This is a genomic window from Mesorhizobium sp. (genome assembly GCF_004962245.1).
Taxonomy (GTDB): Bacteria; Pseudomonadota; Alphaproteobacteria; order Rhizobiales; family Rhizobiaceae; genus Mesorhizobium.
The window spans coordinates 1-57,671 of sequence record NZ_SUHQ01000020.1 but is presented as its reverse complement, the minus strand read 5'-3'; the positions used below and the strand labels follow the sequence as shown (position 1 = coordinate 57,671).

Here is a 57,671-nt window from a genome sequence, read left to right as displayed (position 1 = left end):
GGCCCCAGTACTTCAAGGTCCGGCGCCACATAACCTTTGAGGTCGCAGCACGCCTTGCCTTCATCCGACTTCAAAAATGCGTCGAGCGCGATCGAATCAGCCTGCGTGGCGTCGATCCGGCCGGCGGCGAGGTCCTGATTTGCCTCGTCCTGCGTCTGGTATTCCTTGATCTCGGCGGCCTCGGTGAAGTGCTTCTTGGCGTAGGCAGCGTGCACCGTTGAAACCTGAACGCCCATTGTCTTGTCTTTCAGACCCTCTGGCGTCGCATCGAACTTCTGATCCTTGGCCCCGATCACCGCAGTCGGCGTGTTGTAGTATTTATCGGAGAAGTCGATTTCCTTCTTACGTTCGTCGGTAATGGACATCGAATTCATGATCGCGTCGATCTTCTTGGTCTTGAGGGCTGGGATGAGGCCGTCCCACGGGATCGGCGTCAATACGCAATCCAGCTTGGCTTCGCCGCAGATGGCGTTGGCGATGTCGACTTCCCAGCCACCCCAGTTGCCGGACGAATCCTGCGAATAGAACGGTGGATAGGCTTCAGGCGAAAAACCGACCTTGATCTGCTCGGCGCTTGCTGAGAATGCGCTCGACAACGCGATCAGCGTGGCCGCGAGGGCCGTCTTGAGAAAAGGTTTCATTTTTCAGTTCTCCCAGTTTTTTGGTTTTGACGTTCCCGTCTGCTTTCTCGCAAGTCATCCTACATTGCGCAGAAACTGCTTCAGCCTTTCGGATCTGGGGGCGCCGAAGATCTGCTCCGGCGGCCCTTCTTCCTCGACCAGCCCGTTGTAGAGGTAGACGACATGCGTCGCGACCTCGCGGGCGAACTTCATTTCGTGGGTGACCAGCACCATGGTGCGCCCCTCGCGCGCCAGATCGCCGATCACCTTCAGCACCTCGCCGACCAGCTCCGGGTCGAGCGCCGAGGTCGGTTCGTCGAACAGCATGACGCGCGGGTCGATGGCCAGCGCCCTTGCAATCGCAGCGCGTTGCTGCTGGCCGCCCGACAGATAGGCCGGATAGACATCGCGCTTTTCGGCTAGGCCGACGCGTGCGAGCAGCTTTTCAGCCGTAGCGATAGCCGTCTCACGCTTGACGCCCAGCACATGCACCGGAACCTCGATGACGTTCTCGATCAGCGTCATGTGGCTCCACAAATTGAAGTTCTGGAACACCATGCCGAGCTTGGAGCGGATGCGCTCGATCTGCTTGCGGTCGGCGGGAACGGTGTGGCCGTGGCTGTCGGCCTTCATCAGGATCTCCTCGCCATTGACGCGGACGATGCCGCTGGTCGGGTTCTCCAGGCAATTGATGCAGCGCAGCAGCGTCGACTTGCCGGAGCCGCTGCCGCCGATGATGGCGATGACCTCGCCGTCGCGCGCCGACAGCGAAACGCCCTTCAGCACATGCAGTTCACCGAATCTCTTGTGCAGGTTCTCAACATGGATGGCTTCGGCGGCGCCGTTCTGCGCCGTATCTTTCAGGGCGGGTGCGGTGCCCGGCACCGTCATCCTCCCAGGGCTCCACGGAGCGGTCGGGCCTGTCGTTGCTGGAATTTTTTACCCATTACCCATCACTGGACAGCGTTCCGATTCTCAAGATGGACCGTTCCGCTTGCCTCCGTCAACCATGGTTTTTGGACCATTGATCGCGGCTTGCCGAGTGGTTATTGGCAGGAGGGGGATGTTTCAGGAGAGTTTAGTGGGCAATGCATACGGGTCGCAGTCCATGGCCGGACCGCTGCAGCGCGTGCTGATGCGGTCCGCCGCGAGCGCCATGCGCCGCGCCGAGGCGTCGCAATGGCACTATGGTCCGGGCTTCGATGCGCAGAAGGCCGCTGCCCAGCATGAGGCGCTGACGAGGCTGGTTTCGGCATCCGGCGCCGAGATCGAATGGCTGACCGACGCCGATGACGGGCTTGCCGACTCCGTCTTCACCCACGATCCTTCGCTGATGACCGACCACGGCGCCATCATCCTTGCCATGGGCAAGGCGCTGCGCCGTGCCGAGCCCGGCTTGCACGAGGCAGCCTACAGGCGCATGGGCGTGCCCATCCTCGGTCGCATCGAGCATCCCGGCCAGGTCGAGGGCGGCGACTGCGTCTGGGTGGATGCTAGGACGCTGGCCGTCGGTCGCGGCGTGCGCACCAACCAGGACGGCATCCAGCAGCTCGCCGACCTGCTCACACCCAAGGGCGTCCAGGTCTATGGCTACGACCTGCCGCTCTGGCATGGCGAGGAGGCCTGCCTGCATCTGATGTCGGTGATCAGTCCGCTCGCCGACGATCTGGCGCTGGTCTATGCACCGCTTTTGCCGGCTCCATTCTACCAGATGCTGCGGGCGCGAGGCATTCGCCTGGTCGAGGGCGATGCCGAGGAGTTCTTCGCCTCGAACGGCCTCAGCCTCAACGTGCTGCCGACCGCGCCGCGCGACGTGATTGCCGTCGCCGGCTTCCCGAAGACGGCGGCAGCCATGACAGCCGCCGGCTGCAGGGTTTCGACCTTCGAGGCGGACGCGCTGTGCATCGCCTGCGAGGGCGGCCCGACCTGCCTCACACGTCCGGTGCTCAGACAATGACGACAGTCGGCGAAGCGCTCATCACCTTGCTCGAAGCCCATGACGTCGACACGGTCTTCGGCATTCCGGGTGTGCATACGGTCGAACTCTATCGTGGGTTGGCGCGTTCGAAGATCCGCCATGTCACGCCGCGCCATGAGCAGGGCGCCGGCTTCATGGCCGACGGTTATGCGCGTGCCAGCGGCAGGCCGGGCGTCGCTTTCGTCATCACCGGGCCGGGACTGACCAACACCATCACCGCGATGGGCCAGGCCCGTGCCGATTCGGTTCCGATGCTGGTGATCTCAGGCGTCAACGCAACGCCGACACTCGGCAAGGGCCTCGGCCATCTGCACGAACTGCCCGACCAGCGCGGCATGATGGAGAAGGTCGCGCTGTTCTCCCACCGTGTCACCGACGCCGACGAACTGCCAGGCGTGCTCGCCCGCGCCTTTTCCCTGTTTTCATCCACGCGTCCCGGCCCTGTCCATATCGAGATCCCGACCGACATCATGGTCAAGCCGGCGGGCGGCATCGCGGCGTTGCTGACGAATGTCGCGCCGCCCGAGCCGGATGCAGCGGCGATAGCAGAGGCGGCAAGACTTTGCGCGGCTGCCCGCCGCCCGCTGATCCTTGCCGGCGGCGGCGCCAAGCGAGCCGAGGCGCCGTTGCAACGCCTGGCCGAAAGGCTGGGAGCGCCGGTTGTCCAGACGACCAACGCCCGCGGCCTGCTGCATCGCCATCCGCTTGGCGTGCCGGCGAGTCCCAGTCTGAAGGCGGTGCGCGCGCTGATAACCGACGCCGACCTGGTCATCGCCGCCGGCACTGAGTTCGGCCCAACCGACTATGACGGATATGGCGACGATGGCTTTGTCTTGCCGACCAATCTCATCCGCATCGACATCGGCGCTGACCAGCTTGCCCGCCGGCCGGCCAGGATTTCGATCCAGGCCGATTGCTCCGTAGCACTCGAGGCGCTGCTTTCGGAGATCGGTACGGGCCAGGCGCCACCGGACGACGGCCCGGCTCGCGCCGCCGCGACAAGGCAAGCCGCCTTTGCCGAGATCGGTCCGGCACTTCAGGCACAGACGCGCGCCGTCGAGGCGATCCGCGATGCATTGCCGGGCTCGATCATCGTCGGCGATTCGACGCAGCCGGTCTACGCCGCCAACCTCTGCTACGATCACGACCGCCCGGGCGGCTGGTTCAACGCCGCCACCGGCTTCGGTGCGCTGGGTTTTGGTCCGCCGGCGGCGATCGGCGCGGCCCTTGCAGTGCCCGATGCGCCGGTCGTTTGTCTCACCGGCGATGGTGGTTTCCAGTTCACGCTGCCGGAGTTGGGCGCAGCCCTCGATGCGGCGGCGCCGGTGATCTTCGTCGTCTGGAACAATCGCGGCTATCGCGAAATCGAGACCTCGATGCTCAATGTCGGCGTCGAGCCGGTCGGCGTCTCACCCGCGCCGCCGGATTTCTGCAAGCTGGCCGAAGCTTATGGCATTGCCGCCGAGCGGCTCGCCGACATCGGTGAGTTAGCCGGCGCACTCAAGCGCGCGCGGGCGACCGGGCTGCCGCGCGTCATCGAGATCACTGTCGACTGAATTTTGGCAGCGCAACGTGCTTCCTGCCTCAGGTTGGCAAGGATCCTGGCTGGCCGACGGCCTGGAGCGATGCAAAGACGCGACCCTGTCATGTCGAGATTTCAGTTGAGTGATCGGGCGAAAGGCGCGACCTTCGCCACCGGCGCGGCATAAGAGTATAAGAACACTGGAGCGGTCGAATATGACGGATACACTGGACGGCAGGCATATTGTGGTGACCGGCGGCACCGGAGCGCTCGGTGGCGCGGTTGTCGGCAAACTGCTGGAACAGGGCGCGATCTGCCATGTGCCCAATGCCCATGCCGCCGCGCCTGCGCATTTTCCCTTCCCGGCGGATGAGCGCGTCAGGCTGGCGCACAATGTCGACCTCGCCGACTCCGCCAAGGTCGAGGCGTTCTACGCCAGCGTTCCGGATTTGTGGGCGTCCATCCAACTGGCCGGCGGCTTCACCGCCGCGCCGGTGGAGAAGATCGAGTCCGCGTCTTTTGCCGAAATGATGGACACCAATGCCCGTACCACCTTCCTGTGCTGCCGTGCGGCGATACGCTCGATGCTGGCATCGGGCACGGCTGGCCGCATCGTCAATGTCACGGCGCGCGCCGGGCTCGACCTGCGGCGCGGTTCCGGCATGGTCGCCTATGCCGCTAGCAAGGCGGCGGTCGCGGCAATGACGGTGGCGATGGCGGAGGAGCTCAAGGGCAAGGGCATCCTGGTCAACGCGGTCGCGCCCTCGACCCTCGATACGCCGGCTAACCGGGCTGGCATGCCGGCCGCCGATTTCGGCAAATGGGTCAGCCTCGAAGCGGCCGCGGAGGCCATCGCCTATCTCGCTTCGCCGGCCAATCTGGCGATGAGCGGCACGCTGGTGCCGCTCTACGGCAGGGCCTGATCTATTCTCCTTAGTTCGAGCGCGGATTTCCCAAAATCCGTTCGCACTCTTGGTCTGCCATGGTCAAACAAGAACCCCGCCGGATCGCTCCGGCGGGGTTCTTGTTACAGGCCGCGCGCGAGCGCGGCGTTTGCAGATTAGCTGCCCTGCTTCTTCAGCGCGGCACCCAGGATGTCGCCCAGCGAAGCGCCGGAGTCGGTCGAGCCGTACTGAGCGACCGCTTCCTTCTCCTCGGCGATTTCCAGCGCCTTGATCGAAACCTGCAGCTTGCGGGTCTTCTTGTCGAAGGCGATGACGCGGGCGTCGACCTTCTGGCCGACCGTGAAGCGCTCGGGGCGCTGCTCGTCGCGGTCACGGCTGAGGTCGGAGCGTTTGATGAAGGTCTCGATGCCGCTGTCGACCAGCCGCACTTCCAGACCGCCATCCTTGACGCCGGTGACCTCGCAGGTGACGACCGCGTTCTTGCGCAGCTCGCCTGAAGTCGCCGCCTCGCCGACCGTGTCCTTGGCCAGCTGCTTGATGCCGAGCGAAATGCGCTCCTTGTCGATGTCGACGTCGAGCACCTGCGCCTTGACCATGTCGCCACGATTGTACTCTTCGATCACCTGCTCGCCCGGACGGGTCCAGTCGAGGTCGGAAAGATGGACCATGCCGTCGACATCGCCTTCAAGGCCGATGAACAGGCCGAACTCGGTCTTGTTCTTGACCTCGCCCTCGACCTGGCTGCCGACCGGATGTTCGCTGGCGAAAGCCTGCCACGGATTCTCGAGCGTCTGCTTGAGGCCGAGCGAAATGCGGCGCTTGGCCGGGTCGACCTCAAGCACCACCACGTCGACTTCCTGCGTCGTCGACAGGATCTTGCCGGGATGCACATTCTTCTTCGTCCACGACATTTCCGAAACGTGGATGAGGCCCTCGATGCCCGGCTCCAGCTCGACGAACGCGCCGTAGTCGGTGATGTTGGTGACGGTGCCCTTGATCTTCTTGCCGATCGGGAATTTCGTTCCGATCTCGGACCACGGATCGCTCTCGAGCTGCTTCATGCCGAGCGAGATGCGGTGGGTTTCCTGGTTGATGCGGATGATCTGCACCTTGACCGTCTGGCCGATGTTGAGGATCTCGGTCGGATGGTTGACGCGGCGCCATGCCATGTCGGTGACATGCAGCAGGCCGTCGATGCCGCCGAGGTCGACGAACGCACCATAGTCGGTGATGTTCTTGACGACGCCTTCGACCACCTGGCCTTCTTCGAGGTTCTGCACGATTTCCGAACGCTGTTCGGCGCGGCTTTCCTCGAGCACGGTGCGGCGCGACACCACGATGTTGCCGCGGCGGCGATCCATCTTGAGGATCTCGAAGGGCTGCGGATTGTGCATCAGCGGGGAGACGTCGCGGATCGGGCGGATGTCGACCTGGCTGCGCGGCAGGAAGGCCACGGCGCCGTCGAGGTCGACAGTGAAGCCGCCCTTGACCTGGTTGAAGATGACGCCTTCGACGCGTTCGCCCTTGGTGAACTTCTCCTCGAGACGGACCCAGCTCTCTTCGCGGCGGGCCTTTTCACGGCTGAGCATCGCTTCGCCAAGCGCGTTCTCGATGCGCTCGACATAGACCTCGACCGTGTCGCCGACCTTGAGCGTCGAGTCCTTGCCCTTGACGCCGAATTCCTTCAGCGGCACGCGGCCTTCGACCTTGAGGCCGACATCGATGATCGCCATGTCCTTTTCAATGGCGGTGATGATGCCCTTGACGACCTGGCCTTCGCCGGAATGGCCGGCGGAAAATGATTCTTCGAGCAGGCTCGCGAAATCATCGCGAGTGGGATTTGCAGCTGACATAGTTTCTCCTGGAGTGCCCCACATCTGTTGTGGGGCGGGCGCCGTGGGTTCGCGTTGCGTTGGCCTGCCGGCGTTCCGGGCTCAAAAGCCCTTGGCCGCCTGAGCGGCAATTCCGGCGCATGAAGAATGCTGGCAGGCTGGTTCGTGCCCGATATGGGTATCTTTTTCGCTGCCGGCAATCGGCAGCGGGACCAAAACCCGGCTCAGGCTTCGTTTCTCTTGGCCAGCGCGTCGTCGATGATCGCCCTGGCCGCCAGAAACGCGGCTTCTATAGCCATTTGCGACGTGTCAAGCAAGTGCGCGTCGGCGGCCGGCTTCAGCGGCGAGTCGGCGCGGCCCATGTCGCGCTCGTCGCGGCGCACGATATCGGCGAGGATTTCGTTGAAATTGGCGGTGCCGCCGATGCTCTCGATCTCATCGAGCCGCCGTTTTGCCCGCACTTCGGCGGTGGCCGTCACATAGAGTTTTATGTCGGCGTCGGGGCAGACCACGGTGCCGATGTCGCGACCGTCGAGCACGGCGCCCGGTGGCGCCTTGGCAAAATCGCGTTGCTTTTCGACCAATATGCGCCGCACCGACGGGAACACCGCGACTTTCGAGGCCGCCTCGCCGACCGCATGCGCCGACAGGACCGACCGGTCGAGCTTGGCCAGGTCGACCTGCCGGGCTGCGGTTTCGGCAGCCGAGACATTGTCGAGCGGCAGGCCGAGTTGAAGCAGCGCATGGGCCACCGCGCGATAGGTGAGGCCGGTGTCGAGCAGGTTCAGCCGGTAATGGTCGGCGAGCCGACGGGCCAGCGTGCCTTTGCCCGCGCCAGCGGGGCCGTCGATGGCGATGGTGAAGGTGGTGCTCATTGGCTGGCCGCCGCGATCGAAAGGAGCGATGAATAAGACAAGCGCCGCGATCCTTCCCACCCCCCTCTGTCCTGCCGGACATCTCCCCCGCAAGGGGGGAGATTGGCGGCTCTGGCGCTCCGCTCAATTTTGCAACGTTGGCGATTAGCGAAAGCCGTGGTGACGGCTGATCTCCCCCCTTGCGGGGGAGATGTCCGGCAGGACAGAGGGGGGTGCTGTCCCTCCAGCATTCCAGTTTGGCTCCAACCCATCAACCGTCACCCAATCTCCGCGCCCAGCCCCTTCATCAATCCCATGAACTCCGGGAAGCTCGTTGCGATCATCGCCTGGTCGTCGATGGTCACCGGTTTTTCGGTGGCCAGCCCCATCACCAGGAAGCTCATGGCGATGCGGTGGTCGAGATGCGTCTTCACCGACGTGTCCTGACCATTGGGGTGGCTGCCGAGGCCCTTGCCGCCGGGTCTTCCGCGCACTGCCAATGTGGCCTCTCCCTCGGTGCAGTCGACGCCGTTGAGCTTGAGCCCATTGGCGACCGCCGACAGCCGGTCGGATTCTTTCACGCGCAACTCCTCCAGCCCCTGCATCAGCGTCTCGCCCTCGGCGAAGCTGGCCGCGACGGCAAGCACCGGATATTCGTCGATCATCGTTGGCGCCCGCTCAGGCGGCACGGTCACGCCTTTCAGGTCCGAATGACGCACGCGCAGATCGGCGACATCCTCGCCGCCTTCATTGCGCGGGTTGACGATGTCGATCCGGGCGCCCATTTCCTGCAGCGTCAAAAGAAGTCCGGTGCGGGTCGGGTTCATCAGCACGTTCTCGATTGTAATGTCCGAGCCCGGCACGATCAGCGCCGCCACCAGCGGGAAGCCTGCCGAGGAGGGATCGCCCGGCACTGCGATCGTCTGGCCGATGAGCTTGCCCTGGCCCTCGATGAAGATATGGCGCACGCCGCGCTCGTCGGTCTCGACCGACAAATTGGCGCCAAATCCAATAAGCATCTTTTCGGTGTGGTCGCGCGTCATCACCGGTTCGATGACGGTGGTGATGCCCGGCGTGTTCAGCCCGGCGATCAGCACCGCCGATTTCACCTGTGCCGATGCCATCGGCACGCGGTAAGTGATGGGCGCAGCGTGCTTGGGACCGCGCAGCGTGATCGGCATGCGGTCGCCGGGCGTCGCCTTCAGCACCTGCACGCCCATCTGGCGCAGCGGCTCGAGCACGCGGCCCATCGGCCGGCCGGACAGCGAGGCGTCGCCGATGAAGGTCGTCTCCATGTCGTAGGTGCCGACCAGGCCCATGGTGAGGCGCGCGCCGGTGCCGGCATTGCCGAAATCGAGCGGACCTTCCGGCTGCAGCAGGGCGCCGTTGCCGGTGCCGCGGATCACCCATTCGGCGCCGTGCTTCTCGATATGCGCACCCATCGCCTTCATGGCGGTGCCCGTACGCATCACATCCTCGCCTTCCAGCAGCCCGGTGATGCGGGTCTCGCCCGAGGCGAGGCCGCCGAACATGAACGAGCGATGCGAGATCGACTTGTCACCGGGTACCCGCGCCGCGCCTGAAAGCGCTGACGATTTGCGTGCGGTGGCCGGTTTCGGGGCGGCAGTATGCGACATGGTTTTTCCCTGGGTGAAAACGCCGGCGGCCGGCCTTTTTCTTTTGGTTTGGGCGGTCTCGTATCACGGCGGACCGAAATGGTCATCCCCTTGCAGGACGCCTTCAACGCAGGGATTTATGACGTTGGCTTTAGGCTTTGACAGCGCCGTAAACTGTGGTTATGGGGACCAAACTTTTATCGACGAGGCTTGCCGTGGCAAAACCCGAACTTGGCACCAAACGCATCGACCCGGAAACGGGTCAGAAATTCTATGACCTGAACAAGGATCCGATCGTCTCGCCCTATACCGGCAAGACCTATCCCCGCTCTTATTTCGAGGAAGGCAAGGTCGCCGCCCTCGAGGAGGAAGAGGAAGTTGCCGAGAAGGAAGTGGACGCCGAGGACGAAGAGGGCGTTGAGGTCGTCTCGCTCGAAGAGGCGGACGAGGATGCGAAAGCCGACGATCTTCCCGATCTCGGCGATGACGAGGACGATGTGGATCTCGGCGACGACGACGACGATACTTTCCTCGCCGACGAAGAGGAAGAAGACGACGATGTCGCCGACATGATCGGCGTCGGCGACGACGACGACGAAGTCTGATCTGGCCTCTGCCGCAAGCGCTTTCCGGATTTCGCGCCGTCTTGAGAAAAAGCGGTTGTTGAAGGCTTGATATTGACTGAAGGCGGGGTTAGAAGCCGCTGCACTAACGGCGCGGTCTAGAACCCGCGCCGGATCTCTTCGCCGGAAACGGCGCCGGTCGACTGCCGGAAGTGGGGCCATAGCTCAGTTGGGAGAGCGCTTGAATGGCATTCAAGAGGTCGTCGGTTCGATTCCGATTGGCTCCACCAGTTTTCTCCTAGGAAAATCAGTCTCTTTGTAGGCCTGCCTATCACTGGCAGGCCCTTACAAACCGATTCTCCTGAAAATGGATTTAGCCATTTCTGCTGGAGCATTTTGCAGCCAAAGCGGAATCACTTGGCGTCGCGGAAATGTAGCTAAAATAAATAGATAGAGCGGGATGCCCAGTTCGATTTGAACGCGTCCCGCTCTAGTCGGCACCTTGCGGCACGCCGCCGCAGTTCGATTTTGAGGATTCCTAACAGCCACCTGAAGCGAAAACCCCGGCCGCTAGCCCACCGGGGTTTTCAGCACGCTAACTGCTAATAATGCCAATACCAGACCCAAACACGCCTGCGACGGCACCGGGTGCGCAGATAGCCATTGTGCCAGTAACGACGGCAGACCCTTCTCCAACCGCGCCGCCTCCGCCGCCGCCTGCGGTGCCAATGCCGATGGCGGACCGGTTGCAGTTCTGCTTGGGTATCCTCATTCTCGAAGGCTTCCGTATCCAGCGCGTCCAGTTCATCGAGAATGCCGCCTCTGACGCCTGGGACACCAGCCACTGCGTTGATAGGCCGAACTGCGCTCGCAAGGGCTGCGGCCCCAGCAATGCCAAACATTCCTGTCAAAAATGATCGCCGATCCATGGAAACCTCCAATCTTCTAGCCAGCGACACAAGGTTCGCAACTGGAAGATAGCGCAGCGGATGCAAAAGCAAAGTCAGTCCCTAGTAATGGTATTTAAAGAACCTTAACGGGTCGGCTCCGCGAACATATGGCGGCCCCTCTGAATTCGAAGAGATGACTGCGTCATTTGTCGTCGTGCCGCATTGCACAATCGCGCGGCGTGCGCAAAATGCGGCATGACTCGGAAATCCCTCGCCGTCCTGGTGATCGATGAAAACCACATCCGCGCTTCCATCATCGAGGCGGGATTGCGGGAGGCCGGGCATGAGCAGGTCACGGTCGTTCACGACGTTGCCGGAATTGCGCGGCGCATCGCCGAGATCGAACCGGATGTGATCGTCATCGATCTCGAAAATCCCAACCGCGACATGCTTGAAAACATGTTCCAGCTTTCGCGCGTGGTGAAGCGGCCGATCGCCATGTTCGTGGACCGGTCGGATCAGGCTTCGATTGAAGCTGCGGTGGAAGCGGGGGTCTCCGCCTATGTCGTCGACGGGCTACGCCAGGAGCGCGTCAAGCCGATCCTCGACATGGCGATCAGCCGTTTCAACGCGTTCTCGCGCATGGCGCGCGAACTGGAAGAAGCCCGCAGTGAATTGGAGAACCGCAAGGTCATCGACCGCGCCAAGGGCATCCTGATGAGGTCGCGCGGCCTGTCGGAGGACGCGGCCTATACGCTTCTGCGCAAGACCGCCATGAGCCAGAACCGCAAGATCAGCGAAATCGCGCAGAGCCTGGTGACGGCGGCAGGCCTTCTGGATCCCGGAGAAAGTTGAGCATGGCGGCCGAACACCAGATCAATGCAGGTTTCATCCCGCTGTTCGACAGCGCCGTTCTTGTCGCGGCAAGCGAGATCGGCTTTGCCGCGCGCGAAGGCATCGACCTGACGCTCAGCCGCGAAACATCCTGGGCCAACATCCGCGACCGTATCGCGATCGGGCATTTCGACCTGGCACATATGCTGGGGCCGATGCCGATCGCCTGCAATCTGGGACTCACCCCGCTCGCCTCCGACACGATCGTGCCGTTCTCGCTTGGACTGGGCGGCAACTGCGTGACGGTTTCGAACGCGCTCTGGGCGGGCATGGCCGCGCACGGTGCCTTGCCGGATCTCGATCCGGCTCGAACGGGCAGGGCCTTGGGCGCGCTGATCCATGAACGCGCGCATGCCGGTCGTGATCCGCTGCGCTTTGCGGTCGTCCATCCGCACTCGGGACACAATTACGAACTGCGTTACTGGCTCGCGGCCTGCGGCATCGATCCGTCGCGAGAAATAGAAATCGTCATCGTGCCGCCGCCCTTCATGGCCGACGCGCTCGCCGCCGGCAGGATCGACGGCTACTGCGTCGGCGAACCCTGGAACAGCGCCTCGGTCGTCGCTGGCACCGGCCATATCGCGACGGTCAAGGCCACCATCTGGAAGACCAGCCCCGAGAAAGTCCTCGGCGTGCGCAAGGCCTGGGCCGAGAAGCACCCGGAGGCCCTTTCGGCCCTGCTGCGCGCGCTTCATCGCGCCGCGCGCTGGTGCCAGGATCCGGCAAACCGCGGTGAACTGGCCGCGCTGATGGCGCAGCCTTCTTTCCTCGGCCTCTCGCCGGCGCTGCAGACGCCGATCCTGACCGGACATCTTGCGCTGGGCGGCGGCGCGGAGCTGGCCGTCGAGGACTTCTTCCTTCCCTTCGACAAGGCCGCGAATTTTCCCTGGAAGAGCCATGCGCTGTGGTTCTACACGCAGATGGTGCGCTGGGGGCAGGTCAAGCATAGCGCTGCCCATATGGCGCTCGCGCGAGACACCTACCGGCCCGACCTCTATCGCGTCGCGCTGAAGCCGCTCGGCGTCGCCCTGCCGGGCGCTAATGCCAAGGTCGAGGGGGCGCTTACCGCTGCCACCCCGGTCGGCTCGGCCGGCGCCAGCCTCGTCCTTGGTCCGGATGGGTTTTTCGACGGCCGCATCTTCGATCCGGACAGGATCGACGACTATCTGGCCATCCGCGACTGGGCCATGCCAACGGGCTGAGCATTTCTTGCGCACTATCATGCACTGCACAATTTTTGTGCGACTGCACAATGAACGTGACTGCCGCGTGAGCATCGACAATCCGGCGCTCCAGCCTTCACGCCCGTGCTCTCGGTTGTTTTCATTGCAGAATCTGCCGTTTCTTCAAACTGGCACGGTTCCTGCTTAGTAATCCATAGGCCTTCGGGTCATGGAATACGGCGTCCAATGGCGGGCGCCACAGGCAAAGCTGCCGCTCAGGTTAATACGCGATCCCGTTTGCACGGGCGCGGCGACCTGGCCGGCGGCTTTTTTGTTTGGTCGAACACGCAATCGACGGCGCCGGTCCCAAGCTGCGCCCAACCGGAGACAACGATGACGAAACGCATCAAAACCCAGCCCACCCTCAAGGGCGTAACGCGCCGCGATTTCCTGGTGATGAGCGCAGCCACCGCGGCAACGCTGGCGGCGGCGCGCGCGCTGCTGCCGTCCGGCGCCTATGCCGCGACCGCCACGCCGGAAGTGACAGGCGCCAAGCTCGGCTTTATCGCGCTGACCGACGCAGCACCACTGATGATCGCCAAGGAGAAGGGCCTGTTCGAAAAATTCGGCATGCCCGATGTCGAGGTGCTCAAGCAGGCCTCCTGGGGCGCGACACGCGACAATCTGATGCTCGGCGGCGAAGCCAACGGCATCGACGGCGCTCATATCCTGACGCCGATGCCGTACCTGATGCACACCGGCAAGGTGACGCAGAACAATCAGCCGATGCCGATGGCGATCGTGGCGCGGCTTAACTACGACTGCCAGGCGATTTCCGTCGCGCAGGAATATGCCGGCACCGGCGTCGGCCTCGATGCCTCCAAGCTGAAGGACGCCTTTGCGGCCAAGAAGGCCGAAGGCAAGGAGGTGAAGGCCGCCATGACCTTCCCGGGCGGCACCCATGATCTCTGGCTGCGCTACTGGCTGGCCGCCGGCGGTATCGACCCCGACAAGGATGTCTCGACCATCGTCGTGCCGCCGCCGCAGATGGTCGCCAACATGAAGGTCGGCAACATGGACGTGTTCTGTGTCGGCGAGCCATGGAACGAGCAACTCGTCCACCAGGGCGTCGGCTTCACCGCCGCCACGACAGGCGAATTGTGGAAGGGCCATCCGGAAAAGGCGCTCGGCCTGCGCGCCGCCTTCATCGACAAGAACCCGAACGCCACCAAGGCGATCCTGATGGCTGTCATGGAAGCCCAGCAATGGTGCGAAGCCTTGGAAAACAAGGACGAGATGGCCGCCATCATCGGCAAGCGGCAATGGATGAACGTACCGACCGCCGACATCATCGGCCGCCTCAAGGGCGACATCAACTATGGCAATGACCGCGTCACCACCGGCACCGACCTCTACATGAAGTTCTGGAAGGGTGGTGTGTCCTACCCGTTCAAGAGCCACGACAGCTGGTTCCTCGCCGAGAACATCCGCTGGGGCAAATTCGCGGCGACCACCGACATCAAGGCGCTGGTCGACCAGGTCAACCGCGAGGATCTGTGGCGCGAGGCGGCGAAGGATCTTGGCGTCGCTGCGGCCGATATCCCGGCGTCTTCATCGCGCGGCGTCGAGACCTTCTTTGACGGCAAGATCTTCGATCCGGCCAACCCGTCCGCCTATCTCGACAGCCTCAAGATCAAGGCATCGGCCTGACGTCGACGGCAAGCGGCGTCGCTGGCATCGCTTGTCACTCCAAGTGCTCAAGGAGTTTTTTACGAAATGTCTATCCAAGCCATCGAGGACAGCAAGGTGAAGGCGTTCCCCGCCCCGGCCAAGCCTGCAGAGGTCATAGCTTTCACCGCCAAGGTGAGGCGCCGCTTCGATCCCGCCGCGATCGCCGGCAAGCTGGCGAGCACCCTGGTGCCGCCGGCCGTCGTCATCATCGTCATGCTCGTTGTCTGGCAGATCGCTTGCTCGTCGCCCAATGCCAGCTTGCCGCCACCTAGCCAGGTATGGAACGAGGCCTACGATCTGATCGCCCATCCGTTCTTCGACTACGGTCCGCAGGATATCGGACTGGCCTGGCGGGTGCTGATCTCGCTGCAGCGCGTCGCTATCGGCTTCGGCCTGGCTGCAATCGTCGGCGTCGCCCTCGGCGCCCTGGTCGGCCAGTCGATCTGGGCGATGCGCGGCCTCGATCCGGTGTTCCAGATATTGCGCACCGTGCCGCCGCTCGCCTGGCTGCCGCTGTCACTGGCCGCTTTCCGCGATTCCAGCCCGTCGGCGATCTTCGTCATCTTCATCACCTCGATCTGGCCGGTGATCATCAACACCGCCGTCGGTGTCCGTAACATTCCCGAGGACTACCGCAACGTCTCGCGCATCCTCAGGCTCAACCAGCTCGAGTTCTTCGTGAAGATCATGGTGCCGGCCGCGGCACCTTACATCTTCACCGGCCTGCGCATTGGCATCGGCCTGTCCTGGCTCGCCATCGTCGCCGCCGAAATGCTGACCGGCGGCGTCGGCATCGGCTTCTTCATCTGGGACGCCTGGAACTCGTCGCGGCTGCCCGACATCATCGTCGCGTTGGCCTATATCGGCGTCACTGGCTTTTGCCTTGACCGTCTGGTCGCGGCGGTCGGCGCCTTCGTCACCCGCGGCACAACGGCAAAGTGAGGAGAGGGCAATGACGGCCTATCTGAAACTCGACCATATCGACAAATCCTTCGCTCGCGGCAGCCAGGTCAGCGAGGTGCTGAAAGACATCCGGCTGACCATCGACAAGGGCGAATTCGTCTCGATCATCGGCCACTCCGGCTGCGGCAAGTCGACGTTGCTCAACCTGATCGCCGGGCTGACCAAGGTCTCTGCCGGCGCGGTTCTGTTGGAAGACAAGGAGGTCGATAGCCCCGGTCCCGAACGCGCCGTGGTATTCCAGAACCACAGCCTGCTGCCGTGGCTGACGGTCTACGAAAACATCAATCTGGCGGTGTCGAAGGTCTTCGGCCGCACCAGGAGCCGGGCCGAGCGGCACGACTGGATCATGCGCAATCTCGATCTCGTGCAGATGGCGCATGCCAAGGACAAGCGCCCGGCCGAAATATCGGGCGGCATGAAGCAGCGCGTCGGCATCGCCCGGGCGCTGGCCATGGAGCCGAAGATACTCTTGCTCGACGAGCCCTTCGGCGCGCTCGACGCGCTGACCCGCGCCCATCTGCAGGATGCGGTCATGGATATCCATTCGAGGCTTGGCTCGACGACAATCATGATCACCCACGATGTCGACGAGGCGGTGCTGTTGTCCGACCGCATTGTCATGATGACCAACGGCCCGGCGGCAACCATCGGCGAGGTGCTTCCGGTGCCGCTGGCCCGGCCGCGCCGGCGCATCGAGCTCTCCTCCGACCGGACCTTCCTGCGCTGCCGCGAGGCGGTGCTGAAGTTCCTCTACGAACGCCATCGCTTCGTCGAAGCCGCGGAGTGACAATATGACCGAAAAACTCGTCATCATCGGCAACGGCATGGCGCCCGGGCGGATGCTCGAGCACCTCTTCGAACAGGCGCCCGGTCGCTACCAGGTCACCATCTTCAACGCCGAGCCGCGGGTCAATTACGACCGCATCATGCTGTCGCCGGTGCTGTCCGGCGAGAAGGCCTTCGAGGAGATCATCATCCATGGCGACGGCTGGTACATCGCCAACGGCATCACCCTCTACAAGGGCCACAAGATCGTCGCCATCGACCGGGCAGCGAAGACCGTCACTTCCGATCACGGCGTTACCGAGCCCTATGACAAGCTGGTCATCGCCACCGGCTCGGTGCCGTTCATCATTCCGGTGCCCGGCCACGATCTGCCGGGCGTGCTCACCTATCGCGATCTCGACGACGTCCAGGCCATGCTGCTTGCCGCCCAGTCGCGGGCCAAGGCCGTCGTTATCGGCGGCGGCCTGCTCGGGTTGGAGGCGGCGGCTGGCTTGAATGCGCAGGGCATGGACGTCACCGTGCTGCATGTCATGCCGACGCTCATGGAGCGCCAGCTCGACCCGGCTGCCGGTTATCTTTTGCAGCGCGCCGTCGAGCAGCGCGGCATCAAGGTCATCACCAGGGCCAACACCCAGGCGATCACAGGCAAGGGCAAGGTCGAGCAGGTGGAGCTTGCCGACGGGACCATCATCCCGGCGACGCTGGTCGTCATGGCGGTAGGTATCAGACCGAATGCGGCGTTGGCGAAAGAGGCAGGCATCGCGGTCAATCGCGGCATCGTCGTCGACGCCGGCATGCGCAGCAACGATCCAGACATCTATGCGCTTGGCGAATGCGCCGAGGTCAACGGCCAGGTTTATGGACTGGTCGCGCCGCTCTACGAGATGGCGCGCGTTGCCGCCAGCCAGCTTGCCGGCAACGAGGCGGCGGCTTTCGTCCATATGGACACGCCGACCAAGCTCAAGGTCACCGGTATCGAGCTGTTCTCGCTCGGCGACTTCGCCGAGGGCGAGGACCGCCAGGAGATCGTCCTGCGCGATGCTGCCGCCGGAATCTACAAGCGGCTGGTGCTTAGGGATGACCGCATCATCGGCACCGTGCTCTATGGCGAGACGGCGGACGGCGCCTGGTTCAACGACCTCAAGAAGAAGCAGACCGACATATCGCAAATGCGCGATACGCTTATCTTCGGCCAGTCATACCAGGGAGGTGCCTCCCTGGACCCTATGGCGGCCGTTGCAGCCTTGCCGGATGATGCGGAAATCTGCGGCTGCAACGGCGTTTGCAAGGGAAAGATCACGGGCGCGATCACGGCCAAGGGCCTGACCTCGCTAGACGACGTGCGCGCCCACACCAAGGCGTCCGCTTCCTGCGGCTCCTGCACCGGGCTGGTCGAGAAGCTGATGGTGTTGACCATCGGCGACAAATACAATCCGGCGGCGGTGCAACCGATGTGCGGCTGCACCACGCTCGGCCATGACGAGGTCCGCCGGCTGATCAAGGCCAAGGGCCTGAAGACCATTCCCGCCGTCATGCAGGAACTGGAATGGACCACCTCCTGCGGCTGCGCCAAATGCCGCCCGGCGCTCAACTACTATCTCGTCTGCGACTGGCCGGACGAGTATGCCGACGACTACCAGTCGCGCTTCATCAACGAGCGCGTCCACGCCAACATCCAGAAGGATGGCACCTATTCGGTGGTGCCGCGCATGTGGGGCGGCGTCACCAATGCCGCCGAACTGCGCGCCATTGCCGACGTCGTCGACAAGTTCGAGATCCCGATGGTCAAGGTCACCGGCGGCCAGCGCATCGACATGCTCGGCATCCGCAAGGAGGACCTGCCGGCGGTGTGGGCCGATCTCGGCCAGGCCGGCTTCGTTTCCGGCCAGGCCTATGCCAAGGGGCTGCGCACGGTGAAGACCTGCGTCGGTTCGGACTGGTGCCGCTTCGGCACGCAGGATTCGACCGGTTTGGGCATCCGCATCGAGAAGTTCATGTGGGGGTCGTGGACCCCGGCCAAGGTCAAGATGGCGGTGTCGGGCTGCCCGAGGAACTGCGCCGAGGCAACCTGCAAGGATGTCGGCGTCATTTGCGTCGATTCAGGCTACGAGATCCATTTCGCCGGCGCCGCCGGCCTCGACATCAAGGGCACCGAGGTGCTCGGCCTGGTGAAAACCGAGGATGAGGCGCTGGAGCATATCGTGGCGCTGACGCAGATGTATCGCGAGCAGGGCCGCTATCTCGAGCGCATCTACAAATGGGCCAAGCGTATTGGCATCGCCGAGATCAAGCGCCAGATCATGGACGATGGCGAGAAGCGCAAGGCCTATTTCGATCGCTTCGTCTTCAGCCAAAAATTCGCACAGGTCGACCCGTGGTCGGAACGCGTTTCCGGCAAGGACAAGCACGAGTTCCGGCCGATGGCTTCGGTCGGCTTTGCGCAGGCGGCGGAGTGACCATGATGAACTGGGTATCAATCGGCTCCATATCGGACATTCCGCGCCGCGGCGCACGCTGCGTCGCGACACCAGAAGGCAAGATTGCCGTCTTCCGCACAGCGGACGATCAGGTCTTCGCCATCGACGACCATTGTCCGCACAAGGGCGGGCCGCTCAGCCAGGGCATCGTGCATGGCGCGGCCGTGACCTGTCCTCTGCACAATTGGGTGATTTCGTTGGAGACGGGCAAGGCGCTCGGCGCCGACGAAGGCGCGGTGCGCACCATTCCGGTGCGGATCGAGGGCGAGCGTCTGTTCATCGCGCTGGAAGCGCTGGCCAGCCGCGCGGCCTGAGCATGAAGATCGACGAAGCGCGCGAGGTGAGGACCACCTGCCCCTATTGCGGGGTGGGCTGCGGCGTGCTGGCGAAGGTCGCCGCGGACGGTGAAGTGACCGTCCGCGGCGATCCTGACCATCCGGCGAATTTCGGCCGGCTCTGTTCCAAAGGCTCGGCGCTGGCCGAGACGATCGACTTCGACGGCAGGCTGCTCTACCCGGAGATCCACGATCGCCGCACCGGCTGGGACGAAGCGCTCGACCTCGTCGCCTCGACCTTTTCGCGGACCATCGCCGAGCACGGCCCCGACGCGGTCGCCTTCTACGTCTCCGGCCAGTTGCTGACCGAGGATTATTACGTCGCCAACAAGCTGATGAAGGGGTTTGTCGGTTCGGCCAATATCGACACCAATTCGCGCCTGTGCATGGCCTCGTCGGTCGCCGGCCACCGCCGCGCCTTCGGCTCCGACACGGTGCCGGGCAGTTATGAGGATCTGGAGCTTGCCGACCTGATCGTGCTGGTCGGCTCCAATCTCGCTTGGTGCCATCCGGTGCTTTACCAGCGCATTGCCGCTGCCCGGGAAAAGCGGCCCGAGATGAAGGTGGTGCTGATCGATCCGCGCCGCACCATGACATCGGATCTCGCAGACATGCATCTGGCGATCGCGCCCGATGGCGACGTCGCGCTGTTCACCGGTCTGCTCGCCTATCTTGGCGAACAGGACGTACTGGACCGCGCCTATATCGCAGCGCATACGACGGGCTTTGACGGCGCGATTGCCGCCGCCTCGGCGCTCGATCTCGCCGGCATCGCCGCTGCCGCGGGCCTCGGCGGGGACGAGCTTGTCCGCTTCTACAGCCTGTTTGCCGCGACGGCGAAGACGGTGACGGTCTACAGCCAGGGCGTGAACCAGTCGTCCTCGGGCACCGACAAGGTCAACGCTATTATCAATTGCCATCTCGCCACCGGCCGCGTCGGCAAGCCCGGCGCCGGGCCATTTTCGGTGACCGGCCAGCCCAACGCCATGGGCGGCCGCGAGGTTGGCGGCATGGCCAACATGCTGGCCGCCCATATGGAGATCGAAAATCCCGAGCATCGCGACCGCGTGCGGCGGTTCTGGAGCGCGCCAGCCGTCGCCGAAAAAACCGGCCTGAAGGCGGTCGAGATGTTCCAAGCCGTGGCCGACGGGCGCATCAAGGCGCTGTGGATCATGGCAACCAACCCGGTCGATTCGATGCCGGATGCCGATGCCGTCGAAGCGGCGATCAAGGTCTGCCCGTTCGTCGTGGTGTCGGACGTAATGGCCAAGACCGATACGGTCCGCCACGCCCATGTCCGGCTGCCCGCCGCCGCATGGGGCGAGAAGGACGGCACCGTCACCAATTCGGAGCGCCGCATCTCGCGCCAGCGCGCCTTTTTGCCGGCACCCGGCGAGGCGCGGCCGGATTGGTGGATCATCGCCGAAGTGGCCAGGCGGATGGGTTTTGGCGAGGCGTTTTCGCATGCGTCGCCGGCGGAGATATTCGCCGAGCATGCCGCGCTCTCGGCATTCGAGAATGACGGCGCCCGCGACTTTGATATAGGCGCCTATGCAGGTGTTGATGCCGAGACCTATGAGGAATTGGCGCCATTCCAATGGCCAGTGCCGAACCCAGGCACCCCCCTCTGGCCTGCCGGCAATCTCCCCCTCAGGGGGGGAGATCAGCCGTCACCGTGGCCTTCGCCAGTTGTCAGCGTTGCAGAAAGAGCGCCGTCGGTGGAACTGCCGATCTCCCCCCTTGAGGGGGAGATGGCCGGCAGACCGGAGGGGGGTGTTCAAGCGGGACTTTCGTCAGAAGAGCACGTCCAGGCTGGGCGGAGGCTGGAAGGTAACGCCAGCACCCGCTTCTTCGCCAACGGCAATTTCTACACGCCCGACCGCAAGGCGCGCTTCATCGCCATCCGCCCAACAGCCCATACCCGCATCGGTCCCGACTTCCCGCTGATCCTCAACACCGGGCGGGTTCGCGACCACTGGCACACCATGACGCGCACGGGCAAGAGCCAGCGGCTGTCCCAGCACATGGCCGAGCCCTTCGTCGAAATCCACCCGGCGGATGCGCAGCACTTCGGCATCGGCGACGCCGACATCGTGCGCGTCTCGACCGCGCATGGCGAGGTGCTGCTTCGCGCACTGGTGACGGCGCGGCAGAGGCCGGGCTCGGTCTTCGTGCCGATGCACTGGACGGACCAGTTCTCAGCGCGCGCCCGAGTCGATGCGCTGGTGGCGCCCATCACCGACGCGATTTCAGGCCAGCCGGCCTCGAAGAACGTTGCCGCCCGCGTGGAACGCTTCGCTGCCGCCGCCTTCGGCTTCGCGGTCCTTGCCGAACGGCCGGCCTCGATCGACGCCGACTATTGGAGCCTCGCCCGCTGCGCCGCCGGCTGGCGCCTCGAGCTTGCGTTGAAGGCTGGCCGGGACTGGTCGGCTTTCGCGGCTTCGCTTCTCGGGGCGGACGCGCTAGGCGAGACGCTCGCCTATCATGACGTCGCCGGCGGGCACTATCGCTTCGCCCGTTTCGCCGGCAGTCGTCTGGCTGGCGCGCTCTATCTCGCGCCCAAGCCGGTCGGCGTATCGCGCGGTTGGGCGGTGGAGCAGTTGAGTGCGGACCATGCCGATCGGCGCGGCCGGCTGGCGATCGTGGCCGGGCGGCCGGGCGGCAATCGCGTCGACCGTGGCGCCATCGTCTGCTCCTGTTTCGGGGTTGGCGCCAATCAGATCGCGGAAGCGGTGCGCAGCGGCTGCACCAGTGTCGAGGCGATCGGCGCCACCCTGCATGCCGGCACCAATTGCGGCTCCTGCCGCGCGGAGATCAGGACCATCATCGGTGCACGAAATCTTCAAGCGGCGGAGTGAATGCGCGGCCGCTGTTGAATTTCCTGTGGCCGGAACGGTTCTGCTGCAAAGGCCGTCCCACAAAGCTGCCACCGCGCTGCGTTGACGCTTACCAGCAATTTACAACCGTGGGCTACCAACGTCCTTGGTCGATTCGCCAAGAACAAGGAACGGTGGACAGGAAACGGCATGAGTAAGGCTCTCACTTCATTCGCACTGGTCGCCGTACTGACGGCTTTGCTGATGGCGCTGAGCCTGGCGGTGGCCAAGCATGGCTATCCCTATGGCGCGATCGGCGCCAAACGCCTGGACGGCATTGCCGATGCCGGGACGTTCATCCCGCTTGCATCAGTCTATTTCTTCAGTGCGCTTCTGATGATGGTTTTGCCGATCAGGGCCGCCGGCATCGTCCTGACACATGCCGCGGATGCCATCTTCTGGGCTATGATCGTTTTGTTCGCGACCATCATTGGCTGTCTCGTCGCCAGATGGGCTTCCGGTCAGGGCAGCATCTTGCCGGCGCTGCTGAACTGGCGCTTCCTGTTTGTCGCAGCCGTCGTCGGATGCCATCTCTTCATGAACGAGCTGCGCCGCAACATCCTGCTGAGAAGCCTGTTCTTCGTCGTTTTCGCCGCAGCGACGCTGGCCTGCCTGTTCTGGTCGTTCACCATCTGAGAAGCCCGCGCAAACGCTGGTCTGGCGGCTCAGTTCTTGTCGACCGGCTTCGAACGCATGCGCGAAACGGTCTCGCGTTCGGCCCGCTTGGAACGCATCGGCGGCAGGCCGTGGTCGATCAGGTCCATGTCTTCCAGCACCATGTCGCCCATGCGCTTGAAGGCGACGTCGAGCGCGCCGGCCCGGTGGGCGGAGCGCAGGAAGCCGGGCAGCGAGCGCACGGGATGATCCTGCGCCAGCGGCTCTTCCGGAAACACGTCGCTGGCGGCGACGATGTGACCGCGGCGAACGGCGTCCATCAGCGCTGGAAAGTCGACCACGCCGGCACGGCTGAGCAGGATGAAGGCGGCTCCCTTGCGCATTCTGGCAAAGGCCTCGGCGCCGAGAAAACCCTGGTTTTCACTGGTCACCGACGCGACGACGAAGACGAAATCGCTGCTCGACAAAACCGTGTCGAGCGCAGCCGGCTCTACGCCGTTGTCGATGAGGATCGACGGCGGCAGCCACGGATCGAAGACCTTGGTCCGCGTGCGAAAGCCCGACAGCAGCCGGTTGAGCGCGCGGCCGAGATCGCCGAAGCCGATGATGCCGACATCCGCGCCGGAGAGAAGCCGCGCCGTCTGGTTGCCGTCGCCGCCCCAAAGTTCCCTGCCTTGCCGGAAGGCGAGATCGGCGTCGACGATGTCGCGGGCGAGATTGAGCGCCATGGCAAGACCGAGTTCGGCAACGGGCTCGGCGAAGACCATACCCGTGGTGACGACATGGATGCCGCGCGAAAACAGCGTTTCATACGGCATGTTGTTGATGAGATTGCTCTCGACATTGAAGACGCAGCGCAGCGCCGTCATCCTTTCCAGCGTCTCCGGCGCGATCGGCGGCTGGCCGACGATGTAGCGCGCTTCGGCGAGCACATCGGCTGGGAGGGTTGCGACACCTTCAGGCGTCGTTTCAACGATGCGGTATTTGGCGCGGAATCTCGTCAGTGCCTCGGACGTGAAGATCAGGTCGAGCGTGCGCGGTTCGGGCGCGCTGATCACCAGCGGCAAGGCGCTGTCGGACATGGTGCTTCCTCCCGGCGCGATCCGTATCGCGCCTTTCAAGAATCATGTTTTACCGCCTCGACACCTAGCATATGCCTGTCGAGGAAGAGAACTTTGCCGTCGGCGGCCTTGCGGCGGGGCGGCCGGTGGTCCAGATAGACGGCAATCGAACGACGACAAGGAAGACAGCGACATGATCCCGTTTCGAAAGAACCTCATCGATGGCGAGTGGGTGGGCGACGCCGCCTCCCGCAACATCAATCCATCCAATCTCGACGATGTGGTTGGCGAGTATGCGTCGGCAGGCGCCGATCAGGCTCGGCAGGCGATCACAGCAGCGAAACAAGCGTTTCCGGCGTGGTCCCGGTCGGGTCCGCTGGCGCGCCATGCGGTGCTGAAGAAGGCGTCGGATGAGATTATGGCGCGCAAGGACGAATTGGGCCGAAATCTGGCACGCGAGGAAGGCAAGACGCTGGTCGAGGGCGTTGGCGAGACCGTGCGGGCGGCCCAGATATTCGACTTCTTTGCCGGCGAGACGCTGCGCCTGTCGGGCGAGCTGGTTCCGAGTGTGCGGCCCGGCGTCGGTGTCGAGATCACGCGGGAGGCGGTCGGCGTCGTCGGCATCATCACGCCGTGGAACTTCCCGATCGCCATCCCGGCCTGGAAGATCGCCCCTGCCCTGGCCTACGGCAACACCATTGTCTTCAAGCCGGCCGACCTGGTTCCGGAGAGCGCCTGGGCCATTGTCGACATCCTGCACCGCGCCGGCCTGCCGAAGGGTGTGCTCAATCTCGTTATGGGCAAGGGGTCGGTGGTCGGCCAGGCCATGCTCGACAGCCCCGACCTCGACGCCATCACCTTCACCGGCTCGGTCGGCACCGGCAAGCGCGTGGCTGCAGCGAGCGTCGAGCACATGCGCAAATTCCAGCTCGAAATGGGCGGCAAGAACCCGTTAGTCGTGCTCGACGATGCCGACCTCGGCACGGCCGTCGATTGCGCGATCAACGGCGCATACTTCTCGACCGGCCAGCGCTGCACCGCATCGTCCCGCCTGGTCGTCACCGAGGGCATCCATGACCGCTTCGTCGACGCGATGAAGGATCGCCTGGGCAAGCTGGTCATCGGCGACGCTCTCGATGCGAAAACCCAGATCGGGCCGGTCGTCGACCAGAGCCAGTTGAAGCAGGACGAAGACTACATCGCCATCGGCCGCCAGGAGGGCGCCGATCTCGCCTTTGGCGGCGACCGGCTCGATCGCGAAACCCGTGGCTTCTACTTGCAACCGGCACTGTTCACCGAAGCCACCAACGCCATGCGCATCTCACGCGAGGAGATTTTCGGACCGGTCGCCAACGTCATCCGCGTCAAGGATTATGACGAGGCACTGGCGGTGGCCAACGATACGCCGTTCGGCCTGACATCGGGCATCTGCACGTCGAGCCTCAAGCACGCCACGCATTTCAAGCGCAATTCGGAGGCCGGCATGGTGATGGTCAACCTGCCGACGGCGGGCGTCGACTTCCATGTGCCTTTCGGCGGACGCAAGGGATCGAGCTATGGCCCGCGCGAGCAGGGTCGCTACGCGGCGGAATTCTACACGACGGTGAAAACCGCCTACACATTCGCCGGCTAGGCAAGTCGACGCAAAACGAGCCCAGGCAAGCGGAGTCGGCCGCATCGCTGGCGGAAAAAGTCATGGCCCGAGGTCGAAACTTCGGGATGCGGTGGCGGGCGAACATCTTCGTGCCCGACATTGCAACGTCGCCGGTGCCTGGGCTAGTTCTTGCAGATGGGCAAGGTTCGTCGGCGAAAGCTCTTGAAAAAGGCGGTTCATTCCGCCGCGCTGCCCTTTCTCCCCGTTCCTCCGCTGTTATGGTCCAAGGGAATCGGCTCCTTCTGCGATTTTGCCGGTCCACTCTGGTATCGATACGCACCGACCGAATCGGCACAGACGGAGGCATTCTTCCGCAAGCACTATAGCGGTGCGCACGGCGTGGTCTGGCTACGTCTGAGCACCCGGGCCAGGGAATTGCGTGTCTGCGACCTCGACACGTTCGCCGAGGTGGCCCTGCCGACCATCAAGGCGCCGTTCGCGCTGGTGACGACGGATGGCGATGCGTCGGTGCCGTCAAATCTCGCGAAAGATACCGTCGACCGGCTTCTCGCCAACCCTTTTCTGGTGTCCTGGTGCACCCAGAACTGCGACGGCGATCACCCCAAGCTCAAACCTTTCCCGATCGGGCTCGATCTTCACACGATGCGCAGCTTCAGCACGCCCGGACAGCTTGCGAGGCTACTCGAAACCATTCGCCGTCGGCAGGCCGCGCCGGAGCGCCGCCCGCTCAGGATATTCTGTGATCTCAATTTGAGCAGGGGTCCGAGGGAGCGACGGGACCTGGTCGATGCCCTGAAGGGATGCCCGCACATCGATTTTCTTGAAAAGCGGCTACCGCAACGCTCGATCTGGGAGCGCTATGCACAGTACCCGCTGGTCCTTTCGACGGCTGGAAGCGGCCTCGACTGCCACAGGACGTGGGAACTGCTGTATCTGGGCTGCATCGTCATGACAAAGACGTCACCGCTCGACCCTCTCTATGAAGGGCTGCCCGTCATCATAGTCGATGATTGGCAACAGGTCCGGAATCCCGAAATGATGGAGCGGTGGATCGGCCAGGTCGCGCATCTGACCGACCGCGATTTCCTTTGGCAACGGCTGCGGCCGCAAGCCTATCTGGAGCCCATCCGGCAAGAGCTCGAGCGGCGCCGGTCAGTCCCGATCACCACGGAACATGGAGTATCTCAAGCTTGGGAAGACCGACGGGTCTGATGCCCAGATCGTTGGCGAGAGCGCCAAAGCCTTCGGTTTCGATGAGATCGCGGTAGGGAATTTCCGGGAACCGAAGACCGCCGCGATGCAATGCGGCGTCGACGAGAAGCATGGTTCCACCGACCCCATCGAGACCGATGCTTTCGAGATGGCGAACGTCGCTGAGGTGAAGACGGCCTATGAAATAGGCAGGCGGCTGGTAAAGGCCGCCGCGTATTTCACGATAGTAGCGATAATTCTTTTCAGGCTGAGTGGTGACGAAGCTGTTGAGGTCGAAGCTGTCGCCGCCGGCGATCTTCACGCAGTTGGGAACCGCGATGCGATGCCCACTTCCGATCAGCCGGTTCAAGACATTGCTTGGAAATCGCCACACATCGATATCGATCCACAGCGCCCAGGCATCGTCGGCATCCAGTCCATGATCGATCAGGTGATTGCGTACCTTGGCAATGGCGCCCCGTCTCTCGCGCTGCTGTCGCGATTTTGTTCGCTTGGCCCGGTCGAGGCGTGTGCCCACATGCTTTTGCAGCAGGACGACGCCACGATAGACGCCGGCAAGCGGCGCCACTGCCGCCTGCAGTCTTTCCCAGCTCCCGTCCGAACTGTCGCCCTCGCAGAAGACCAGCTTGATCCTGTCCTTCGGGTAGTCGAGCACCTGCAACGCATCGAGGAACGGCTGGATATGGTCGGCCGCATCGCGCAGCGGCACCAGAATGGCGACATTCGAGCCCGACGGCGGCGCTGCCGAAAGCGCCGCCTGGCTGACGCTCGCCTTCGCCGCGGCCTCGTCGAGATGCGCGCCGCGCGTCAGATGATGCCAGAGCCGGTAGGCGTGACTGCGGATCGTATCCCGCCACCGCGCTGCGGGTCGCGGCGTCCACCATGTGCCGGCCCAATGATGGATCGACAGCGTCTGCGCTCCGTTGCCAACCGGCATATCCGTGCGCCCGGCCGAGTCCATAGGCGCGAACAGGGTGGAAGCGTGTATGGCTAAAGCCGTCTGGTCGCCATAGCCGAGCTGCGCCGAGGTCAGCACGCAGGGGCCGGTCGCGTCGAGCGCTTCCTTGGCATGGACCAGCCCCGGCAACAGGGACAGGACCTGCAGCCAGAAGGGATGCCGGGGCGGGCTCGCCATCGTGCCGTTGAACAGCAAATAGGGCAGGCCGCGAAACTTTGCCTGGACGAGCGCGTGCGTATCCGGCTCCTTGCAGAGCACGACCCGGTCCTCGCTCATGATCGCATCGAAAGGGGCGACGCATTCGCAGTCGATGTCGGCGTAGACCCCGCCAAAATGATAGAGCAGCAGATAGCGTGCCGCATCGGCGCGCATCACACCGTTCGAATAGCTGCAAAAGATCGGCAGGAAATCCGGATAGTACTCGGCGACGAACTCAAGCAGCATCCGGTCGCTCCAGAACATCGTCGTCCAGCCGGGATGGTGCCGTTTCCAGCTTTCGACATAGCCCTGGAAGCGGGCAGGGACGCTGTCGGTCTTCCACGTCTGGTGCAGGATGGGCGGGATCATCGGCAGCTCATCGATCGGTGTTTGGAAGGCGTGGGCGGCATGCGTCGGCATCGTCCAGCCCAAAGCCGCCGCGGACGGCATTGCGGATGGCTTCAGGACCGAACCTGGACCATACGGCCTCATGCGCCTGGACACGCTGGCTCGCCATGCGCGTGCGGTCCAGACAAAGCTCGATGGCCATGTCGGCAAGCCGTTCATCCGAATCCGATAGAAGCACCTCTTCATTTTCGACCAGGTCCAGGCCCTCGACCGCCAGCGGCGTCGCAACCACCGGAATGCCCCAGGCCATCGCTTCGAGAACCTTGATGCGCGTCCCGCCGCCTGTCGAAAGCGGAATGATGCTGAGATGCGCGCGCGACAGCAGTGGTCTGATATCGTCCGGATTTTCCATGAGGTCCACGCCCTGCAGTCCGGTCAGTGCTTTCACGGCCGGCTTTGGATATCGGCCGGCAAGAACCAGTCTCGCGGTCGGCAATCGTTGCCGGAAGCGGGGCAGGATGGTGCCGGCCAGTCGTTCGGCGGCGTCGATGTTTGGCTTGTATCCGAGATGGCCGACAAACAGGATGACCGGAAAGCCGTCGGACGTCGCAGCCTCCGCCGGCAGGTCCACGGGAATGTCCTCGAAACGAGGGATGCCGTTCGGCACGATATCGATCGGCACCTTGTGCGGGCAAAGAGCCGCCAGCCTTTCGTAATCCTGCTTCGAACAGACCCAGGCCCTGTCGACGATGGCGAGCGCCTTTCTTTCGAGGCGCCTGACGCCAAGGGCGGCGGCGATGGCAGGCGTCGATCCTGTGTCGTCAGCGCGATGCAACTGTCCCGCCAGGTCGGACTCGACATTGTGCATATCGAGGATGAGCTGCCCGGCCAAGGGCCGCAAGGGCCGCAGCAGCTTGAACAGCGCAATGCCCTCGACGACGATGCTGTCCGGGGCAAATTCGCGGACAATCGCCCCGAGATGCGTCAGCGCGGTGCGTGGAATTCGTTTCTCGGCACTGATTCTCCACCAGCCGATCGAGGCTGTACGGGCTTCCCCCTCGGTCGTCAAAGAAGCCGTTCGAATGCGGGTATCGGCCGGTTTCGATGGATCGGCCTGCGGCCGGATCGAGACAAGGCAGACCGGTCCGAATTCCGCCGCGGCCACGGCGTTGCGATGGTTCCTGAGATCCGCGCCCGAGGTAGGAGGGAAGGCCGGATCGTAGGACAGCACCAGCGTGCGCCGCTCCTTACCGTGGTTGGGGATGGTAACCTTTGCATCCGGCCTGTGCTTTTCAGTCATGGCTCCGACGTGGATCCGGGCGCTGTACTGCAAGGCCTTCCAGCTCCGGCCGAATGCTTTATGGGCGCGAACGGCCCGCATCATGCCTGCCGCGTCGGCGTATCTTTCGTGCTTTATGAGCTGCCGTGAAATCCGCTGCGCGATCCAGGACTTTCGCCATTGAAGGGCCTCCCTCTCGACGCCAAAGTCAGCCAGCCTGTCCAGTTCGAGCGCAATGGCAAGAAACGTCCTGCGCGGCGCAAGGATGAAGCGCTGCGCCATTCGTGTCTCGTCGTGATGGTAGAGCAGCACCGGAGCCGAGACGATCGCCGCGTCGAAGCGCGCGAGCAGGGCGACCCAGTAACACGTGTCTTCGTCGAGGCCGATCGCTTCCGGAAAGCGAATGGCGGCCGTCGCTGATGTCGTGACCAGCGCACTTCCCATGGCGATCGGCCAGAGCTCGTTGAGAAGATATCGCCTGGTGTTTTGAGCTCTGTCGCTGGTGTATCCGTGCGGGGTCTTGAGCTTGTCCGGCCGCCCGTTTGTGCGACGGATGCTGGCCCCGATCGACAGGCCTGCTTCGGGATTGCGCCGGAGGGCGTCCTGTAAAAGCGATAGGCCTCCCTCTATCAACTCGTCATCCGCATCGAGGAAGAATATGGATTTGCCCCTGGCCCGCGCAATTCCGACATTGCGCGCGGCGCCGGCGCTGCCGAGGCGAACACTCACCACCTCCAGCGGCAATCCGTATCGCTGCGCGCTTGCGATCGCGGCAGACGCGGTCTGATCGTCGGAACCGTCATCGACCAGAAGGATTTCGCCGATCAGATCCCTGTCGGACATCAGGCTGCGTAGCGTGGTATCGATCGTCGCGGCAGCATTCCTTGCCGGGATGACGACCGTGACGTTCAATCGCGTTTCCCCCGATTTACTCACTGCCGCTCGAAAAAGCCTCGGTTTCGCACACGATCGTAATAATGCTTGAGCGGCGAGACCGGACGCAGCGAAAGATCGGCGAGGTTCTCGACCAGCTGCGGTTCGACATCGAACGGCGACTGGTTGTCCAACCAGCTATAGGAGGAGCCGTCCTTCAGCACCGAGGGGCTGCCCACCACGTAACCGCCAAGCGCCTTGACGTGGCCGACCCGGCGCATGCCGAAATGCAGGCTGGAGGACACCATCGGTTCACGTGCCCTCAGATAGACATGGAAGCCGTTCGGAGTCCTTGCGACCGGTGTGCGGTTTGCAATTTCACCGTGGATGCCGAACCAGCCCCGATATGCGGCGGCGTTGTCGAAATCCAGGATCAGCAGGTTGGAAAATCCTCCCAATATGCCGACATTTCCGGCGAAGTCGTGAAACCAGCGCTCGATGTCTTCGCCGGTCGGTGGCTTCTGCGACAGCTGGAACGCAATGGAACAGAAGGCGAGCTCCTTCAGGTCCTTGCGGCAGGTTTGCAAATGCAGCGGATGATATCCCATGGCCTCGAGGTCGAGGTGCTTGCCGCCGGCACGAAGCGGCAGGCATACGTAACCCCGCGCCAGCAGCCGGACCACATAGTCGATTTTTATTTTGGGCAACATCTAGAAATGTTCCGCGGCCATGCCATTGCGCTTCAATCTTCTTTAGCCGAATAGCGCTTTCGTCAAGCGTTGGATGCGGCGCTGCAGCCGTGCAAGTGCCAAGTCGCGTCGATCCTTGATCAGGTGGGTATGGTTTCCGGGTTCGATGGTCCCGTCATCCGACGCAGGCAGCCTCGCGAGGGCTCGCCGGCTGCGACAGCCAACCGCCGTTGAACCCGGCCTTTTGCAGGCCATGGCGGATATGCTGATTTGACCGCATCAGGTTCCAGATCAGGCGCGAGCGGTGGTTTTCGATCATCAGCACGACGATACCCTGGTCCAGTCCGTAGTGCCCTTCCGATACCCAGCCGCTCGGCCCGAACTTTCGCCGGTTCGCCAGCGTCGGGTTGAAGCCGCTCGGCATCCTGAAACTGTCGGTCACCTCGGGGTGGCGTTCTCTGAGATGGCGCAGCGCCGGCAGGCAGATTTCCGGCGCGAAGGGCAGCGATGCGAGATACGACCACGGTGCTATCGTTCCGTCGTCGGGGCCGAATGGTGCACCGCGCGCCGCGTAGCCGGAAAATTTGCGCGGCCGCCGCTCGATCCGTGCGCGGAAATTGCCGGGTCCGTCACCCGCCGAAAGCCCCCAAAGTTCTTCGCTGTAGCCGTCGTGACCGGAGGGGTTGTGCCGTGCATAGTCCCGGTGAAGGAACGTCGAGCGGCGGCTGTTTTCGAAATAGTCCGAGTTCTTCTCCTGCATGAACGCATCGCGAATGCCGTCGAAGTCGATCCAGGCATGCGAGAACTGGTGCATGAACAGCGGGCCGCCATAGAGCACGTCGTAACCGTAAATGTTCTCCCACCGATATGTCGCCGTCCAGCCCGTATAGCTGTCGTCCGAGGCTGGCTTGTCCGGGGCGGCCATTGCCAGAACGTAGAGCAGCATCGCTTCGTTGTAGCCTTCCCAGCCATAACGCAGAAAGCCACTCTTCGGCTTCCAGCCCTGTCGCAAGGTCGGACTGCCGCCTTGCGCCCACCGCCAGTCGACGCGCCGGTAGAGAACCTCCGCCAGGTCGCGGATCTCAGTTTCACCGTCATTGTCGCCTGTGAAATAGGCGCCAGCCACGAGCACGCCGGCCATCAAAAGCGCCGTGTCGACCATAGACAATTCGCATCGCCAGGCGCGCCGGCCGGTCTGCATATCGAGGAAATGGTAGTAGAACCCCTTGTGGCCGGTGGCGTCGTCGCCACTGCCTTGCCGGCTGTTCCAAAAGAAGCGCAGTGCGGCAAGCGTCAGTTCCGCGGCTGCGTCTCGTGTCATCCAGCCACGCTCGACCCCGATCGGATAGCAGGACAGGGCGAAGCCGACGACCGCGATGCTTGCCGGCCAATTTGGCCGCGAGGTGTCGGCGACCAGACCGTTCTGCGGGTTCACGGTCTCCAGGAAGTAGCCGAAGGCCGCGCGCTGGAAGCGGTCGAGCAGGTCTTCGTCGGACAGTGGCGGTTCGACGCTAAGCAAACGACGTGAACTCCAGTGGCGGTAGATCGCGCCTGACTTGCTTCAATAGGTCGCCCGGCCGCCGGAAACGTCGAAGACGGCGGCCGTCGTGAAAGAGCATTCCTCGGAAGCGATCCATGAGATCAGCGCCGCCACCTCCTCGACCTCGCCAAACCGCGCCATCGGTATTTTCGACAGCATGAAATCGATGTGCTCCTGGCTCATCTGCTGGAAGATCGCGGTGCGCACGGCTGCCGGCGTGACGCAGTTCACCGTCACCTTGGTCTTGGCCAGTTCCTTGCCCAGCGACTTGGTCATGCCGATCACCGCCGCCTTGGAGGTGCTGTAGGCCGATGCGTTGGGATTTCCCTCCTTGCCGGCAATAGAGGCGATGTTGACGATCCTGCCGTAATTGCGCTCGATCATGTGCGGAACCAGCGCCTTGTTGCAATAGAAGACGCCGTTGATGTTGATGTCGACGACCCGGCGCCAATCCTCCACCGAATAGTCCCACGTCGTCATGTTCGGTCCGGTGATGGCCGCACTGGTGACCAGGATATCGACCGCGCCAAGCGCTTCGATCGTACTCAGAGCGGCATGTTCGACCGCTGCCGCATCAGCGACATCGACGGTCACGCCGTGCAGGCCGGCAATGACGGCCTTGGCCTGTTCGATCTGGGCGGGGTCGCGATCCCAGACGCAAACGCGCCCGCCCTCTTCGACGATCCTTTGCGCCACGGCCAAGCCGATGCCTGAGGCGCCACCAGTGATCACGGCCGACCGTCCGGCAAACCGTCCCGCAAAACTCATCGGCATATGGTTTTCCCTTGTTGCCATCCCGACGGGCGCCGGACGGCACCGTCGGCCGCGAATGTGAAGTCAACGGCAGACAAGTTCAAGCCGGGATTGGAACCTCCGAACAGGTTCATGGTGGGCCAGGAGCAGGCGGTTGAGATCCCTGGTCTCCTGGCGACACCTTCTCTCGGCGATGGTCGCGCCCGGATGGCCGGCGAGGAGGATCTGGACGAGTTCCCGCTCCCTCAGCGAGGTTCCGGCCAGAGGATGGCGGGGATTGTTGGTTCTTGCCGGACCGCCTATCGTGGTCCTTACCCGTCTCCTGAAGGCGTCCTTACAGGTGTTTTTGCCTCATTTGGGTGACAGGCTGCGGGGGATGGGTTATATTGCACTGCACAATAAGAGCACCCGCACGTGGCGAGGCGGCGAATCGGCATTGAACTGGATGGACGGGAATCCGCTACCGAGATGAAGATTCCGAAATCTCTGTTGGTCGACCCGGAGAAGAACACGGTCTACGGCGCATTCGCTGTTGCCATTTCCATCTGGGCGTTCTCCTACTCCTCCGTTTTCGGCCAAATCATGATCCTGGCCTATTATGCGGTCTGGCTTCCCCTCATCCTGGTGGACTACCGGCGGCTGTTGCGACATGTCTCCAGCGCCTGGCTCCCGCTGGCGTTTGCAATCTACATCTGCCTCTCGGTGTTCTGGTCGGATGCCCCCGGCATCACGTTGAGGACGGCGATCCAATACTGCTCTCATATTGCCTGCGCCTACATTGCAGCGCGCACCCTCAGTGTACGGACGTTGACGATCGGCTCACTGATCGGGATTTTTCTCGTCCTGCTCTATTCGCTCAAGGTCGGGGCTTATTCCTATGATGTTCTCGACGGGACGTACAATTTCGTCGGCGCATTCAGCTCCAAAAACCAGATCGGCTTTGTCGCATCGCTCGGCATCTATTTTTGCATTGTCTTCCTGGTCTTTCTCAGACGCGGACGGATAAGCTTTTTCCTGACGGCGCCGGTCGTCGTCCTGTCGGCCTATCTGCTGTTCGTTGCGCATTCCGCCACCTCGACGGCTTCGGTACCGGCGGTTCTCGCTCTGGTGGCTCTGCTCGCCATGACCAAGAAGCTTTCGCTCCGCTATCGACGGGTGATTTTCCTGGTTGGCGCAGGCGGGCTGGTCGTGATCACCGTGGTTGCCTTCGCGGGACTTCTGGATTTCGTCCTTGGCGCTTTCGGAAAGGATTCCACGCTCACTGGACGGACCTATCTCTGGGAGCAGGGCTGGAATGCGGCGCAGCAAGCGCCGATCCTAGGTGTCGGCTATGCGGCCTATTGGGTGCAGGGTTTCGCCGAGGCCGAGCGGCTTTGGAACGAATTCTACATCACGACCCGAGCCGGCTTCCACTTCCACAACACCTACATAGAAGCCCTCGTCGAGCTTGGATATGTCGGCGCGACGCTGATTTCGCTGATCATTCTGCGCACGCTGTGGGGCCACATATCGGCATTGGTATTCAGGACATGGCAAGCCGAGTCCGTGATTCTCGCCGGCGTGATGATGCTTCTGTTCATCCGGTCCTTCGTCGAGATCGATACCTTCAACCCTTACATCATGGGCTCTTTCCTCCTGTATTACAGCTACTTCAAGCTGGCGAAGGTGCCTGTCGCCCGTCCCCGGTGGACCTCGGTCAGCGATTTCGAGGAAGCAAAAGCCGCAAGGGGCTAAGCAAATGCCAGCGCTAAGGCCGAACGATCATCTCGCTGGCAGCTTCTGAAGCGCTGGCGAAAGGCGGTTGCTCCTTCACTCGCCCGAGCTAGGCCTGCTGCCTGTGGTCAGGCCCTAAGAGTCAGGAGCGCATACCATGCGAACCGCTTCACATAGGGAAGCGTCAGAACGACTGAATCGACAGCTTTGCCAACTGTGTAGACGGTCTCCGAGATGCTTCGCGGCATCAGCGCGCTTCCTACGGAGCACAGGCCGAAATATTCCACCTGGACATCGCGGAAATAGCGGCGAGCCAACGCGAAGTCCGAAACCAACAATGGATGTTCATCAGCGGTGCGGATGAGGGGTGTCCGCCTTCTGTAGGCATTCAGGAGAGGATTGTGTCCCATCGGCTCGTAGAAGGACGCCACGCCGTTCGGCTTCAAGACACGGACCACCTCGGAAAAGCACCGATCCAGGTCCAGGTGATGGATGATCCCGCGCCCATACACCAAGTCGAACTTGTTGTCCTCGAAGGACATGGCTTCCGCATTCATCGCCAGGAATGTGGCGTTCGTGTTTCCAAGCGTTTTCGCCCGTTCGTTCGCCTTGTTTACTGCTACTTCCGAAATATCGATCCCCGTCAGAGATCGGCAAAGATCGGGCAGGTGCAGGGAATGCAGGGACCACCCGCCATCGGAACAACCGTACTCGAGCACGTCTGCGTTTTTCGAAAGGCGTTTTATTTGCTCGTTTTGACGTTCGGCACCGTGACGGATTGTTCGATACCACTTGTCCAGATTTCCTCTTGGATCCTCCTCCTGACTAAATCTGAGATTGTGAAATTCTCTTTCTCGATTGACGATTTCGTCCCTTTCACCGTGCATGACAAGGTCCTCTTCGGATTTAGCTGCAACTAAAGCACAATTTCTGCTTGCGCTGTAATTACTCACGTCCCGAGTTGGCGATAGGCTGGCTTGTCGGTCGGCGAGCACAGTGTTGGCGAGTTCAAGGTCGAACTCGTCCGGTCGAACTCTTCGCCGATTCAGTCGATCTGTTCGGCGTGGTCGGGATCGGCCAGGATGGCCAGCAACGCCGCCGCCGCAATCCTCCGAGCGGACAGTTGCGCTTTCCAGTGATGCGGACGGAGTAGATATGCCCCCAACCACCGGCTCGCCTTTTCGAATGCGACCGTATGCTCCCAGTTGTCCCCGAACCCACAAGTGTAGGCGAAGCGGGCGACTTGTCAACGGCGGTGCAATTCCAGGCCAGCGCGACGGGAATGCCCTTTTTCCGGCGGCTATGCGTCTGCTGTCCTGGCACACCACCGTGCCAGGCACCAGGTTGACCAGGAGACACATGGACACGGTCCGACTGCCGAACTGGTCGAGCGGCACGGCGATGAACGGGTCGATGTTATCGTCGACGAAGTGGTGCGGCTACGGCCCTCTGCCGACGCAGCTGGTCGAAAAACCTATTGGACGGCCACGGGCGCCAGCTTGACCTTGATCACGTCTCCGGGCAGCACTGGCGTATCCTCGCTGGCGCTGATTTCGCTGATCTTGCCATTGACCGCCCGAACCAGGCTGAACGACATTATTGGCTCTTCGCCGTCGCGATAGCGGCGCGACGCGGGGTTCGCCGACACGACTTCAGCCATCAGGCCCGTTTGCATGTTCATCTTGAGCATTGTTGCACTGAGATCGGATTCTACCTGTTGCCGATCGGCGGCGAGGCTCGCATTCTGGGTGTTTTCCAGATCGATGGCGTCCTGGGTGGCTTTGCTGATCGCCTGCTTGGCGGTGAGGATGGCGGTGTCGTAATCCAGGATCTGGCCTTCCAGGTCGGCGATCGTTTGTTGCGAATTCAGAACCCGCGTGTTGACGACAAGGCCTTTCTGTGCCAGCGAACCGATGCCGCTGAGCTGTTCCTTTGCCAGGTCGACCTGCCGCTGCTGGTTGACGATCTTTTTCTGCAGAGAATCGATCTCGCTCTGCAGCAGCTTCTTCAAATCGTCGAGCGCCTGAAGGCGCAGTTTGAGCTTCTGTTGATCGGCCGTCAGGATCGCCATCTCGTCGGCAACGATGCTTTCCAGCTTCGGATCGTCGGCCACCTCCTTCGGCACGTCGAATGCCGGCTTGTCCGCTATCTCCGCTTCGATGCGCGCGCGCCTGACGATCAGTCGGACCCGTTGGTCCTGGAGAACGTCAAAATCGCCCTTGGCATTGATCATGTCGCGGTCATACCGCTGTCCTTCGGGGCTCCGTCGGACACCGCCGGCGATGCTCATCGCCCTCAGCACGGTCAGCTCAGGCACGTAAGGATACTGGCCGGGGGTCTGGACCTCCCCGGAAATGTAGAATGGCCTGTACTGCGCCATTTCGACGGATGCCTCCGGCCGGTCCGCCAGAGCGAGCTTGCGCTGGAGCGCCTGGCCGATCGCCGCCGCGACCTCGGACGTGGTCTTGCCGGATGCCGGCATTTCGCCGACGAACGGCACGGACAATGTTCCGGCCGGGCCGACCGTGTATTCTCCGTTGACGGCCGTCCAGTCGCGGAACGTGCCTTCAACGGTCTGCCATTCGGCCACCCGGATGGTCAGCTTGTCCTGCGATCCAAGGCGGTACTCGTCGGCGGCGGCGAGTTGGGGAACGGCGAACGCCAGCGCAAGGCAGGTGGTCATAAGCCGCATCCGCCGCATGCGATTGCCAACAATGCCGGCGCAGGAGATTTCGAAGATGTCTGTTTTCAACTCAACGTTTTCCGATCCGCTTGACCCCACCCGATGAAGCTTGCTGCAGAATGCTGGGACAGCCACTCCTCGACACACGACCAGCTCCCCGCCGGTCAGTAGCAGCCCCGCGACATCCAGACGGCAGGCACGGTCTTGATGATAATACGAATATCCTCAAAGAGCGACCAGTTCTCGACATAGTGGCGATCGAATGCGACGCGGCTGTCGTAGGAAACGTCGTTGCGGCCGCTGACCTGCCAGAGCCCGGTCAGGCCGGGGCGCGATTTCAGGTAATAGACGGCCGAACTACCGTAAATCTCGAGTTCGTCGCGCACGACGGGACGAGGGCCGACAAGGCTCATGTCACCCTGAAGGATGTTTATGATCTGGGGCAGTTCATCGAGGCTAAGCTTCCTCAGCACGGCTCCGACGCGCGTGACGCGCGGATCGTTCTTGAGCTTGCGCGTCGCTATCCATTCAGCGTTGGCGTCCGGGTTGGCGGCAAGATATGCGGCCAGCACCCGTTCGCCGTCCTGAACCATGGTGCGAAACTTGAGGCACGGGAAAATCCGCCCTCCCCGACCGATCCGGCTGTGACCGTAGAAAATCGGTCCGCCGTCGGAAAACTTGACAAGCAGTGCGACCATCACAAACAGCGGACTGAGAGCAACCAGGCCAATCAGTGAACCGGCGATGTCGAAGCTGCGTTTGAGCAGGCCGCCGATCGGTGGAAAATCAATGCCGGCCTGCGAAAAATCCGCATTGGCCGGCTTCGCTACGTCCCTCATGCGTAAACTCCATACGTTGAACGGATGGTTTGTCGCACGATATCAAAAAAATGTTGCATCGCAACACACAATTTCTCGATCACTTGAAATAATCACGTCATGAATTGACTAAATAATAAACTGAACCTGCACAAATTTTGATCTTTATGGCGCGTTTATGACAGTTTATAGGCAATCTTGAAAAATCTAGTGCCTTTTTGAGGCTGATTTTGGGCGAATCGCTCTTTGTGGGGCGATTTGGAGCTTTATCGTGCGTTAGTTTCGCAAAATATAGAGAGGCATTAAGGTAAAATACTAATTAATATTGGCGCTCTTACTGAAGTGAAGCCATAGCGATGGATTGGTCGTGATGCCGATGTGTGCATCGCAGCATGGCAGAGTCGATCCCGCAAACTCGGTAAAAATTATTTGTGGTTGGCCTTGCCGGCTACTGCTCATCTTAATAGAGTTGCAAATCGTTTCTGTCAGAGTATCGACAGCGTAGAAAGGCTGGAAGCAACCGGCCAAAAAGCGGGCGGTTTAACAAGCTCGCATGGCGAAGGGAGGCTCGGGGTGGGTCAATCATCGATTTTGCCCGAGCAGGTTGACGGGCTGTCAGGTATGTCGCTACCAAAATTCATTGTCGGCATGATTTTCGCTCTGGCGATCGTGGTCGCTGGGTCTCTTCTGGGCGGCGCTTCGCTCGGCACGACGCTTTTTCGTGTTATAGCCTGCGCCATTGTCATCCAGTTGGGCTACTTTTTGCTGGTTTTTGCCATGGTTGTCAGAAATGCCCCGGCATCGGCTGATAGGATTCTCGATATCGAACGAAAGCTGGGTTCGACCGAAGATGGCGAGAAGTTCAGTGCCAGGAGAAGCCTTCGCTGACCTGGCGTCGGGGCAGCCGGCCGGATTCCTGTCGGACTGTTCGCCGATGACAGCATTCTGAACAACCGGTTTCCGATTTCCTTCAGCCTCTGGTTCAGCCTCCAGACTTGCCGGCCTTGACGAGGCGGCCGTTTCGATCGCGACCACCCAGTCGGCGAGAGCGACACCGTTGGCCCGGCGCGATGATCAGGGTCGTCATCGCACCGCAGCCGTCGATCGCCTTGGCGGCCAGCGATTCGGCTGCGCGGATGGCTTCATGCAGACGACTTCGTCCAGAAGGGGCAGGGACGGCTTGCGAAGCAGCGCGTCTATCCACCGGCATTCGGCGCCCGCCGATTTGCGCCATGACGACACCGAAAGGAAAGACTGGACGGCGCGAGTGATTTTGGCGATGCTTTGCTTCGCATTTGCAGCATAAGCGCCGACTGATGCTTTTTCGAACACCCGGACGATTGGCGAGCTGGACAGTCGATGAGCTAGACAGAGCTGCTTCGAACATTGAACGGGAGGGGCGAGGAAATTCGGAGCTACGTGAGCAGTCGAGAGGCGAATTGATGACAGAACCCCAGGTCTGCGTGATCATCGCTGCCCGCAACGCGGCGCGTACAATCCCGAATGCCATCGCATCGGCATTGCGCGAGCCGGAGGTGGCGGAAGTGGTGGTCGTCGATGACGCGTCCACCGACGACACCGCGAAAGTCGCTCGGGCGGCCGACGATGGCAGCGGCAGGCTTTCCGTCATCCGCCACGACGTCAATCGCGGTCCTTCCTTCGCCCGCAACGCCGCGATCGCCACGTCCAAATCGCCGTTCATCAGCATTCTGGACGCCGACGACTTTTTTCTAGAGGGCAGATTTCGTGAATTGTTCGCCAGCGCCGATTGGGATTTCGCTGCCGACAACATCATGTTGATCAGGGACGATACGGTGACCGACGTCTCGAAAATCGTCGCTCCGCGGTTTTCGGCCGATCCGGAGTTCCTCGATTTCGAGCGTTTCATCGAAGGCAACATATCCAGGCGCCGTGTGCAGAGAGGTGAGTTGGGCTTCCTCAAACCAGTGATCAATCGCGCTTTTCTCGACCGGCATGGGCTGCGCTACGACGAAAATCTGCGTCTGGGTGAAGACTATGAACTCTACGCGCGCGCGGTCGCCTGCGGGGCGCGGTTCAAGGTCATCAGGTCCTGTGGTTACGGCGCGATCGTTCGGGCGGATTCGCTGAGCGGCCGGCACAAGACGCAGGATCTCAAGCGTCTGGCCGACGCGGATCTGGCGCTGCTGGCGATCGACAGTCTGCCGGAAGGCTCGAAAGCCGTGCTCAGAAGGCACGAACGGCATGTACGCGACAAATACCGGTTGCGGAACTTCCTCGACGTGAAGAATGAGCAGGGGCTGACATCGGCTGCGGCCTACGCGCTGGCCAGCCAATCCAACTTTATCCCCATCGTCCGCGGCGTCGCCGCCGACAAGCTGGATGCGCTGTTTCGCCGCGTCGGCTTTGCTTCGACGCAGCCAGTGCCGCCGCTGCGCTTTCTCATGGCCGCAACCCGCCCGGTCGGCGAGACCTGAGCTTGTCCGCAGTCAGCGCCATGCCGGTCGCGTCAACAGGTCCTTACCCTGCTCCAAATGATGCGAATTTCCGATTCGCCACACTAGGTGGTTGCCTACCGGCTCTGGGGATGGCATGTATGTTGCGGTGCAGCAATTCTGGTTTGCCAATAGAATTGGCCCTATAGTCTCCCTGTCAGAGGAGCTGGACGATGCGACAAGATCTTTTTGACCCGCACGGGTGCGGGGGCCACCACAGGACCCCGACCACTACAGGACTCTGAGCGTATGGCCTCGATATTCGGCTTCAGATCAAGGAATCCGGCTCGCGACAGGCAGACCGACATTTCGCGCCTTGACCGCCTGGCAAGGCTGCTTGACCAGATTGCCGCCGAGGTCGACGCGGAGAAAAACGGACTTGAGAATCGCTACCGGACAAAGGCCACGAACGCGGCCTTCCTGGTCGAGGCGATGGAGAATGGGGCGACCTCCTCCAGCAGATCCTCCGAGGTCAGCGAACTGACGAAGTCGATCCTGAATTACGAGCGGCGAATCGCGGCGCTCTCGCGCCAGAACGAGCTTATGAAGGAACTCCGTCATTCGGTGGCTGCAATCTTCGACGAGAATGAGCCGCGCGGCGCGGCGGCCAAGGCCGATGTCGCCAAGCCGGCTGGCACCGGCACGGATTGAGCGCGAAACCTCACAGGCAAGAGGTTTGGCGCCAGGACAAGAGGCAATGCAAAGAGGGACTGCAGAAGGTCAAGATCAGGTCGTTTCGTCACGGTTCGAACATCGACTTTGGGTTGGGGGCGCACAGCACAAAGGTGAGTTTGGTATGAACGCGGATCCGAAAAGCACGTCTACCCCAGCAACCGGCGCCCCAGCAACCGGCGGCAGGCCGTTCACGCGCTCGATCAGGCAATGGAACCTGAGACAGCTATGTTCGGGCGGCGCGTTTCTGCTGGTCGCGCTCGGCAGCCTGATCGCGGGTCCGACCCCTTCCCGTTCGCAGGATATCCCGACTGCGCCATCGTTCGTCGATGATTTCACCAGCTTCGACCGTGCGCGCTGGTACGTTTCCGACGGCTGGACGAACGGCAATCATCAGAACTGCACCTGGTCCAAAAAGCTGGTTGAGCTTTCCGACGGCATGCTGACGCTCGGTTTCGAAAAGCGGAAGCTGAAGGATCGCGACTTTGCCTGCGGCGAGATCCAGACCAAGCAGCGCTTCGGCTATGGCACCTATGAGGCGCGGATGAAAACCGATGTGGGCTCCGGCATCAACGCCGCCTTCTTCTCCTACATCGGCCCGTCCGACAAGCAGCCGTGGGATGAAATCGACTTCGAGGTGCTGACCAAGGACACCTCCAAGGTGCAGGTCAACGCCTACATAGCCGGCAAGGGCAACAACGAGAAACTGGTGGATGTAGCGGGCGGCACCGACAAGGCTTTCAACGACTACGCCTTCGTCTGGGAGAAGGACCGGCTCCGCTGGTACGTCAATGGCCAGCTCGTGAACACGATCACCGATCCGGCAAAGCTGCCCAGCCATGCGCAAAAGATATTCTTCAGCCTTTGGGGCAGCGACACGATGAAGGGCTGGCTCGGCCCGTTTTCGGATCCGGGCCGCAAGCTCACCCTGCAAGTGGATCGCCTCGCATTCACGGCGCTAGGGGAGCCATGCCAGTTCCCGGAATCGTTGGCATGCGGCATAAAGTAAAAGCTAATTTGAACCGGCTCGACCGAAGGCGGTCCGAAGCCTTGAATAGGAATGAAACCGAATGAATTTGACGGTCTTTGGAATTGGCTATGTCGGTCTCGTGCAGGCGGCGGTGCTTGCCGAAGTTGGCCACCAGGTGGTGTGCGTCGACGTCGACGTGAAAAAGGTCGAGCGGCTCAATCAGGGTCTCATCCCGATTTTCGAGCCCGGGCTCGAAAGCCTTGTCAAGGAGAACCACGCGGCCGGCCGCATCAAGTTCACCACCGACGCCGCCGCCGCGGTCAAGCATGGCGAGATCCAGATGATCGCTGTCGGCACGCCTCCGGGAGAGGACGGTTCGGCCGACCTCAAATATGTGCTGGCCGTCGCCGAGGCCATCGGCCGGGAGATGGACACGCCCAAGATCGTTGTCGGCAAATCGACCGTGCCGGTCGGCACCTGCGAAAAGATAAAGGCCAGGATCGCCGCGACGCTGAAGGCGCGGGGCCGCGAGGATCTGGCTTTCGACGTTGCCTCCAATCCGGAATTCCTCAAGGAAGGCTCCGCGGTGACCGACTGCATGAAGCCCGACCGCATCATCGTCGGCACCAGCAGCGAAAGCACCGAGGCGGTGATGCGTGAGCTTTACGCCCCGTTCAACCGCAACCACGAGAAGATGATCGTGATGGATGTGCGCAGCGCCGAATTCACCAAATACGCGGCCAATTGCATGCTGGCGACCAAGATCAGCTTCATGAACGAAATGGCCAATCTGGCCGAGGAACTGGGCGCCGACATCGAGGAGGTCCGCAAGGGCATCGGCAGCGATCCCCGCATCGGCTACCACTTCATCTATCCGGGCCTCGGCTATGGCGGCTCGTGCTTCCCCAAGGATGTGCGCGCCTTGATCAAGGCGGCGGAAGGCGTCAAATTCGACGCCAAGCTGTTGCGCGCGGTCGAGGAGCGCAACAACGAGCAGAAGTCGGTTCTGTTCGACAAGGTGAACCGCCATTTCAAGGGCAATCTCAAGGGCAAGACCTTTGCGCTGTGGGGCTTGGCCTTCAAGCCCGACACCGACGACATGCGCGAGGCGCCGGCGCGCGTCTTGATGGAAGCGCTCTGGAACGCCGGTGCCAAAGTGCAGGCTTACGATCCCGAGGCGATGCAGGAATGCCAGGCAATCTACGGGCAGCGAGACGATCTGCTCTTGTGCGGCACCAAGGAGGCAGCGCTGCGTGGCGCCGACGCACTCCTGATCGCCACGGAGTGGAAGAGCTTCCGCGCGCCTTCTTTCGACGCGATGAAGGATGCGCTGACCACACCGATCATCTTCGATGGCCGAAACCTCTACGACCCCAAGGTCATTGCTCGCCACGGCATCGAGTACCACAGCATCGGCAGGTTGGCGGCCTGAGACCATGCGGAAAAGTCTGGCAAAACCGGCTCGGGAACCAAGGACAATCACGAGGGCTTCGATGAAAGCGCTCGTTTCGACAAGGGGTCCTATCTGATGGTGCTGGGCATCAGGCCGGAACAGATCGCAAACGACCATTTCGATCTTGTCGCCATCGGCTCCGGTTTCGGCTCGGCCTTCTTCCTGCATGCGTTCGCCAAGCGGCGAAAGGCCCGCATTCTGGTTCTGGAGTGGGGCCGGCACAACACGCATGAATGGCAGCTCGAGCAGAACGTTAACACCGACATCGAAGACGAGACGACCTACAGGACCAACTCCGACAAGCCGTGGAACTACACCATCGGATTGGGTGGCGGAACGAATTGCTGGTTCGCGCAGACGCCGCGCTTTCATCCAAACGACTTCAGGTTGAAAAGCCTCTACGGCGTCGGCAACGACTGGCCGATCAGCTATGACGAGCTCGAGCCGTTCTACTGCGATGCAGAGGAGATCATGTCGATTTCCGGCGATCCCGACATGGCGGCGATGATGCCGCGTTCCAGGCCGTTTCCACAGCCGCCACATCACATGTCGACGCCGGACCGGATGATGAAAGCGGCGCAGCCGGACCAGCATTTTGTCGTGCCGACAGCCAGGGCGCGCGTGCCGACCGCGCAGCGGACCTCGTGCTGCGCCAACTTGCGATGCGGCCTATGTCCGGTCGACGCGAAATTCACCGTCAACAATGGCCTGATGCACGTCTTCGAGCATCCTGACGTTTCGGTCTGCCTTGGCGCCGAAGTGCGTCGGCTCGACCATGTCGGCGGATCGGTCCGTTCGGTTACATTCGTGCATGACGGCAAGGAATATTCGGTCGGCGGCGATCTCTTCATTCTGGGCGCCAATGCCATCCATAGCCCGGCGATCATGTTGCGGTCCGGCCTGCCGGGCGAATTCGTCGGGCGCGGCCTGCACGAATCCTACGGATGGAATTTCGAGGCCTATCTCGACGGTGTCGACAATTTCGACGGAAGCACCATCACCACCGGCCTGAATTTCGGCCTTTATGACGGCTCCCACAGATCGCAGCATGCGGCGGCGCTGGTCTATTTCGAAAATCGCTGGCAGCACGGGATGCGCCCCGAAAAGGGACGTGTGCGTCAGACGCTTCCTCTCATCATCGTCACCGAAAACCTGCTCGATCCGGAAAATCTCGTGATCCTCGACGAGGATGAGAACGCCTTCGTCAGTTTCAAGGGAGCATCCGACTATGCCGTCGAGGGCATGGCGCGGGCAAGGGAGAAATTGCCGGCGCTTCTGGCTCCGCTGCCGGTCGAAGAGATTTTCGATCGCGGCATCCGGCCGACCGAATCGCATGTCCAGGGCACTTTGAGAATGGGCTCAAGCCCGGCGGATTCAGTCGTCGACCGTGACATGATCCACCATCAGCTCAGGAACCTGGTTGTCGTCGGCTCGAGTACATATCCAAGCTGCTCGTGCGCCAACCCGAGCCTGACCGCGGCAGCCCTTTCCTTGCGGGCGGCGAGCCGGATAGCGGGAAAGGAAATGGCCGGATGATCAACGTTTCGCGGCGCGCGGCACTGGCCATCATGGCTGGCGGAGTTGCTTCGACCGGCATCGCCTATACCGCCGTTTCCTCGCTTTCCGACGAGGACCTGGTGCGTGTCACGCTCGAAAAATATTTCGGCAGGCTGAACATGCGCATCGAACATCTGCAGCAGTTCGTTCTGGAATTCCAGAAGCGAAATCCCTGGATGTTTCCAAACGAAAAGCTGAGCGATGCGGTCACCCTGCTTGAGACGCTGAAACTGGGCGCCGCACGCCGGTTTCTGCCCGAGCAGAAAAAAGAGGATCTGAGACAGTTCGACCGCTGGGTCATTGCCGAGTTCCATATGCTGACCGACTATGCCCGGCGCAGTTCGCCAACCGATCCGATCCGGTTCACCGGGTGGCAGCCATGCACCAATCCGTTCGCCAATATCGAGATGCAACAGGATGCCTGAGGCGGGTCGCAACCCATGCGTCATCGCCCGTAAACGTGAGAATGCGACAAGGAGCCGAAACCATGAAAGTGCTTTTTGCAGGCGGCAACGGTTACACGCCCCAGTTCAGCGGTGGTGTCCAGTCCAGCACCCATCATCTTGCCGAGCAGTTGCTCGAGCAGGGCCATGAGGCGTCGGTGCTCGCCGCCCTGTTCGGCCAGGGCGTCTTCGGCTACAAGGCGCGCGCCAAGATGAAGCTTCTGAGGCAGCGCGCGGTCATCGACAGCTATCCGGGCTATCCGGTGGTGCGGGCTTGGTTCCCCTGGGAGGCTGCGGCTTTTGCCGTCGAAAAGCTGAGGCCGGACGTCGCCGTGGTCCAGTGCCACAAGTCGGTTCCGATCGGCAAGGCGCTGCAGGCGGAAGGCGTGCCGCTGGTCGTCTACCTCAGGAATGTCGAATTCCACGAATTGGGCGGCGATCTGCGCGAGCTGCATTCGGCGCTCTACATCGCCAATTCCGAGTTCACCGCGCGCACCTACAAGGCAAAATTCGATATCGATTCGACGATTATACCGCCGACCATCAATCCCGCGCTCTACAGCACGCCGACGACAGGCGAGTTTGTCACGCTGATCAACCCTTATGAGGAAAAAGGCTTCGAGCTTGCAGTGCGCATCGCCGCCGCCTGCTCCGAAATTCCGTTCCTGTTCGTCGAAAGCTGGAAGCTCGACGACGATCATCGGGCCCGGATCGAGCAGACGATCGCGCCGCTTGGCAACGTCAAGCTGGAGAGCCGGACCAGCGACATGAAGACGGTCTATGGCCGCACGAAAATCCTGCTCGCCCCCAGCAAATGGGAAGAGGCCTGGGGCCGGGTGGCGTCGGAAGCCCATTGCAGCGGCATTCCCGTCGTCGGTTCACGTCGTGGCGGCCTGCCCGAAGCGATCGGCTCCGGTGGCGTGGTGCTGGATTACGACGCTCCGCTCGCCGATTGGGTGGCCGTGATCAGGCGCCTGTGGACCGACAGGCAGGAATATGAGCGGCTTTCAGCGGCGGCGCGTGCGTTCTCCGAGCGCCCGGAACTCGATCCCGGGCGTCAGTTCGCGACCTTCTTCTCGATGCTCGAGAGGGCGGTACGACAGCCTTCGCGGCAGGCCGCCTAAGTTCCGAAGCCAGGTTCAGGCCGGTCGTTTGACCCGGCTCTTCAGCGTTTCGTAGCCGCGCTCGCCAAGCAGCGTGCGCGCGACGGTCTTGATCGCCGTCTTGCGCCCGTCAGGCGAATTGATCTCCCGCAATCTGCCCGGAAGGTTGCGCGCCGCTTGTCCAAGTGAGGGAAGCGACAGCGCGTCAGGATAACTTATCAGATGCGTTTCCACGCACAGCACCGGTTTGCCAGAAAGTTCGGCGATCTTGAGCGCCTGCTGGTGCTCGCTTTCGATGAACAGGATGGCATCGGATTTGCGGTAGAAATCGGCCTTGAAACTGCCATGCACGCCAAGCCGCTGCCGTTCCGCCTTGCTCGGCAGATCAAGCATGATCAGCTTGTCGTATTCGATGCCGTGCTTTGCGAGCCATGCTTCGGTAAGCGCGCGGTATTTCTCGAGCCGGCTGGTGACGAGCCAGCCGATCTTGCGAGTGGGGCCAAACAGAGGCAGCGCTTCGCTGAGGAATTTCTCATAAGCGGGACCGTCGTCGTTTTCGGCTTCAGTCGGGTCCAGGCAAAGCACGCCGTCAATGTCGACACAGCATTGCGCGAGGAATTTGTGGTGCATGAAGTTCCACTGGAACATCCTTGGATGCGGCACGACTTCCAGGACGATATCGGTTTCCTCGTGCTGCGCCATCAGGCCGAACACCGCGGCAAAGGTAAAGTCCGCCTTGATGCCGGAGGCCTCCACGCGGCTGCGCGCCTCGCGCATGGCGGTGCCGCCGCTGACGCTGTCGTCGATCACCAGAACCTTGCGCATATCGGAAGCCTGCCGATCGAGCGCGGCACGGCGTTTGGTAACCCCTGACGTATAAATCTTTCCGGCGAGGAAACTGTCCAGGTCGGTCATCGGGATGTTGGCCGTCAGGCTGAGCAGCGTGGCGGCGAGAATACCGCTTCGGGGAACGCCGACCACCAGGTCGATGTCGCGCGGCAGCCGGTGAAGGTTCCTGACAATCGCGTCGTTCATGTCGGAGATCGATCGGTAATGCATGGGATCAGACCTGGTCCTCGTATGAATGTCCGTGCAAGTTACTTCGCCTCGCTTGGTGCTGCCGCGGGCGTCCGTGCCGGCAGGAGCTTCAGGGCCTCCCGCAACGCCTCGCGGCCGGAAGCAAACGCCAGCGCGACTATTATGGTGATCATGTAGGACAGCACCGCCGCAATCGCCATGGCGATGACGTGCTGTTGCGGCAGCAGCGGCTTGGCGAACCAGATGGCGGCAAGCGCCAGATGCGCGCCAAGCACGAAGGGCGTTGCCGCGCGAAGGATATGGCTTGCCTGCAGCGGTCCGGTCTTGCCGACATACAGCCACAGGAAAGGTGTTCTGAGATATTCGCTGATCGCATAGGCGATCGCCACGCCCAAAGCGCCATAAGGCAGGCCGGCGATGAACGCCACCACCGACGTCAACGCTGTTACGATGCCCCAGCGCATGAAATCGCCCGAACGGCCCTGACTGATGAAAAGCCATCCCGCCGGGTTGTTGAGCGGCTGCAGCAGTCCGGCAAAACCGAGCGCCAGGAAGATGCTGGAACTCTGCCGCCACTGCTCGCCGAGCACGAACGGTATCAGCACGTCGGACATGGCGGTGGCGAAGGCGACGCCGGGAAGTGCGACCAGCAAGATCAGAGGCATGACGCGAAGATAGGCGCTGCGATAGCGATCCGGCTCGCCCTTCAGCCTGGAAAGAGCCGGCACCATGACCTTCGTTAGCGGATTGGTGATCTGGCTCAATGGGAACAGAAGCAGTTTGTAGGCCCGGTCGTAAAGCCCGAGCTGCGCTTCGCCCCAATATTTTCCGATCAGCACATTGTCGAGATTGCGGGCAAAGAAGTTGGCGAAATTGAACCCGGTGATGCCTGCGCCGAAATTGATCAGTTCGCTGATCCCATCGACCTTGCGCGGCAGCCCCGGACGCCATCGCGAGCTCGCCCAGAAGCAAAGCGTCGGCAGCACGGCTGCTGTCAGCGTACCGGCAAAAAGCGCCCAGTAGGAACGGTCGATGAAAGTCCAGGCGATCGATACGACGAGACCGGCGACGGCACTTGCGACATCGATGATGGCCAGGCGGCCGAACTGCATTCGGCGTGTCAGCAGCGCCAGATGCTGGGCGCCCAGCCCGTAGGCTATGATCTGCAGCCCCAACGCGGCCACCAGACCTGCCACCCGCGGCTCGCCGTAGAAGGCGGCGACCAGCGGCGCCGCGCCGACAAGCACGCAGGCGAGCAGCACGCTGACCGCGACATTGACCCAGAACAGGTAGTTGATCTCTTCATGCCTGATTCCGCTCTTCTGGATCGTCGCCTGCGTCAGGCCGAAATCCTGGAACAGCGCGATGAAGGCAAGCACCGGCGCACACATCGCCACGACACCGAAGTCCTGCGGCGACAGCAGGCGCGACAGCACGATGACGGAGGCGACCTGCGTCGCAACCCGTACCGATTGCGCCAAAGCCGTGATGATAGCGCCGCGTCCGACCGATCTGCGGAGAGAGCCCTCTGGCGGATCGAATGCATTGGCTTGCAAATTCAGGATTCCTGATTTTTGTGCCGGTCCCTATGACGAACCCGCGCCCTATGCCATCATCAAACTACGGCAATAATTTTGCAGTGCAACAAAAAACGTGGATCTTTGTCACGCTGCGCCAAAAATGTTGCGATGCAGCAAAAGCTGTACTAGGTTTCTTGGTGGGCGGGCCAACAGCGGTCGATTTTTCATGCTGCATGTCTTGTACTTGGTACACGACGTCTCCGACCCGGCAGTGCGCCGGCGGATCATAATGCTCAAGGCAGGCGGCGCCCAGGTCACACTGGCGGGCTTCCGTCGGACGGCAAGCCCGATCGCCGACGTCGAGGGCTTGCGGCCGATCGATCTTGGCGCGACGCGCGACGGCCGATTCGCCCAGCGGCTGGCAGCGGTCGCGAAGGCGGCGGTCTCAATCGGCTCGAAACTCGGTTCGATGCCAAGACCCGACCTCATCATCGCGCGCAATCTGGAAATGCTGGCGCTTGCCCGGCGTGCCAGGTCGGCTTTTCAAGCCTCGGTGCCGATTGTCTACGAGTGTCTCGACATCCACCGCCTGGTGCTTCGCGACGACCTTCTGGGCAAGGCGATGCGCGGCGCGGAACGCTATCTGGCCAGGGATGTAAAACTCCTAGTGACCAGTTCGCCGGCCTTCATCACCAACTATTTCAAACCGTTCGGGCAGATCGCCGCGCCTGTCGAATTGCTCGAAAACAAATATTTCGAGCCTGCCGCCGTGTCGCTGGATGATCGCGTCGTGGCAGAGAATCCCATCGCTCCGCCTTGGCGAATCGGCTGGTTCGGCGCACTCCGGTGCCGCCGCTCCCTGAAGCTTCTGGCCGAATTTTCCCGCCGGCTCGACGGTCGCTTCGAAATCATCCTCAGGGGCCGTCCGGCGCTTTCCGAATTTCCAGATTTTCACGCTTTCGTCGAATCCGAGCCGTGGCTCTCGTTTGGCGGGCCCTATCGCAATCCCGAGGATATGGCTACAATCTACCGGGAGGTTCATTTTTCCTGGGCCATCGATTTTTTCGAGCAGGGGCTGAATTCCGAATGGCTACTGCCTAACCGCCTCTATGAGGGCTGCCGCTTCGGTGCCGTGCCGATCTCGATGGCCAGCACTGAAACCGGCCGGTTCCTCGACCGGCAGGGCATCGGCGTTCTTTTGCCCCAAGCCACGCCCGAGGCGCTCGAAGCCGCCTTGGGCGATATGGAGGAGCATCGTTTCGGGACATTGCGGGCACGTGTTCTTGCCCGCAATCCGCGAACCTGGAGCCACGATCGCGGCGATTGCCGGGCGCTCGTCGAGAAGCTTCGCGGTTTGACGGCCGCGCCCGATGCATATGCTGCCGAGGCGCTGGCATAGGATGGGTAGGGATGGACATGGACCGATGACGCAAACCGGAATGCTTCCGTCAAGCCTGATCGTGATTCCGTGCCTGAACGAAGCGGCTCATATCGGTGCGCTTGTTCATGAGCTTCGACCGGCAGCCGAGAGGCTTGGCGCCAGGATTGTCGTTGCCGATGGCGGTAGCACGGACGGCACAAGGGCGATCGTCGAGGAGATCGCCGGGAAGGATCCGCGGATCATCCTTCTTCACAACGAAAAGCGCCTCCAGAGCGCGGCGATCAATCTTGCGGTCGCCAGCTACGGCGAAGGCGCCGAATATCTCATTCGCATCGACGCGCATGGCGGCTATCCCCCGGACTATTGCGATCGGCTGATCGAGGAGGCGCTGGCCACTGGCGCGGATTCGGTCGTCGTCTCCATGCTGACCAGCGGCAGCAGCATGGTGCAGAAAGCGGTGGCGGCTGCGCAGAATTCCAAGCTCGGTACGGGTGGCTCCAAGCACCGGCATGTTTCGGCGGGGGAGTGGGTCGATCACGGCCACCATGCGTTGATGCGGATATCGGCCTTCAAGGCTGTGGGCGGCTATGACGAGACGTTCAGCCACAACGAGGATGCGGAGCTCGACTACCGGCTCCGTCGGGCCGGCTACCGGATCTGGATGAGCGGTAAGACGCAAATGACCTATTACCCGCGCTCGTCGCTCGCCAGCCTCTATTTCCAGTATCTCGGCTATGGCCGCGGCCGGGCCAAGAACGTTCTCAAGCACCGCATGATACCGAAGGTCCGGCAGATGGTGCCGCTTCTGGTGTTTCCGGTCGTCCTTCTCGCGGCTTTTTCCTTTGTGCATTGGCTGGCGATCGTGCCGCTCCTGATATGGGCGTCAGTCTGCCTCGGCTATGGCGTGTGGACTTCCATCAGCCAGCGCAATCCGGCGCTTGCCGGGATTTCGGCGATGGTCATGCATTTCGGCTGGTCCGTCGGCTTTTGGCTGCAACTGCTTGGACCGCGGTCACAGCGCAGGGTGGCGTGATGGGTGTGACCGAAGAAAACCGCAGCATCGACGTCTGCGTCTGCACGTTTCGGCGGCCGGAGCTTGCCGACACGCTGCGCTCGATTGCCGCCCTGGACGTGCCTCCGGGATTCGACGTCCGCATCATCGTCGCCGATAATGATGACGGCCCGACGGCCGAGCTGCTGGTGGCGACGCTGGCGGAGACGCTGAAGCTGCCGATCAGCTACCATCATTGCCCGGCACGCAACATCTCGATCGCCCGCAACGCCTGCCTCGACGCCAGCACGTCGGATTTCGTCGCCTTTATCGACGACGACGAGACGGCTACCGCCGGCTGGCTCGCCGAACTGGTTGCGACGGCGCAAGTAAGCGGCGCCGCCGCCGTGCTCGGGCCGGTGCGGGCACGCTATCGGCCGGATGCGCCCGACTGGATGCGCCGCGGCGATTTCCACTCCACCTTGCCCGTCTGGGTGCACGGCGAGATCCGCACCGGCTACACCTGCAACGTTCTGCTCAGGATGGGCGCCGACAGCCTGCGCGGCCGGCGGTTCAGCCTCGCGCGTGGCCAGACCGGCGGCGAGGACACCGAATTCTTCGACCATATGGTGAAGGCCGGCGGCAGCATCGCCTTTTCGCCGCAGGCCTGGGTCGACGAAGTGGTACCGCGCGCCAGGGCCGCATTCGACTGGCTCCGCCGCCGCCGGTTCCGTGTCGGGCAGACGCACGGGCACCTCCTGGGACGCGACGCGCGTGGTCTCGCGCTGGTCAGGCAGGTCGGCCTCGCCTCGGCAAAGGCGCTCTATTGTTTCGCATCGGCAATCCCGGTCGCCATCAGTCCCGTGCGCCGAAACCGCAGCGTGCTTCGCGGCATCATGCATGTCGGCGTCGTGAGCGGTCTCGTCGGTGTGCGTGAAATCCGCCAATACGGCCTGTCCTCGCCGCAGGAAGGGGGCAAGCGTGCAGCCTGACGTCACCTTTGTTATTGCCGCTTACAATGCGGAACTGACCATCGAGCGGGCGATCGCCAGCGCCATCGCCCAGCGCAATGTCAGCGTTGAGGTCATCGTCGTCGACGACCAGTCGCGCGACCGGACGCTCGATCTGGCGAAATCCTATCCGCAAGATGCCGTACGTGTGGTCGCCCTTGCGCAGAACCGTGGTCCCGGCGGCGCCAGGAATGCCGGCCTCGAGCTTGCCCGTGGCAGATGGGTGGCGGTGCTCGATTCCGACGATACGGTCTATCCAGGGCGGATATGCGCCATGATCGACCGTGCGGAGAAAGCAGGCGCCGAAATCGCGGTCGACAATCTCCAGGTCGTTCGCGAGGACGGCGTTGCCGAAGAGACGATGTTCCCGGCCGACTATCTGGAGGGCTTGAGTGAAATCTCGCTGGCGGACTATATCGCCGGCAATGTGGTCTTCGAATCCAGGTTCAACCTTGGCTATCTCAAGCCGATCTTCCAGCGCCAGTTCCTGAACGAAAACGGGCTTCGCTATGACGAAGGCCTGATCATTGGCGAAGACTATATCTTGCTGGCCAGCGCTCTGGCGAAGGGCGGAAAATGCGTGGTCGAGCCGACGACCGGCTATGTCTACCATATCCGGACCGGCTCCATTTCCCGCGTGCTCGAACTTCATCACGTCGAGGCGATGCGCAAGGCCGATCTCGTCTTCGCCAGAACCCATTCGATGGACGCGGCCGCCGAGGCCGCTTTCGCAAGGCGCACACGCAGCCTGCGCAAGGCGGCGTCGTTCCTGTCGCTGGTCCAGCATATCAAGGCGCGGTCCCCGCTCAAGGCGGTGTGGACGGCGCTCAGCGATCCGGCGGCGGTTCGGCATATGAGCATGCCGATCGCCATTCGGCTGCGAAGGGTGGCGGCGCAGTTTGCCGTGGGTGGGGAGGTGAAGAGTGCGGGTAAATGAAAATGGTTTGCAGGCCCCGCAATAATTGAAGTCGATCTCCTCAGAAGGAATATGCAATGAAGAAAGTCAGGAAGGCAGTCATACCGGTGGCGGGGCTTGGGACGCGATTCCTGCCGGCGACCAAATCCATGCCGAAGGAAATGCTGCCGGTCGTCGACAGGCCTGTCGTGCAATATGCGGTGGACGAGGCGTTCGAAGCCGGCATCGAGCACATTGTCTTCGTGACGGGCCGCAACAAGGCGGTCATCGAGGATTATTTCGACCTGCATCCCGAATTGATCGGGACTTTGGAGCAGAGCGGCAAGACGGCGCAACTTCAGGCGCTCGAAAGCCTGCTTCCCGTGGCCGGCGCCACGAGCTTCATCCGGCAGCAGTCGCCGCAAGGTCTCGGCCATGCAGTATGGTGCGCCCGGGAGGTCATCGGCGATGAGCCCTTCGCATTGCTGTTGCCGGACATGGTGTCCTTCGGCGGGCGCGGATGTCTCGCCGAAATTGCCGACCTCTATGCGCAGACTGGCGGAAACGTTATCGCCGTCGAGCGCTGCGATCCGACCGAAACCAGCAAATACGGCATCGTCGGCTGCGGCGCGGACGTCGGCACGGGCTTCGAGGTGACCGCCATGGTCGAAAAGCCGGCTCCGGCCAATGCGCCGTCGAACTACTACATCAACGGCCGCTACATCCTGCAGCCCGAGATATTCTCGCTGCTCGGCAATCAGCAACGCGGTGCCGGCAACGAAATCCAGCTGACCGATGCCATGGTCCGCCTTGCTCAGACCCAGGCTTTCTTCGCCCAGCCCTTTAACGGCCGCATGTTCGACTGCGGCTCGAAGGAGGGGTTCATCCAGGCCAATGTCGCCTTCGCGCTGGCGCGCGACGATATGAAGGAAGCCGTTTTCGACATGCTTCAGGAGTTCGTCCGGACGCATGAGTGCCGGGTAGAAGCCGCATAATGCCCATTTTTTGGGAGCATTAGCATATGAGGGTGACGCAAGACACGCCGATGCGTTTGGTCGCCCGGATCTCGCGGTATCTGGCATGAAGCTTGCGTCCCATATATGCTGATGCGCCTGATCTTGCTCTAGCGCCTGCAAACGAGAGCATCGGACCCAAAAATGGAGACCGGTTTTGGGAAAATCCGATGCTCAAACAAAGAGATAGAGCGGCGGAACAGTTCGACTTGAAGGACCGCCGCTCTAGACGCAAACTAGAATTGGATCGAAGATGAATTATGCCAATTTTCCTCTCGACAAGAGGAAGCCATTGCCGAGTTCAGACGCAGTAAGCGCCGAAGACTTCATCGATGTCGAGCGCCTGCTCGGCATGGCAGCAAGGCAGGCAAAGGTGGTCGCGGCATGCGCCGCCATCGGTCTTTTTCTGGGCGTGCTCTATTTGCAGACCACGCCTCCAACCTACATGGCGATGAGCCGCGTGCTGATCGACGAAGGCTTGAACAAGGTCGTTGACGAGGTCTCTGCGGCGTCGGTCAGCATGCAGACCGATTCCGCCATTCTGAGCCAGATCGAAATTCTCCACTCGGCCAGACTGGCGGCAGTGGTCGTCGACAAGCAGAAGCTCGATCAGAACGACGCTTTCATGAATCCCCCCACATCGGCCGTGTCGAAGGCTGCCGGTTTTGTGCGCGGCGTGGTCCGGTATTTCCGTCCCAGCCCTGCCGTGGGCATCGCTGACGTCACCCAGCTTGATGAGGCGACGCGCGACGCGATGATGGCTTCGTCACGCCGCGATTACGCAATCCTCAAATTACAGAACGAGGTGCAAGCCGAGCGCCTCGGTCGAAGCTATGTGATCTCCATCGCCTATCAGGCGACGGATCCCGTACTTGCGACCGCGATCACCAAAGCGTATTCCGACGCCTATCTCGCGGATCAGCTCGATGCGAGCTTCGATGCGACCGAGCGGGCGGCGGTCTGGCTGCAGGGCCGGCTGACCGAGCTTCGCGAAAGTTCCCAGGCAGCGGCGCTCGCGGTCGAGAAGTTCAGGGCGGAACATGGATTGGCCGTCAATAACAATGGCCAGTTGATCAGCGACAAACAACTGTCCGACCTCAATGAGCAGCTCATTGAAGCGCAGGCCGATACCGCACGCGCCAGCGCCCGCTATCAGCAGTACAAGTCGATCGTCGAAAGCGGCTCGGACAACGCGTTCAGGGACGCCGCCATATCGAGCGACCAGCCGAGCAACTCGGTCATTTCGACGCTCAAGACACGCTATCTCACTGTCGCCAAGCGGCAGCAGGATATAGAAGCCAATTTCGGGGCCGAGCATCCCCAGGCGGTCGCGCTTGCCAAGGAAAAGGCCGACATATCGGCGCAGATTTTCGGCGAGCTGAAGCAATTGACCGAAAGCTATCGCAACGAATACGAAGTCGCTCTCGCGCGCGAGACGGCGCTCCGCGCAAATGTCGCGTTGGCAGCTGGCAAGAGTTCCATCGACAACCAGACGCAGGTCCAGCTGCGCGAACTGGAGCAGAAGGCAACGGCGCTCTCGACGCTCTATCAGACGTTCCTTGGCCGCTACGAGGAAGCCTCCCAGCAACAATCATTCCCGGTCGGCAAGATCCGCGTCATCTCGGACGCGAAGCTGCCGCAGTCCGCCGCAACCCCACGCACGTCCATTGTGCTGGGACTTTCGCTTGTGCTTGGCGTGATGCTGGGGGCAGGGGTGGGTGGCCTGAATGAATTCAGGGAACGGTTCTTCAGGACCGGCGAGGACGTTCGCGATCGCGTCGGTCTCAAATTCCTCGGCTACCTGCCGATCATTGGCAGCAAGGTCGGCAAGGACGACAAGCGCGACGATGGCCAGGCGGATGTCAGAACCGCCCAATCACCGTCGGCCGCCGAAAAGCGCGCGCGCATGCGTGTGAGCGTCGACGCCCCGGCATCGATGTTTTCCGAAACGCTCCGCAGCGCCAAGATTGCCTTCGACGTCGTGATGGAAGGGCAAGGCAGCCGTGTCATTGGCATAGTCTCGGTCCTTCCCGGCGAGGGCAAGTCGACCGTGGCGGCGAATCTGGCCGGCCTGCTTGCCGCCAACGGGTCCAAAACGCTGCTGGTGGACGGCGACCTGCGCAACCCCGGCCTCAGCCGCAGCCTTGGCATGGAGACCGAGCAAGGCCTGATGGAAGCGGTGGTGAGCGGGCAGACGTGGCAGTTCGTCGGCAAGATCGACCGGCAGACGAAGCTGGCGATCATCCCGGCCGTCCCGCGCGGTCATTTCTCGCACACAAGCGAGCTTCTGTCGTCGGCCGGAATGCGGCGGTTCATCGACAATGCCAAGGAGACCTTCGAATACATCATCGTCGATCTGCCGCCGCTCGGCCCCGTGGTCGATGCCAAGGCCTTTGCTCCGCTTGCCGACGGCTTCGTGCTGGTGACCGAGTGGGGGCGCACGCCGCGTGCGATGGTGCAATCCATCCTGAATTCGGAAGCCTATATCGCCAACAAGATCGTCGGCGTGGTCTTGAACAAGGTCGATTTGAAGAAGCTGGCGAAGTATGGATCGATCGGCGGCTCGGAAAAATTCTTCGACAGATATTCGACCTACTATCTGGAAAAATCGGAAGCGCGGACGAAGGCAAACACCTGAGGCCGGCATTGCAGCGCCGCGCGTCTGTTTGACTCACCAAAAGACGCTTGGAGCATCTTGCAAGCCAAGTGAATCAACTTGGCGCCGCAGAGATGCAGCTAGAGCGTTTCAGTGATTAATTGAATCTTTGGGGGATTGAACGAAGCCGCTGAC

46 protein-coding genes and 1 tRNA gene (1 of these 47 running past the window's edge) are annotated in these 57,671 nt (G+C 62.1%); 31 read left to right on the top strand and 16 right to left on the bottom strand.

Features of this window, described 5'->3' with window-relative positions:
* Both E5X88_RS21130 and E5X88_RS21125 read right to left on the bottom strand, forming a co-directional pair.
* A protein-coding gene (locus E5X88_RS21130; protein WP_292164727.1) for a transporter substrate-binding domain-containing protein crosses the window boundary here: on the bottom strand, window positions 1-641 show its 5' portion. 154 nt of this gene lie to the left of the window's left edge; 641 of the gene's 795 nt are visible here — the first part of the coding sequence; it begins with the start codon at window positions 639-641; its stop codon lies off the left edge, out of view.
* Between the two features lie 54 nt (window positions 642-695).
* Window positions 696-1,511 carry an ABC transporter ATP-binding protein gene (locus tag E5X88_RS21125; protein ID WP_292164726.1) on the bottom strand — a complete coding sequence of 272 codons (816 nt, stop codon included), beginning with the start codon at window positions 1,509-1,511 and terminating at the stop codon, window positions 696-698.
* Between the two features lie 217 nt (window positions 1,512-1,728).
* Between E5X88_RS21125 and E5X88_RS21120 the strand changes: the two genes are divergently transcribed.
* The 3 genes from E5X88_RS21120 to E5X88_RS21110 all read left to right on the top strand — a co-directional run bounded on the left by E5X88_RS21120 (window position 1,729) and on the right by E5X88_RS21110 (window position 5,043).
* Window positions 1,729-2,577: a dimethylarginine dimethylaminohydrolase family protein gene (locus tag E5X88_RS21120; RefSeq protein ID WP_292164843.1), complete on the top strand. Its 849-nt coding sequence runs from the start codon at window positions 1,729-1,731 to the stop codon at window positions 2,575-2,577.
* Window positions 2,574-4,154, top strand: coding sequence for a 5-guanidino-2-oxopentanoate decarboxylase (locus tag E5X88_RS21115; RefSeq protein ID WP_292164725.1), 1,581 nt, complete (start codon window positions 2,574-2,576; stop codon window positions 4,152-4,154). The genes E5X88_RS21120 and E5X88_RS21115 overlap by 4 nt, the downstream gene beginning before the upstream one ends.
* A gap of 181 nt (window positions 4,155-4,335) precedes the next feature.
* Complete coding sequence (locus E5X88_RS21110) at window positions 4,336-5,043, top strand: SDR family NAD(P)-dependent oxidoreductase (protein ID WP_292164724.1); 708 nt, start codon at window positions 4,336-4,338, stop codon at window positions 5,041-5,043.
* Window positions 5,044-5,180: 137 nt separating this feature from the next.
* On the opposite strand, the gene rpsA is transcribed toward E5X88_RS21110, so the two are convergent.
* From rpsA to aroA, 3 genes are all read right to left on the bottom strand, one after another.
* A complete protein-coding gene (gene rpsA / locus E5X88_RS21105; RefSeq protein WP_292164723.1) occupies window positions 5,181-6,878 on the bottom strand; it encodes a 30S ribosomal protein S1 in 1,698 nt (565 codons plus the stop codon).
* A gap of 203 nt (window positions 6,879-7,081) precedes the next feature.
* Entirely contained in the window at window positions 7,082-7,732 is a 651-nt protein-coding gene (gene cmk / locus E5X88_RS21100) for a (d)CMP kinase (protein WP_292164721.1), read from the bottom strand.
* A gap of 257 nt (window positions 7,733-7,989) precedes the next feature.
* Window positions 7,990-9,348: a 3-phosphoshikimate 1-carboxyvinyltransferase gene (gene aroA, locus E5X88_RS21095; protein WP_292164720.1), complete on the bottom strand. Its 1,359-nt coding sequence runs from the start codon at window positions 9,346-9,348 to the stop codon at window positions 7,990-7,992.
* Between the two features lie 194 nt (window positions 9,349-9,542).
* Here aroA and E5X88_RS21090 point away from each other — a divergent pair, with 194 nt between their 5' ends.
* The 11 genes from E5X88_RS21090 to E5X88_RS21040 all read left to right on the top strand — a co-directional run bounded on the left by E5X88_RS21090 (window position 9,543) and on the right by E5X88_RS21040 (window position 22,641).
* Complete coding sequence (locus tag E5X88_RS21090; protein WP_292164718.1) at window positions 9,543-9,932, top strand: TIGR02300 family protein; 390 nt, start codon at window positions 9,543-9,545, stop codon at window positions 9,930-9,932.
* A 172-nt stretch (window positions 9,933-10,104) separates the two neighbouring features.
* Window positions 10,105-10,180: transfer RNA gene (locus E5X88_RS21085), tRNA-Ala, on the top strand.
* 855 nt (window positions 10,181-11,035) lie between these two features.
* Window positions 11,036-11,635, top strand: a complete 600-nt coding sequence (locus E5X88_RS21080) for an ANTAR domain-containing response regulator (protein WP_145718818.1) — start codon at window positions 11,036-11,038, stop codon at window positions 11,633-11,635.
* Between the two features lie 2 nt (window positions 11,636-11,637).
* The gene (locus tag E5X88_RS21075; protein ID WP_292164715.1) at window positions 11,638-12,876 is read left to right on the top strand and encodes a CmpA/NrtA family ABC transporter substrate-binding protein; all 1,239 of its coding nucleotides are present in this window, start codon (window positions 11,638-11,640) and stop codon (window positions 12,874-12,876) included.
* Between the two features lie 354 nt (window positions 12,877-13,230).
* A complete protein-coding gene (locus E5X88_RS21070) occupies window positions 13,231-14,547 on the top strand; it encodes a CmpA/NrtA family ABC transporter substrate-binding protein (RefSeq protein ID WP_292164714.1) in 1,317 nt (438 codons plus the stop codon).
* A 66-nt stretch (window positions 14,548-14,613) separates the two neighbouring features.
* Complete coding sequence (gene ntrB, locus E5X88_RS21065; protein WP_292164712.1) at window positions 14,614-15,510, top strand: nitrate ABC transporter permease; 897 nt, start codon at window positions 14,614-14,616, stop codon at window positions 15,508-15,510.
* 10 nt (window positions 15,511-15,520) lie between these two features.
* Window positions 15,521-16,318 carry an ABC transporter ATP-binding protein gene (locus E5X88_RS21060; protein WP_292164710.1) on the top strand — a complete coding sequence of 266 codons (798 nt, stop codon included), beginning with the start codon at window positions 15,521-15,523 and terminating at the stop codon, window positions 16,316-16,318.
* A gap of 4 nt (window positions 16,319-16,322) precedes the next feature.
* On the top strand, window positions 16,323-18,773 hold the full coding sequence (gene nirB, locus E5X88_RS21055; protein ID WP_292164709.1) for a nitrite reductase large subunit NirB: 2,451 nt from the start codon (window positions 16,323-16,325) through the stop codon (window positions 18,771-18,773).
* A 5-nt stretch (window positions 18,774-18,778) separates the two neighbouring features.
* Entirely contained in the window at window positions 18,779-19,108 is a 330-nt protein-coding gene (gene nirD / locus E5X88_RS21050; protein WP_292164707.1) for a nitrite reductase small subunit NirD, read from the top strand.
* A gap of 2 nt (window positions 19,109-19,110) precedes the next feature.
* On the top strand, window positions 19,111-21,987 hold the full coding sequence (locus E5X88_RS21045; protein ID WP_292164705.1) for a nitrate reductase: 2,877 nt from the start codon (window positions 19,111-19,113) through the stop codon (window positions 21,985-21,987).
* 168 nt (window positions 21,988-22,155) lie between these two features.
* The gene (locus E5X88_RS21040; RefSeq protein WP_292164703.1) at window positions 22,156-22,641 is read left to right on the top strand and encodes a hypothetical protein; all 486 of its coding nucleotides are present in this window, start codon (window positions 22,156-22,158) and stop codon (window positions 22,639-22,641) included.
* 29 nt (window positions 22,642-22,670) lie between these two features.
* Here E5X88_RS21040 and E5X88_RS21035 read toward each other — a convergent pair whose 3' ends face one another.
* The gene (locus E5X88_RS21035) at window positions 22,671-23,702 is read right to left on the bottom strand and encodes a hydroxyacid dehydrogenase (protein ID WP_292164701.1); all 1,032 of its coding nucleotides are present in this window, start codon (window positions 23,700-23,702) and stop codon (window positions 22,671-22,673) included.
* A 175-nt stretch (window positions 23,703-23,877) separates the two neighbouring features.
* On the opposite strand from E5X88_RS21035, the gene E5X88_RS21030 reads away from it, so the two are divergent.
* Both E5X88_RS21030 and E5X88_RS21025 read left to right on the top strand, forming a co-directional pair.
* The gene (locus E5X88_RS21030) at window positions 23,878-25,314 is read left to right on the top strand and encodes an aldehyde dehydrogenase family protein (RefSeq protein ID WP_292164841.1); all 1,437 of its coding nucleotides are present in this window, start codon (window positions 23,878-23,880) and stop codon (window positions 25,312-25,314) included.
* Between the two features lie 156 nt (window positions 25,315-25,470).
* A complete protein-coding gene (locus E5X88_RS21025) occupies window positions 25,471-26,508 on the top strand; it encodes a hypothetical protein (RefSeq protein ID WP_292164840.1) in 1,038 nt (345 codons plus the stop codon).
* Here E5X88_RS21025 and E5X88_RS21020 read toward each other — a convergent pair.
* The 5 genes from E5X88_RS21020 to E5X88_RS21000 form a co-directional block, all read right to left on the bottom strand.
* On the bottom strand, window positions 26,459-28,033 hold the full coding sequence (locus E5X88_RS21020) for a glycosyltransferase (RefSeq protein WP_292164699.1): 1,575 nt from the start codon (window positions 28,031-28,033) through the stop codon (window positions 26,459-26,461). The genes E5X88_RS21025 and E5X88_RS21020 overlap by 50 nt on opposite strands.
* Before the next feature lie 7 nt (window positions 28,034-28,040).
* Complete coding sequence (locus E5X88_RS21015) at window positions 28,041-30,203, bottom strand: glycosyltransferase (RefSeq protein WP_292164697.1); 2,163 nt, start codon at window positions 30,201-30,203, stop codon at window positions 28,041-28,043.
* 20 nt (window positions 30,204-30,223) lie between these two features.
* Window positions 30,224-30,874, bottom strand: coding sequence for a bifunctional DNA primase/polymerase (locus tag E5X88_RS21010; RefSeq protein ID WP_292164695.1), 651 nt, complete (start codon window positions 30,872-30,874; stop codon window positions 30,224-30,226).
* 154 nt (window positions 30,875-31,028) lie between these two features.
* Window positions 31,029-32,372 carry a glucoamylase family protein gene (locus E5X88_RS21005; protein ID WP_292164693.1) on the bottom strand — a complete coding sequence of 448 codons (1,344 nt, stop codon included), beginning with the start codon at window positions 32,370-32,372 and terminating at the stop codon, window positions 31,029-31,031.
* A 42-nt stretch (window positions 32,373-32,414) separates the two neighbouring features.
* A complete protein-coding gene (locus tag E5X88_RS21000; protein WP_292164691.1) occupies window positions 32,415-33,167 on the bottom strand; it encodes an SDR family NAD(P)-dependent oxidoreductase in 753 nt (250 codons plus the stop codon).
* A gap of 447 nt (window positions 33,168-33,614) precedes the next feature.
* Here E5X88_RS21000 and E5X88_RS20995 point away from each other — a divergent pair, with 447 nt between their 5' ends.
* Window positions 33,615-34,880, top strand: a complete 1,266-nt coding sequence (locus E5X88_RS20995; RefSeq protein ID WP_292164689.1) for an O-antigen ligase — start codon at window positions 33,615-33,617, stop codon at window positions 34,878-34,880.
* A gap of 107 nt (window positions 34,881-34,987) precedes the next feature.
* Here E5X88_RS20995 and E5X88_RS20990 read toward each other — a convergent pair whose 3' ends face one another.
* From E5X88_RS20990 to E5X88_RS20980, 3 genes are all read right to left on the bottom strand, one after another.
* A complete protein-coding gene (locus E5X88_RS20990; RefSeq protein ID WP_292164687.1) occupies window positions 34,988-35,746 on the bottom strand; it encodes a class I SAM-dependent methyltransferase in 759 nt (252 codons plus the stop codon).
* Window positions 35,747-36,333: 587 nt separating this feature from the next.
* Entirely contained in the window at window positions 36,334-37,542 is a 1,209-nt protein-coding gene (locus E5X88_RS20985; RefSeq protein WP_292164839.1) for a polysaccharide biosynthesis/export family protein, read from the bottom strand.
* Between the two features lie 164 nt (window positions 37,543-37,706).
* Window positions 37,707-38,381: a sugar transferase gene (locus E5X88_RS20980; RefSeq protein WP_145718779.1), complete on the bottom strand. Its 675-nt coding sequence runs from the start codon at window positions 38,379-38,381 to the stop codon at window positions 37,707-37,709.
* A 357-nt stretch (window positions 38,382-38,738) separates the two neighbouring features.
* Here E5X88_RS20980 and E5X88_RS20975 point away from each other — a divergent pair, with 357 nt between their 5' ends.
* The 8 genes from E5X88_RS20975 to E5X88_RS20940 all read left to right on the top strand — a co-directional run bounded on the left by E5X88_RS20975 (window position 38,739) and on the right by E5X88_RS20940 (window position 47,053).
* Window positions 38,739-39,248: a hypothetical protein gene (locus E5X88_RS20975; RefSeq protein ID WP_292164681.1), complete on the top strand. Its 510-nt coding sequence runs from the start codon at window positions 38,739-38,741 to the stop codon at window positions 39,246-39,248.
* Window positions 39,249-39,802: 554 nt separating this feature from the next.
* Window positions 39,803-40,816 carry a glycosyltransferase family 2 protein gene (locus E5X88_RS20970; RefSeq protein ID WP_292164678.1) on the top strand — a complete coding sequence of 338 codons (1,014 nt, stop codon included), beginning with the start codon at window positions 39,803-39,805 and terminating at the stop codon, window positions 40,814-40,816.
* Window positions 40,817-41,083: 267 nt separating this feature from the next.
* Entirely contained in the window at window positions 41,084-41,485 is a 402-nt protein-coding gene (locus E5X88_RS20965) for a hypothetical protein (protein WP_292164677.1), read from the top strand.
* Window positions 41,486-41,630: 145 nt separating this feature from the next.
* Complete coding sequence (locus tag E5X88_RS20960; protein WP_292164837.1) at window positions 41,631-42,515, top strand: family 16 glycosylhydrolase; 885 nt, start codon at window positions 41,631-41,633, stop codon at window positions 42,513-42,515.
* Window positions 42,516-42,576: 61 nt separating this feature from the next.
* Complete coding sequence (locus E5X88_RS20955) at window positions 42,577-43,908, top strand: UDP-glucose/GDP-mannose dehydrogenase family protein (protein WP_292164675.1); 1,332 nt, start codon at window positions 42,577-42,579, stop codon at window positions 43,906-43,908.
* Between the two features lie 96 nt (window positions 43,909-44,004).
* Window positions 44,005-45,465 carry a GMC family oxidoreductase gene (locus E5X88_RS20950; protein ID WP_292164673.1) on the top strand — a complete coding sequence of 487 codons (1,461 nt, stop codon included), beginning with the start codon at window positions 44,005-44,007 and terminating at the stop codon, window positions 45,463-45,465.
* A complete protein-coding gene (locus E5X88_RS20945; protein WP_292164670.1) occupies window positions 45,462-45,911 on the top strand; it encodes a hypothetical protein in 450 nt (149 codons plus the stop codon). Before E5X88_RS20950 ends, E5X88_RS20945 begins: the two co-directional genes overlap by 4 nt.
* 62 nt (window positions 45,912-45,973) lie before the next feature.
* The gene (locus E5X88_RS20940; protein WP_292164668.1) at window positions 45,974-47,053 is read left to right on the top strand and encodes a glycosyltransferase; all 1,080 of its coding nucleotides are present in this window, start codon (window positions 45,974-45,976) and stop codon (window positions 47,051-47,053) included.
* 15 nt (window positions 47,054-47,068) lie between these two features.
* Here E5X88_RS20940 and E5X88_RS20935 read toward each other — a convergent pair whose 3' ends face one another.
* On the bottom strand, window positions 47,069-48,091 hold the full coding sequence (locus tag E5X88_RS20935; protein ID WP_366929956.1) for a phosphoribosyltransferase family protein: 1,023 nt from the start codon (window positions 48,089-48,091) through the stop codon (window positions 47,069-47,071).
* Between the two features lie 38 nt (window positions 48,092-48,129).
* The gene (locus E5X88_RS20930; protein WP_292164664.1) at window positions 48,130-49,626 is read right to left on the bottom strand and encodes a lipopolysaccharide biosynthesis protein; all 1,497 of its coding nucleotides are present in this window, start codon (window positions 49,624-49,626) and stop codon (window positions 48,130-48,132) included.
* Window positions 49,627-49,816: 190 nt separating this feature from the next.
* Between E5X88_RS20930 and E5X88_RS20925 the strand changes: the two genes are divergently transcribed.
* The 6 genes from E5X88_RS20925 to E5X88_RS20900 all read left to right on the top strand — a co-directional run bounded on the left by E5X88_RS20925 (window position 49,817) and on the right by E5X88_RS20900 (window position 57,518).
* The gene (locus E5X88_RS20925; protein WP_292164661.1) at window positions 49,817-50,989 is read left to right on the top strand and encodes a glycosyl transferase family 1; all 1,173 of its coding nucleotides are present in this window, start codon (window positions 49,817-49,819) and stop codon (window positions 50,987-50,989) included.
* A 25-nt stretch (window positions 50,990-51,014) separates the two neighbouring features.
* Window positions 51,015-52,004, top strand: a complete 990-nt coding sequence (locus tag E5X88_RS20920; protein ID WP_292164658.1) for a glycosyltransferase family 2 protein — start codon at window positions 51,015-51,017, stop codon at window positions 52,002-52,004.
* A complete protein-coding gene (locus E5X88_RS20915; RefSeq protein ID WP_292164655.1) occupies window positions 52,004-52,954 on the top strand; it encodes a glycosyltransferase family 2 protein in 951 nt (316 codons plus the stop codon). Before E5X88_RS20920 ends, E5X88_RS20915 begins: the two co-directional genes overlap by 1 nt.
* Window positions 52,944-53,909 carry a glycosyltransferase family 2 protein gene (locus E5X88_RS20910; protein WP_292164652.1) on the top strand — a complete coding sequence of 322 codons (966 nt, stop codon included), beginning with the start codon at window positions 52,944-52,946 and terminating at the stop codon, window positions 53,907-53,909. Before E5X88_RS20915 ends, E5X88_RS20910 begins: the two co-directional genes overlap by 11 nt.
* A 56-nt stretch (window positions 53,910-53,965) precedes the next feature.
* A complete protein-coding gene (locus tag E5X88_RS20905) occupies window positions 53,966-54,862 on the top strand; it encodes a UTP--glucose-1-phosphate uridylyltransferase (protein ID WP_292164649.1) in 897 nt (298 codons plus the stop codon).
* A 271-nt stretch (window positions 54,863-55,133) separates the two neighbouring features.
* The gene (locus E5X88_RS20900; RefSeq protein WP_292164645.1) at window positions 55,134-57,518 is read left to right on the top strand and encodes a polysaccharide biosynthesis tyrosine autokinase; all 2,385 of its coding nucleotides are present in this window, start codon (window positions 55,134-55,136) and stop codon (window positions 57,516-57,518) included.
* The last annotated feature ends 153 nt before the right edge of the window (window positions 57,519-57,671 follow it).

Coding starts and splice junctions, on each gene's coding strand:
- E5X88_RS21125 (WP_292164726.1), bottom strand. CDS start 1,511: ATGACGGTGCCGGGCACCGCACCCGCCCTGAAAGATACGGCGCAGAAC.
- E5X88_RS21120 (WP_292164843.1), top strand. CDS start 1,729: ATGGCCGGACCGCTGCAGCGCGTGCTGATGCGGTCCGCCGCGAGCGCC.
- E5X88_RS21115 (WP_292164725.1), top strand. CDS start 2,574: ATGACGACAGTCGGCGAAGCGCTCATCACCTTGCTCGAAGCCCATGAC.
- E5X88_RS21110 (WP_292164724.1), top strand. CDS start 4,336: ATGACGGATACACTGGACGGCAGGCATATTGTGGTGACCGGCGGCACC.
- rpsA (WP_292164723.1), bottom strand. CDS start 6,878: ATGTCAGCTGCAAATCCCACTCGCGATGATTTCGCGAGCCTGCTCGAA.
- cmk (WP_292164721.1), bottom strand. CDS start 7,732: ATGAGCACCACCTTCACCATCGCCATCGACGGCCCCGCTGGCGCGGGC.
- aroA (WP_292164720.1), bottom strand. CDS start 9,348: ATGTCGCATACTGCCGCCCCGAAACCGGCCACCGCACGCAAATCGTCA.
- E5X88_RS21080 (WP_145718818.1), top strand. CDS start 11,036: ATGACTCGGAAATCCCTCGCCGTCCTGGTGATCGATGAAAACCACATC.
- E5X88_RS21075 (WP_292164715.1), top strand. CDS start 11,638: ATGGCGGCCGAACACCAGATCAATGCAGGTTTCATCCCGCTGTTCGAC.
- E5X88_RS21070 (WP_292164714.1), top strand. CDS start 13,231: ATGACGAAACGCATCAAAACCCAGCCCACCCTCAAGGGCGTAACGCGC.
- ntrB (WP_292164712.1), top strand. CDS start 14,614: ATGTCTATCCAAGCCATCGAGGACAGCAAGGTGAAGGCGTTCCCCGCC.
- E5X88_RS21060 (WP_292164710.1), top strand. CDS start 15,521: ATGACGGCCTATCTGAAACTCGACCATATCGACAAATCCTTCGCTCGC.
- nirB (WP_292164709.1), top strand. CDS start 16,323: ATGACCGAAAAACTCGTCATCATCGGCAACGGCATGGCGCCCGGGCGG.
- nirD (WP_292164707.1), top strand. CDS start 18,779: ATGAACTGGGTATCAATCGGCTCCATATCGGACATTCCGCGCCGCGGC.
- E5X88_RS21045 (WP_292164705.1), top strand. CDS start 19,111: ATGAAGATCGACGAAGCGCGCGAGGTGAGGACCACCTGCCCCTATTGC.
- E5X88_RS21040 (WP_292164703.1), top strand. CDS start 22,156: ATGAGTAAGGCTCTCACTTCATTCGCACTGGTCGCCGTACTGACGGCT.
- E5X88_RS21035 (WP_292164701.1), bottom strand. CDS start 23,702: ATGTCCGACAGCGCCTTGCCGCTGGTGATCAGCGCGCCCGAACCGCGC.
- E5X88_RS21025 (WP_292164840.1), top strand. CDS start 25,471: ATGGGCAAGGTTCGTCGGCGAAAGCTCTTGAAAAAGGCGGTTCATTCC.
- E5X88_RS21020 (WP_292164699.1), bottom strand. CDS start 28,033: ATGATCCCGCCCATCCTGCACCAGACGTGGAAGACCGACAGCGTCCCT.
- E5X88_RS21010 (WP_292164695.1), bottom strand. CDS start 30,874: ATGTTGCCCAAAATAAAAATCGACTATGTGGTCCGGCTGCTGGCGCGG.
- E5X88_RS21000 (WP_292164691.1), bottom strand. CDS start 33,167: ATGCCGATGAGTTTTGCGGGACGGTTTGCCGGACGGTCGGCCGTGATC.
- E5X88_RS20995 (WP_292164689.1), top strand. CDS start 33,615: ATGAAGATTCCGAAATCTCTGTTGGTCGACCCGGAGAAGAACACGGTC.
- E5X88_RS20990 (WP_292164687.1), bottom strand. CDS start 35,746: ATGCACGGTGAAAGGGACGAAATCGTCAATCGAGAAAGAGAATTTCAC.
- E5X88_RS20985 (WP_292164839.1), bottom strand. CDS start 37,542: ATGACCACCTGCCTTGCGCTGGCGTTCGCCGTTCCCCAACTCGCCGCC.
- E5X88_RS20980 (WP_145718779.1), bottom strand. CDS start 38,381: ATGAGGGACGTAGCGAAGCCGGCCAATGCGGATTTTTCGCAGGCCGGC.
- E5X88_RS20970 (WP_292164678.1), top strand. CDS start 39,803: ATGACAGAACCCCAGGTCTGCGTGATCATCGCTGCCCGCAACGCGGCG.
- E5X88_RS20965 (WP_292164677.1), top strand. CDS start 41,084: ATGGCCTCGATATTCGGCTTCAGATCAAGGAATCCGGCTCGCGACAGG.
- E5X88_RS20960 (WP_292164837.1), top strand. CDS start 41,631: ATGAACGCGGATCCGAAAAGCACGTCTACCCCAGCAACCGGCGCCCCA.
- E5X88_RS20955 (WP_292164675.1), top strand. CDS start 42,577: ATGAATTTGACGGTCTTTGGAATTGGCTATGTCGGTCTCGTGCAGGCG.
- E5X88_RS20950 (WP_292164673.1), top strand. CDS start 44,005: ATGGTGCTGGGCATCAGGCCGGAACAGATCGCAAACGACCATTTCGAT.
- E5X88_RS20945 (WP_292164670.1), top strand. CDS start 45,462: ATGATCAACGTTTCGCGGCGCGCGGCACTGGCCATCATGGCTGGCGGA.
- E5X88_RS20940 (WP_292164668.1), top strand. CDS start 45,974: ATGAAAGTGCTTTTTGCAGGCGGCAACGGTTACACGCCCCAGTTCAGC.
- E5X88_RS20935 (WP_366929956.1), bottom strand. CDS start 48,091: ATGCATTACCGATCGATCTCCGACATGAACGACGCGATTGTCAGGAAC.
- E5X88_RS20925 (WP_292164661.1), top strand. CDS start 49,817: ATGCTGCATGTCTTGTACTTGGTACACGACGTCTCCGACCCGGCAGTG.
- E5X88_RS20920 (WP_292164658.1), top strand. CDS start 51,015: ATGACGCAAACCGGAATGCTTCCGTCAAGCCTGATCGTGATTCCGTGC.
- E5X88_RS20915 (WP_292164655.1), top strand. CDS start 52,004: ATGGGTGTGACCGAAGAAAACCGCAGCATCGACGTCTGCGTCTGCACG.
- E5X88_RS20905 (WP_292164649.1), top strand. CDS start 53,966: ATGAAGAAAGTCAGGAAGGCAGTCATACCGGTGGCGGGGCTTGGGACG.
- E5X88_RS20900 (WP_292164645.1), top strand. CDS start 55,134: ATGAATTATGCCAATTTTCCTCTCGACAAGAGGAAGCCATTGCCGAGT.